Origin of the sequence: Flavobacterium sp. 40-81 (assembly GCF_001898245.1) — a bacterium.
GTDB lineage: Bacteria > Bacteroidota > Bacteroidia > Flavobacteriales > Flavobacteriaceae > Flavobacterium > Flavobacterium inviolabile.
Window position 1 is genome coordinate 1 of the sequence record NZ_MKTM01000021.1, and the last position, 57671, is coordinate 57671.

Annotated in this window: 48 protein-coding genes and 1 pseudogene (1 of these 49 running past the window's edge); 26 read left to right on the plus strand and 23 right to left on the minus strand. The window is 37.8% G+C overall.

Going from position 1 to position 57671, the window contains the following annotated elements; translation table 11 throughout:
- The 10 genes and pseudogenes from BGO42_RS07255 to BGO42_RS07300 all read left to right on the plus strand — a co-directional run.
- Positions 1–455: T9SS type A sorting domain-containing protein (locus BGO42_RS07255; RefSeq protein ID WP_286748987.1), on the plus strand; the 455-nt coding region annotated here is incomplete at its 5' end.
- Between the two features lie 3 nt (positions 456–458).
- Positions 459–3848, plus strand: coding sequence for a hypothetical protein (locus BGO42_RS07260; RefSeq protein ID WP_286748989.1), 3390 nt, complete (start codon positions 459–461; stop codon positions 3846–3848).
- Between the two features lie 12 nt (positions 3849–3860).
- Complete coding sequence (locus BGO42_RS07265; RefSeq protein WP_273246783.1) at positions 3861–7394, plus strand: DUF6443 domain-containing protein; 3534 nt, start codon at positions 3861–3863, stop codon at positions 7392–7394.
- Positions 7372–7872 carry a hypothetical protein gene (locus BGO42_RS07270; RefSeq protein WP_273246782.1) on the plus strand — a complete coding sequence of 167 codons (501 nt, stop codon included), beginning with the start codon at positions 7372–7374 and terminating at the stop codon, positions 7870–7872. Before BGO42_RS07265 ends, BGO42_RS07270 begins: the two co-directional genes overlap by 23 nt.
- A 142-nt stretch (positions 7873–8014) precedes the next feature.
- Positions 8015–8437: pseudogene (locus BGO42_RS17960) on the plus strand (RHS repeat-associated core domain-containing protein); the annotation flags it as partial.
- Between the two features lie 681 nt (positions 8438–9118).
- Entirely contained in the window at positions 9119–9679 is a 561-nt protein-coding gene (locus BGO42_RS07280; protein ID WP_273246780.1) for a hypothetical protein, read from the plus strand.
- 289 nt (positions 9680–9968) lie between these two features.
- A complete protein-coding gene (locus BGO42_RS07285) occupies positions 9969–11009 on the plus strand; it encodes a hypothetical protein (RefSeq protein ID WP_273246779.1) in 1041 nt (346 codons plus the stop codon).
- On the plus strand, positions 11006–11662 hold the full coding sequence (locus BGO42_RS07290; RefSeq protein ID WP_273246778.1) for a hypothetical protein: 657 nt from the start codon (positions 11006–11008) through the stop codon (positions 11660–11662). The genes BGO42_RS07285 and BGO42_RS07290 overlap by 4 nt, the downstream gene beginning before the upstream one ends.
- A 430-nt stretch (positions 11663–12092) precedes the next feature.
- The gene (locus tag BGO42_RS07295) at positions 12093–13193 is read left to right on the plus strand and encodes a ParA family protein (protein ID WP_273246777.1); all 1101 of its coding nucleotides are present in this window, start codon (positions 12093–12095) and stop codon (positions 13191–13193) included.
- Positions 13194–13199: 6 nt separating this feature from the next.
- Complete coding sequence (locus BGO42_RS07300; RefSeq protein ID WP_273246776.1) at positions 13200–13883, plus strand: RelA/SpoT domain-containing protein; 684 nt, start codon at positions 13200–13202, stop codon at positions 13881–13883.
- 23 nt (positions 13884–13906) lie between these two features.
- Here the strand turns inward: BGO42_RS07300 and BGO42_RS07305 are convergent, their stop codons facing one another.
- The 8 genes from BGO42_RS07305 to BGO42_RS07340 form a co-directional block, all read right to left on the minus strand.
- The gene (locus tag BGO42_RS07305; RefSeq protein ID WP_273246775.1) at positions 13907–14377 is read right to left on the minus strand and encodes a hypothetical protein; all 471 of its coding nucleotides are present in this window, start codon (positions 14375–14377) and stop codon (positions 13907–13909) included.
- 303 nt (positions 14378–14680) lie between these two features.
- Positions 14681–15235: a hypothetical protein gene (locus tag BGO42_RS07310; RefSeq protein ID WP_273246774.1), complete on the minus strand. Its 555-nt coding sequence runs from the start codon at positions 15233–15235 to the stop codon at positions 14681–14683.
- Between the two features lie 195 nt (positions 15236–15430).
- Positions 15431–16603: a tryptophan 7-halogenase gene (locus BGO42_RS07315; protein WP_273246773.1), complete on the minus strand. Its 1173-nt coding sequence runs from the start codon at positions 16601–16603 to the stop codon at positions 15431–15433.
- Positions 16604–16611: 8 nt separating this feature from the next.
- Positions 16612–18639 carry a LodA/GoxA family CTQ-dependent oxidase gene (locus tag BGO42_RS07320; protein WP_273246772.1) on the minus strand — a complete coding sequence of 676 codons (2028 nt, stop codon included), beginning with the start codon at positions 18637–18639 and terminating at the stop codon, positions 16612–16614.
- An 18-nt stretch (positions 18640–18657) separates the two neighbouring features.
- A complete protein-coding gene (locus BGO42_RS07325) occupies positions 18658–19632 on the minus strand; it encodes a ferritin-like domain-containing protein (protein ID WP_273246771.1) in 975 nt (324 codons plus the stop codon).
- A 28-nt stretch (positions 19633–19660) separates the two neighbouring features.
- Positions 19661–20647 carry an amidase domain-containing protein gene (locus tag BGO42_RS07330; RefSeq protein WP_273246770.1) on the minus strand — a complete coding sequence of 329 codons (987 nt, stop codon included), beginning with the start codon at positions 20645–20647 and terminating at the stop codon, positions 19661–19663.
- 492 nt (positions 20648–21139) lie between these two features.
- Complete coding sequence (locus tag BGO42_RS07335) at positions 21140–21574, minus strand: DUF1801 domain-containing protein (RefSeq protein WP_273246769.1); 435 nt, start codon at positions 21572–21574, stop codon at positions 21140–21142.
- An 18-nt stretch (positions 21575–21592) separates the two neighbouring features.
- Positions 21593–21775: a hypothetical protein gene (locus tag BGO42_RS07340; protein WP_273246768.1), complete on the minus strand. Its 183-nt coding sequence runs from the start codon at positions 21773–21775 to the stop codon at positions 21593–21595.
- A 335-nt stretch (positions 21776–22110) separates the two neighbouring features.
- Between BGO42_RS07340 and BGO42_RS07345 the strand changes: the two genes are divergently transcribed.
- Complete coding sequence (locus BGO42_RS07345; RefSeq protein ID WP_273246767.1) at positions 22111–22539, plus strand: lipocalin-like domain-containing protein; 429 nt, start codon at positions 22111–22113, stop codon at positions 22537–22539.
- Between the two features lie 186 nt (positions 22540–22725).
- On the opposite strand, the gene BGO42_RS07350 is transcribed toward BGO42_RS07345, so the two are convergent.
- The 3 genes from BGO42_RS07350 to BGO42_RS07360 form a co-directional block, all read right to left on the minus strand.
- Positions 22726–23847: an ankyrin repeat domain-containing protein gene (locus BGO42_RS07350; protein ID WP_273246766.1), complete on the minus strand. Its 1122-nt coding sequence runs from the start codon at positions 23845–23847 to the stop codon at positions 22726–22728.
- Between the two features lie 32 nt (positions 23848–23879).
- Positions 23880–24386 carry a hypothetical protein gene (locus BGO42_RS07355; protein WP_273246765.1) on the minus strand — a complete coding sequence of 169 codons (507 nt, stop codon included), beginning with the start codon at positions 24384–24386 and terminating at the stop codon, positions 23880–23882.
- Positions 24387–24473: 87 nt separating this feature from the next.
- Entirely contained in the window at positions 24474–24788 is a 315-nt protein-coding gene (locus tag BGO42_RS07360) for an aminoacyl-tRNA hydrolase (RefSeq protein WP_177735175.1), read from the minus strand.
- 433 nt (positions 24789–25221) lie between these two features.
- Here BGO42_RS07360 and BGO42_RS07365 point away from each other — a divergent pair, with 433 nt between their 5' ends.
- The 13 genes from BGO42_RS07365 (at position 25222) to BGO42_RS07425 (ending at position 46256) form a co-directional block, all read left to right on the plus strand.
- On the plus strand, positions 25222–26217 hold the full coding sequence (locus tag BGO42_RS07365) for an RNA ligase family protein (protein ID WP_273246764.1): 996 nt from the start codon (positions 25222–25224) through the stop codon (positions 26215–26217).
- A 4-nt stretch (positions 26218–26221) separates the two neighbouring features.
- Positions 26222–27355 (plus strand): WG repeat-containing protein, encoded by a 1134-nt coding sequence (locus tag BGO42_RS07370; RefSeq protein WP_273246763.1) that lies wholly within the window; start codon positions 26222–26224, stop codon positions 27353–27355.
- A 101-nt stretch (positions 27356–27456) separates the two neighbouring features.
- Complete coding sequence (locus BGO42_RS07375; protein WP_273246762.1) at positions 27457–28587, plus strand: WG repeat-containing protein; 1131 nt, start codon at positions 27457–27459, stop codon at positions 28585–28587.
- A 339-nt stretch (positions 28588–28926) separates the two neighbouring features.
- Complete coding sequence (locus BGO42_RS07380) at positions 28927–29640, plus strand: phage tail protein (protein WP_273246761.1); 714 nt, start codon at positions 28927–28929, stop codon at positions 29638–29640.
- Positions 29641–29666: 26 nt separating this feature from the next.
- Complete coding sequence (locus BGO42_RS07385; protein WP_273246760.1) at positions 29667–30356, plus strand: hypothetical protein; 690 nt, start codon at positions 29667–29669, stop codon at positions 30354–30356.
- A 142-nt stretch (positions 30357–30498) separates the two neighbouring features.
- Positions 30499–33765 carry a DUF6603 domain-containing protein gene (locus BGO42_RS07390; RefSeq protein WP_273246759.1) on the plus strand — a complete coding sequence of 1089 codons (3267 nt, stop codon included), beginning with the start codon at positions 30499–30501 and terminating at the stop codon, positions 33763–33765.
- Between the two features lie 23 nt (positions 33766–33788).
- The gene (locus BGO42_RS07395; protein ID WP_273246758.1) at positions 33789–35987 is read left to right on the plus strand and encodes a hypothetical protein; all 2199 of its coding nucleotides are present in this window, start codon (positions 33789–33791) and stop codon (positions 35985–35987) included.
- Entirely contained in the window at positions 35980–39537 is a 3558-nt protein-coding gene (locus BGO42_RS07400; protein ID WP_273246757.1) for a hypothetical protein, read from the plus strand. The genes BGO42_RS07395 and BGO42_RS07400 overlap by 8 nt, the downstream gene beginning before the upstream one ends.
- Before the next feature lie 11 nt (positions 39538–39548).
- Positions 39549–41345 carry a hypothetical protein gene (locus tag BGO42_RS07405; RefSeq protein ID WP_273246756.1) on the plus strand — a complete coding sequence of 599 codons (1797 nt, stop codon included), beginning with the start codon at positions 39549–39551 and terminating at the stop codon, positions 41343–41345.
- A gap of 23 nt (positions 41346–41368) precedes the next feature.
- A complete protein-coding gene (locus BGO42_RS07410) occupies positions 41369–43411 on the plus strand; it encodes a hypothetical protein (RefSeq protein ID WP_273246755.1) in 2043 nt (680 codons plus the stop codon).
- A gap of 26 nt (positions 43412–43437) precedes the next feature.
- Positions 43438–44331 carry a tail fiber domain-containing protein gene (locus tag BGO42_RS07415; RefSeq protein WP_273246754.1) on the plus strand — a complete coding sequence of 298 codons (894 nt, stop codon included), beginning with the start codon at positions 43438–43440 and terminating at the stop codon, positions 44329–44331.
- 89 nt (positions 44332–44420) lie between these two features.
- Positions 44421–44945 carry a phage tail protein gene (locus tag BGO42_RS07420; protein WP_273246753.1) on the plus strand — a complete coding sequence of 175 codons (525 nt, stop codon included), beginning with the start codon at positions 44421–44423 and terminating at the stop codon, positions 44943–44945.
- A gap of 324 nt (positions 44946–45269) precedes the next feature.
- Entirely contained in the window at positions 45270–46256 is a 987-nt protein-coding gene (locus BGO42_RS07425; RefSeq protein WP_273246752.1) for an SH3 domain-containing protein, read from the plus strand.
- Positions 46257–46298: 42 nt separating this feature from the next.
- Here BGO42_RS07425 and BGO42_RS07430 read toward each other — a convergent pair whose 3' ends face one another.
- The 10 genes from BGO42_RS07430 to BGO42_RS07470 form a co-directional block, all read right to left on the minus strand.
- Entirely contained in the window at positions 46299–47225 is a 927-nt protein-coding gene (locus BGO42_RS07430) for a hypothetical protein (protein ID WP_273246751.1), read from the minus strand.
- 78 nt (positions 47226–47303) lie between these two features.
- The gene (locus BGO42_RS07435) at positions 47304–47744 is read right to left on the minus strand and encodes a VOC family protein (protein WP_273246750.1); all 441 of its coding nucleotides are present in this window, start codon (positions 47742–47744) and stop codon (positions 47304–47306) included.
- Positions 47745–47911: 167 nt separating this feature from the next.
- On the minus strand, positions 47912–48514 hold the full coding sequence (locus BGO42_RS07440; protein WP_273246749.1) for a hypothetical protein: 603 nt from the start codon (positions 48512–48514) through the stop codon (positions 47912–47914).
- Between the two features lie 37 nt (positions 48515–48551).
- Positions 48552–49022, minus strand: a complete 471-nt coding sequence (locus BGO42_RS07445) for a hypothetical protein (RefSeq protein ID WP_273246748.1) — start codon at positions 49020–49022, stop codon at positions 48552–48554.
- A 141-nt stretch (positions 49023–49163) separates the two neighbouring features.
- Positions 49164–49574 carry a hypothetical protein gene (locus BGO42_RS07450; RefSeq protein ID WP_273246747.1) on the minus strand — a complete coding sequence of 137 codons (411 nt, stop codon included), beginning with the start codon at positions 49572–49574 and terminating at the stop codon, positions 49164–49166.
- Positions 49575–49692: 118 nt separating this feature from the next.
- On the minus strand, positions 49693–50364 hold the full coding sequence (locus tag BGO42_RS07455) for a hypothetical protein (protein ID WP_273246746.1): 672 nt from the start codon (positions 50362–50364) through the stop codon (positions 49693–49695).
- Between the two features lie 183 nt (positions 50365–50547).
- Positions 50548–51624, minus strand: coding sequence for a nuclease-related domain-containing protein (locus BGO42_RS07460; protein ID WP_273246745.1), 1077 nt, complete (start codon positions 51622–51624; stop codon positions 50548–50550).
- A gap of 102 nt (positions 51625–51726) precedes the next feature.
- A complete protein-coding gene (locus BGO42_RS17895; protein ID WP_353681425.1) occupies positions 51727–51981 on the minus strand; it encodes a zinc-ribbon domain-containing protein in 255 nt (84 codons plus the stop codon).
- Between the two features lie 272 nt (positions 51982–52253).
- Complete coding sequence (locus tag BGO42_RS07465; protein ID WP_273246744.1) at positions 52254–53414, minus strand: MFS transporter; 1161 nt, start codon at positions 53412–53414, stop codon at positions 52254–52256.
- A complete protein-coding gene (locus BGO42_RS07470) occupies positions 53411–54331 on the minus strand; it encodes an alpha/beta hydrolase (protein WP_273246743.1) in 921 nt (306 codons plus the stop codon). The genes BGO42_RS07465 and BGO42_RS07470 overlap by 4 nt, the downstream gene beginning before the upstream one ends.
- A 96-nt stretch (positions 54332–54427) precedes the next feature.
- Between BGO42_RS07470 and BGO42_RS07475 the strand changes: the two genes are divergently transcribed.
- Together BGO42_RS07475 and BGO42_RS07480 are read left to right on the plus strand one after the other, a co-directional pair.
- Positions 54428–54811 (plus strand): winged helix-turn-helix transcriptional regulator, encoded by a 384-nt coding sequence (locus BGO42_RS07475; protein ID WP_177735119.1) that lies wholly within the window; start codon positions 54428–54430, stop codon positions 54809–54811.
- A 440-nt stretch (positions 54812–55251) separates the two neighbouring features.
- A complete protein-coding gene (locus BGO42_RS07480; RefSeq protein ID WP_273246742.1) occupies positions 55252–56685 on the plus strand; it encodes a S41 family peptidase in 1434 nt (477 codons plus the stop codon).
- A 32-nt stretch (positions 56686–56717) separates the two neighbouring features.
- Here BGO42_RS07480 and BGO42_RS07485 read toward each other — a convergent pair whose 3' ends face one another.
- Both BGO42_RS07485 and BGO42_RS07490 read right to left on the minus strand, forming a co-directional pair.
- Complete coding sequence (locus tag BGO42_RS07485) at positions 56718–57110, minus strand: DUF6966 domain-containing protein (protein WP_273246741.1); 393 nt, start codon at positions 57108–57110, stop codon at positions 56718–56720.
- Positions 57111–57273: 163 nt separating this feature from the next.
- Positions 57274–57671, minus strand: partial view of a hypothetical protein gene (locus BGO42_RS07490; protein ID WP_273246740.1) — the 3' portion only. It continues 139 nt past the right edge of the window; the window shows 398 of its 537 coding nt (coding positions 140–537); its start codon lies off the right edge, out of view; the stop codon is at positions 57274–57276.

Sequence of the window (57671 nt, forward strand, 5' to 3'; positions counted from 1 at the left end):
CCAAAGGCGAAGAGCTCTGGAGCAAGACCGTGGGCAGTGATGGCGAAGACATCCTGAACGGACTGATTGAAACCCGCGACGGCGGTTACCTGCTGGCCGGAACCTCCAAAGGCAAACCCTCCCGCGATAAAAGCAGCGGACATGGCGGGAATGATTTCTGGGTGGTAAAACTCAAAGACCGCTATAAAAAGGAAGTAGAGAAACCGGTTATTGAAGCCTTACCGAATCCGGCACAAAACTTTACCAATATTGTGGTGGGTTATGAATTTCAAAGCGGTACTGCTTCAGTATTTGACCTGTCCGGACGGCAGTTGCAGCAGTTTGCCATTGACAGCCGGACTGTTCCGGTAGACCTGAGCCATTACCCGGAAGGGATTTATATCGTAGAGATCCGTACCAATCTGCAAACGGATTCTGTTAAGGTTATTAAAGGGATTAATGTAATTAAAAACTAACTGATGAAGAAATTATTACTACACCTGATTATTTTAGGGTTTTATGTTTTTTCTTATGGGCAAGAACAACAACCTACAGCGGCACTGGATTTAAAGATGCCGGATTATACACCGGCATCACCTAATGCTTTTGCGATAACCAAATACGGCGATATTCCGATCAATGAATTTACCGGGATGGTAACAGCAAACATTCCTGTATATACCTATAAAGCGGGGAAATTAGAAGTTCCGATTACGCTTAATTATACCGGTGCAGGCGTTAAAGTGAACCAAACAGCAAGCTGGACAGGAATTAACTGGACCTTGAATGCCGGAGGTGTAATTACCAGAACGATTCACGACAAACCTGATGAATCGGAGTATTTAGATGGGAGAATCACGGGAGACATGATCTTACCTGGCGGAATGCTTAACGGCTCCCAGTATGCTGCCTGGCTGAACATGATCTTTGCCAAATTAAGACGTGTCTATGATGTGAAACCGGATGAGTATAACTTTGCTTTTCCGGGCTATAGCGGCAATTTCTTTATGGATGATAATTTTATACCGCGGTTGGTTAAGGCCGACAGTAATCTTAAAATTGAAATCGTCGGAACAGAAACCGATCTTAAAGCACGATTGCGCCAAAGCAAAGAATTTTGCATTACCACACCCGATGGCGTAAAGCATTATTTCGGTGGGGAAAATGCCACAGAAACCACTTTTCCGGGAACCACTCACGACAACCCGTATTCGCCCACAGGTTTTTATCTGACAAGAATGGAACATCCGGATTATGGTACGGTATATTTTGATTATGAAACCGACCCGACCAGCAAACATATCCGTTTGGATCAGGGTGAACGGGTTACCATTATTGAATACGAACTGATGGAACCCAATATGGAGTGTGTAAGACCGCCTACCGATGAAGGACATTCCTTTTTTGCAAATGGGGTAATTGTTTCCAATGGGAAGCACCTGTCAAAGATCAGAAGCGCCAATAATTATATAGAGGTATCTTTTGGTGCAAGTGCCGGTTCGCCTTTTAATTATACTAAGGTACTGAACAATATTGTGGTAAAGAACGGTACTACCCAGCTTCAAAAAGTGGATTTAAGTTATTTGTTTCCGCAAACACCCACTACATCGGAGCGTTTTTTCCTGACCAAAGTAGAATTTAACAAGGATAAAAACTACGGCAGCGGCGGTAGAAAATATGAACAATATGTCATGGACTATAATGATCCATTGGCATTACCAAACAGCAGAATGAGTCAGGCAACAGATATTTACAGTTATTATAACGGGAAAGTCAGCAATACAACAGCTTTACCGCAAAACAACGATATACTGTTTCATAATTATTATCCAAATCTTGCTGACAGAAGTTCTGATTTTACGTATGCATTAAAGGGTTCACTGAAAAAGATTACCTATCCTACCGGCGGTTATACGGAGTTTGAGTATGAATCACCAAAGGCAAAAGATTACGTAAAAGGAGCTGTTAATATAAATATATGGCGAAATAGCCCTGGTCGTATACCGGCAACCAGAACAACAGCTTCAGCCCCATTGGGCGATCTTATTTTTGATCCTAACGGTACGGGTGCAACATCCAAGGCTTTTATTGATGAAGAAATAGCTGTAAAAATTGATGTTACCGCCAATGCCCAGATGGGACATACGGACAGAATCGTTTTTAAACTGATCGATGAAACGGCCAATACAACCGAGTCGACCAATATTATAATGCCGGACGGTACGATCGAAATCGGTACCGGCAACTTTGCTTTCACACGTACTTTTACTATCAATACAATCAAAGGACATGCTTACCGTGTTGAAATGTCAAATACCTATTCCTCACTCATACAATATGAGGCAACAATGTATTTCAACTATACAAAAGGATTCAAAACAGTGGACGAGCCGGGTATAAGGGTGATACGAACAACAGACTATACGGCAGCAACCCAGAGTGCCTTTGTGAAAAAGTATTTTTACAATAAGGTTTCCGATTTATTGAAAGACCCGTTCGAGTTATTGAACTTCCCTACGAAGCCGCAGTACACTATAGATTACCAGTTGATCAAATGTTGCAACATGAGTGGTGGTGCTCCGATTTTACAGCCAAAATCAAGCGAGATCAGGTTTAGAAGCCTGTCCTCACAAACCACCTTCCCGCTAAGGGTTTTGGATAAAAAATATGAATATGTGACCATCAGCTACGGAGGGGATAATTTCGAATTGGGCGGTAAACAAAAACACTTTAACAACCAGTTCATGGATTATCAGGTGGGAATCCAGCCGTTTTCCCGCAGCATTTTCCAATATGAAAAAGCGATGTATAATGGCAATGCCGAACAGATATTCAGCGGCACACTGCTTGATGAAATTGATCTTATCAAACGCAACGGAGCACTGTATAAAGTGAAAGAGCAAAACTATAAATATCAGTATGACGATATTGCTTATACAACCGGGGTAGTTGGCGGTTATGCCTTTTATAACTGTTTATTTATTAATAGCGGTATCGATAATTTTGATTTAGGCAAGTATTACCTGAATGCCAGACGAGTGGAATTGATTGAACAAAACAGTAAAGAGTTTATAGAACCGGTTCCGATGACCATTCAGGGTGTAAACGACGATAATTACAAGTCTTTTGTTACCAAACAGGAATTCATTTACAATGCATTGATCGGATTGCCAACAAGAACCGTTACCTATACCAGTGAAGACAATGGGGTGTTCTGGCATAATAGAATCTATGCCAATCAGCCGCATTTGCTAACCGGTATAACCGCAGAACAAACTGCAGCGGTAAGCAAACTTATAGAACTGAATAAAGTGGCTGCTCCCGTTGAAGAACGCACGTTCAAAGGTGTGGGTGCTGTTTTGCCTACCCTGACCGGCGCGCAAAGAACACTTTACAAGAGCTGGAATAACAAACCTAACTTGGTATTACCGGAAATCATCCAGGCTTCCAAAGGAACAGCAGGAGTGTTAGAAGACCGGATACTGATTGAAGAGTATGACAGCCAGGCTAATCCGACTTTAGTGAGCATGAAGCACGGTGCTAAAATAAAGTATGCCTATAATGCTTTCGGGCAGGTTATCATGAAAATTGAAAATTATCTTGGGGCAACAGGCGGTTCAGAAAGCGGTGGTTCTTTTGAAATTCCCGAAACCGTTCCGGGTGCTCCCTGTACCCTATCCCAAAATTATCCGGGAGGTACAGCCACGTTCTTCTATTATGATCCGGAAACACGGCTTTTAATTAAAAAAACAGACCCCAATTGCCGCAACACCTATTATGAGTATGATGCGTTGAACCGTTTAAAACGGATAAAGGATCATGATGGCAATAGCATAGAGGAGTATGACAATAATTATAAGATCAATTAATACGATAGCATCATGAAAAAACTGGCAATACTATTGCTTTGTGCGCCATTATGGGTTATCGCACAAAACACAACACAGAATTACACGAAAAAAACCGTTTACCGAGAGGCCAATTCCGGCCGGCCGGCAAGTACGGTAACCTATTATGACGGACTGGGTCGCCCGGTACAGCAGGTGGCGAACAAGCAATCGGCTACCGGCAAGGATATCATCACCCATATTGAATATGACATGGGGCGTCAGCTAAAGGATTACCTTCCGTATCCGGCCACCACGACCGACATGAGCTACCAGAGCAGTGCCCAGCAGGCTATACTCAACTATTCCCAGTATACCGGGCAATATCCGTTTGGTGAAAAACTATTGGAAGCCTCACCGCTCAACCGTCCTTTAAGACAGGGCGCCCCGGGAGCCGACTGGCAGCTTGCACCCAATAATGGTACCGATCATAGCCTTAAGTTCGAGTATCTGACCAATACCGATACAGAGGTTAAATACTATTATGCGGCAACCACCTGGGATGTCGCACAGGAATTGTATACCATACAGTTGCAGGACAAAGGCAACTATAAAGCCAGCCAGCTGTATAAAACGGTAACCAAAGATGAAAACTGGACCTCGGGAACCAATAACACTACAGAAGAGTTTAAGGATAAAGAAGGCCGTATTGTTTTAAAGCGAACCTATAATAATGGTGCCCATGATACTTATTATGTCTATGATATTTACGGTAACCTGACCTATGTGATCCCACCATTGGCCAATACTCCGCTGACACAACTGGACGATCTGTGCTACCAGTACAGATACGACCACCGCAACCGTCAGGTAGAAAAGAAACTGCCCGGCAAACAATGGGAATTTATGGTCTATGACAAACTGGACCGTGTGGTCGCTACCGGGCCTGCTGTAACACCGTTTGGCGGTACGCAGATCGGATGGATGGTGTCCAAATATGATGCTTTGGGACGTGTGGTCTATACCGGTTGGTTTGCCACATCGGCAACGCGAAGCACCTTGCAGGCACAGCGCAACGCCACGAATACCAATTTTTATGAAACCCGTTTGCGTGCCGGTCAGACAACCACGGTAGATGCTGTGAATATAGGCTATACCAATGTGGCTTTCCCTACCAGCGGTATGAAACTACTTTCGGTACAATATTATGACGATTATGCCTATCCGAATGCCCCGGCAGTACCGGCACAGGTGGAAGGACAAAACATCACCACCTCGGTTGTAGGCCTGCCTTCCGGCAGCTGGATGCGGGTGCCAACCATCGCTTCCGAAACACAAACCGAACAGGGTTATACGTTCTATGACCTGAAATCCAGACCGGTTCGCACCTATGTTTCCAATGCCTTTGGCGGGTATAACCAGACGGACAGCAAGCTGGATTTTATGGGGAAAACGCTGTATACCAAAGTATACCACAAACGCAACGGCAGTGCTGCCCTGTTAACACTGACCGATAACTTTACCTATACCGATCAGGATCGTTTATTGCTCCACAAACAACAAATCAATGGCGGGGCTGAACAATTGATCGTAAAAAACACTTATGACGAACTGGGCAGGCTGATTTCCAAAAACGTGGGCGGTTCAGACTCCACAGGCGCTATAGGCGTACAAAAGGTTGATTACCGCTACAACATCCGCGGCTGGCTGACAGACATTAACAATGAGGCGGCTTTAGGAAGTCCGGAGCTGGTTTTGGGTAACGGGGATTTATTCGGATTTAAGATCAACTATAACCAGGTAACCGAAAGCCAGAACGGAAGAGTAATCGCTGCTTCCCAAAGTATGGGAGGATTGGTAAAACCGCTGTATAACGGCAATATAGCCGAAACGTTCTGGAAAACCAAAAACGATCAGATACTGCGTAAATACGGCTATCAGTACGATAACCTGAACCGTCTGAACAAAGGGTTTTACCAGAAGCCGGAAACCATGAGCCCGGTATCCGGATCGTATAATGAAACGATCAACTATGATAAGAACGGCAATATCACATCCTTGCAGCGCAAAGGGAACTTAGACAATCCTACCTTTAGTATCGATATAGACGACCTAAGCTATTTCTATAACGGCAACAAACTGATGCGGGTAAATGATGCGACCAACAACCCGGAAGGTTTTACCGATAACGGTTACGGAAATACTTATGACGACTATGCTTATGATGCAAACGGCAATATGATCAAAGATGAAAACAAAAAGATCACAAATATTGTGTACAATCATCTGAACCTGCCGGTGGAAATAACATTTTCCGGCGGGAATAAAATTAATTATCTTTACAACGCAGCGGGTGTAAAAGTACAGAAGAAAGTTACCAATGGTACAGTAGTTAAAACAACCGATTATTTAGGTGGTTTTCAGTATGAAAACGATGTTTTAAAATTTTTCCAGCATGCAGAGGGCTATGTTAGTGCTACCTATGGATTTGGGGAATATTTTTTTAATTATGTATTTAATTATACTGATCATTTGGGGAATATACGCCTGTCCTATACGGAGAATAATTTTACCGGAGAGGCCACCATTATGGAAGAGAATCATTATTACCCGTTTGGTTTAAAACATAAGGCCTATAATACACAAGGCTATACTTTTGTATTGCCTATGGATGGAACTCCGGGTTATAATGTACCGCAATTGATGCAGGAAGATGAAATGAATCCTAATCCGTATAAATACAAATATAACGGAAAGGAATTACAGGATGAATTGGGATTGAATCTGTATGATTATGGAGCGCGTAATTATGATGCGGCTATAGGCAGATGGATGAATATTGATCCATTAGCTGAGAAATATAACAGTTGGAGTGGATATAATTATGCTTTAAATAATCCTGTACTATTTATAGATCCTGATGGAAGAGATATAGATGTATCAAACCTAATGAAAAGTAAAGATCATGCAAAAGCATTTATAATGTTTGCCCGAACTAAAGAAGGAAAAGCTTTTTTAGATGATTTTGCTTCAAAAGGGCAAAAACTTTCATATGACGGGAAAGTCTTTTATGAGGCTAAAAATGCCGGTAAGTATGATAAAGCTGGAATTGATTTGAATTATAGTCTTGGAGTAGAAAAAAGTGAAAGTTCAACAGGAGGTGAATATGTTTTGGGAAAAGACAATAAATTTGATATAAACATTGAAATAGCAAAAGAAGGGTATGGTTTTTCAAATAAAACGCTTAACCTTTTAAAAGGGATAGCGCATGAGTCATTTATGCATGCAGAAAGTATGGCAGATGATTTTAAAGATAATGGCTTTACGGATAAATCAAATCTACCTTCAGATTATAAAAAATACGATACACATGCTGACCATTATTATTATAGCATTCAGACCCTTGAAAATCCGAGAGGAAAAGAGGCAACTAATTTCGAAAACAGAACTTTAAATGTAATGAAAGAAAGTGCAAAAAAATTAAATTTAAACTATTCAAATAGTCAAATTAAAACCGCTATTTGGAGTTTTAATGGTTCATTAATAAAAATAAATCCAAAAACAGGTGAAAGAGTATATAAAAAATAGCTTTTTAGTTTTATTATTTATAATTCTAAATGTAAGTTGTAGTACAACAGAAAATAAAAGTATTGTTTTGACTACTGGATTATCTTCGAATCCCGATGAACATAGATTCGGAATAGAGATAAATGGTAATAAGCTTTATTATTGCGAAGAGATAAACACTGGTAAGTACAGGTATTTTGAAGGAGAAGTTGACAATGAAATATTAAAAGAATTGAATTTTGACGATTTGTTCAATAAAAAAATTAAGAGAAAAAATATTGTAGATGCTAAGCTATATAGATTAGACTATTTAGATAAAAATAAAAAACTAACTATTAAGTTCCATCTATCAGAATTAGAAGAAAATGATATATTAATTATTGAGAAATTCATAGAACTTAAAGAAGTTTCAAAATTTAAAGAGATTAAATATCATTCTTTCCCTTCTGAATTACTATTGGAAAAACTACCAACTCCACCTTATCCAAACAAGGAATGAAACTGTTTATTATGTCGATGATAAACACGATTATTTTATAATGTTAATCCAGCAGGTCAATTTTACAGAAGCTATAAGACCCGATGGCGCGGATTTGTAATCCGTGCCATCCTGTGTAGCCGTAACCAGTGGAACGTTCTTTAATTATGTATTCAATTATACCGACCATTTAGGGAATATACGCCTGTCCTATACGGAGAATAATTTTACCGGAGAGGCCACCATTATGGAAGAGAATCATTATTATCCGTTTGGTTTAAAGCATAAGGCCTATAATGCTCAGGAGTATATGTATAAAATGAATATGGACGAAACTCCAGGTTATTATTATCCTACTATTTCAGAAGTAGTGCCTAAAAATCCGAATCCATATAAGTATAAATATAACGGAAAGGAATTGCAGGAGGAATTGGGATTGAATTTATATGATTATGGCGCGCGTAATTATGATGCAGCTATAGGCAGATGGATGAATATTGATCCATTAGCAGAACTATACTATCCAATTTCTACATATACATATGTGGCTAACAATCCTTTGAGATTTATTGATCCGAATGGAATGGAAATTATTAATGGAGAAACTGCTAGAAGAGAGAGGTTACAAGCCCTTAAAGATGGTAATCAACAAAGAATGAACGAAAAGCATAATGGCAACATGAATATGTCTAAAACAGATTTTGCTTCTAAAGAAGAATATAATGAATATAAAGCAAACCGTGAAGCATTTAAGGATGCATCAAAAGCTCTGGATAAGAGTATTGCTACCGAAGCAAAAATACAAGCTTCAATCGATGATTTCAAAGTAACTGACCCAACAAATTTTAATTTAGCAAATAACTTGACATTTAAAGATAGTAATGGAAATGTGCAAAACATTGATATTACAATTAAAGCAGGTAACGCATATGAATATGGGGGTGCAGTAACTAAAACTGGTTTTGTGCATAATGCTGATGGAACTTACAATAGTATTGGCAATATAATAACAACGATGGACTATAGTGTTGTTAAGCCAATAAGTAATGTGCTAGCACATGAAATGGGACATGCATATAATAATGCGCAGAACCCCGTTAAAGCAATGCAGGATACCACAACCCATAATTGTCAAGACCCAGCAAATAGAAATACATTTCAATCTAAAACAGCTATGGATTGGCAACAAAGTTATGATAAATTAAAAGCTGCACAGGTTAAAAAATAAACGTGGCACAATTTTTAAGAATTAAAAATATCAAATAATATGAAAAAATTAGTAATGGTCTTATTTTTGATAACTTCTTTGAATGCTTTTTCACAAGCAAATAATGATATTAAAAAATCATTTGTTTTACGCTTTTTAGAGGAAAACATTGTAGTTGTAAAAAATAAAGACACTAAGTACAACCTATACAATCCTGATTTTATAGAGATTGAAATCAATAATTTAAATAATTATGATTCGGATTATATGTTTTACAGGTTTAAATTAGGTGAAAATACAATAAAAGCAAATGATGAAAAGCTGGAAATTTTATTTAATTCCTCTTCTTGTAATGAATACATTTTAGCTCTTAATATTATTAATAAAAAAAGTTATAGGATAAAAGGTTTTAATGGTAACGATTTTTTATTTCTATTAAAAGACATTAGCGAATTATCTACTGAAAGAAAAACAATTAAAAAAATTGTGTCTGAGTTAGACAAAATTCATATAGGAGTTAATTTTACGGACATATATAATGCCTTAAAAAAACTTGATTATAATGCAGATTGTTTAAAATCATGTTCTGAACCTAAAGAGGCACATGGGAAAGTAAGATAAAAGTCAGAAATTCGCTTCCAACGACATTAGGGATACAGGGATGGGGATGGGCGCACATAACGTGTCCATCCTTTGTTTTTCCACCAATATCCCAAACCAATTAAAATTCAGTATAAATACGTATTGTGTAGTATTTGGTAATTTATTTTCTTGTTATGGTTTACCGTAATGTAATAACAGATTTTTTAATGTTATTTGTTATTGGAAACTATTAAAAATCACTAAACGGGAAATTGTTTAAAAAAAGTTTCAATAATAAATTATCGAATACATCATAATATACTTTAGAATGGCCAAGAATCCAAAAATTGAATTTTACAGAATTAATCTTTCACCTTTAGGAGAGAATGAAAATATTACATTTAAAGATGTTTTAATTAAAAAAGAATTATTAGAGAGACAAGAGACAAATGCTAATAACGAGCCCATACCTGACAATCAAATAATGCCTTATTTATTATCAGCTTTTATAAGGGACATTGATGGAGTTGCAATAAGAAATGAGAGTAAAAAAAAGGCTTTTTATGCTGAAAATACAGGAGAGAATAGAGTAAATAGAACTATTTCTCCAATTTTTGAGAGATGTATAATTCATGGTAGAATAAAAGGTGGAAATTTTGACACTGGAAAGTTTCTTGATGAAATCGATACACCAGGTAATAATACAGAATCTTTAGGGGTAACTAAATTGTTATCTGATGATTTTTATTTTTTATTATACACCCCATTAAATAAAAAGAGGGGGATTTTAATCCTTCAAACTTATACTCAGGATTCAATTGCAGATATTTTTAGACCATTTGTTGAAAATGTTTTTAAAGTAAAAGAAATAACAAATAAAGCAACTTCTAGCTTATTTATGCCTGAAGAAATGCAAAATCAGTTCAAAGAACAAAGTATTATTAAAAAATTCGAGTATAAAAATCAATATATTGTACCTGCAATTCAAGAAGAGGGATTAGCAGAGAGTGAATTTACAATAAATGTAACTATAGCTTCTCATGGTAATCAAATTAATTTAACCAATCTTCCTGCATGGAAAAGAGTCCTAGGGCGAGCATTATTTAATTTTCCGAATGTTGATGAGCGAGAAATAGAAACATTTAACAGAAAAAGAGGTTACATAAAAGGTGGGTTTGATAAATCCAATCCAACAAAATTTTCTTTAGATGAGGACAATTTTGAAATAAAAGCTACAATTTATTTAGATAATTTTATTCAACTTGAAGAAAATGGTACACCTAATTGGGAAGAATTACATGCTTTTGCTTTGAGAATTTTAACTGATGATGTTATACCTGAAATATATCCTGAAGATGATTTGATATGAAAATATTAGATAATTTATTACTAATAATTAATGAAAGTTACAGATGGAGAAAACGTGAACTATTGATAAGTAAAAAAAATGAAGAAACTGAGTCTAAAAAGCTAAGTCTTTTTGGGGTATTAAAGAATAATATTCTTTATTTTATTATGTTTGGTTCAATTACTTATTTTTTTCCAAATCTCATTAATTCTGATTTAGCTGGGTACCTCATTAATGCTTTATCAATTTTTGTTGGACTATTCACAAGTGTACTAATATTATTCTTTGATAAATATTTAACACATAAAGCAAATATTCAATCTTCTAAAGAAGATAATGAATCTGTTTTATTAGAAAAAATTAAAGTTAAAAACTTTTCTACTCGATTTGTATTCATAACATTAGAAACTATTTTAATTGCAGTTGTTTTGATAGGATTTTTATCTTCACCTTTAGTCTTTAAAGATTTTTTTAAAGAAGATGTAAAAACATATTATTTTAAATTTGAAAATAATAATGCAATAATTCTTTTTCTAGGTTTAAGTATAATATATATCATCAAATCACTGACATTATTACTTTTTTATAAACTTCTTTCAAGACTCTTATTCATTTTTGGTTCACTAGGTGAATATATGTTCAGCGTTTTTAACAATAAAATAAAGAAGATATAAATTAAAGAAGATGGGCGCACCATGTCTATCTTCTTTATACCATACGCATGAGTGTTATTTGTAATTGGTTAAATAAAAAAGGAGTTGATACTTCGAAGGGTATAAGTGGCTTGGAGCGACTGAAAAGCACTTTAAAGTGAACAGTGAAGAATAAAGGGAGTTGAATATTTTCCTTTGTTCTGAAAATATATTTTTGCAATGTATTTAAAAAGAAGTTTTAGAATTGTTGAATATTTTCCGAAATTTAAACTTCTATATTGTTAATTGATAGGAATTAATTGATTTTCAAATTCCTTTAAATGTGTTTTTATTCGTGTCTGATTATATTTAAAAAATAGTCTAATAAAAAATAAAATTGAATATATTTAGCAAAATTAGATTTTGTCTACTACTGAATGTCATATATTTTATAACTTGTTAAATCAAAAAAATGAAAATAATATCACTTTTTAATAATAAGGGAGGTGTAGGTAAATCTACATTAGCCTTTCATCTTTCTAGTATTTTAGCAGAAATGGGACATAAAACACTTCTTATTGATTTAGATCCACAATGTAACTTAACGATTTGTGGTATGGAGGAAGAAGAACTTCATAAGATTTGGGAAGAGGAGGATCCTTTTATTGATGATTTTGATTCTTCTGTAAAAAGTATGTCGCAAGATGAATATAATAGTTTTCTTAAAAAACCAAGAACGATTCATTTTTTATTGAAACCTACTGAGGATGGACAAGGTGAACTACCTCAAACTCCTCCTCCAGTTAATTTAAGAAAGAATTTAGACTTAATTCCTGGGAGGCTTACAATTCATAAATATGAGAATAAAATTTCTGAAAGATGGAGCGGTTCATATTTAGGCGAATCACTATCCATCAGAACCATAACTAATATTAGAACAATTGCTGACGAATACTCTAAAAACCATCAATATGATTTTGTAATTATTGATACCTCTCCGAGTTTGGGGGCACTTAATAAAGTTATTATTTCAACTGTTGATGGTTTTCTTATCCCTGCTCTGCCAGATATGTTTTCAATGTATGGAATTAGAAACATTGGAAGTGCATTGAAACAATGGAATAAAGAATTTAATACAATATACGGTTTAATTTCTGAAGACAAAAGAACTAAATTTCCGGTTAATTTTGTTCGCTTCTTAGGTTATACAATTTATAATGCAAAAAAATATTCTGGTATAACTCCTTGGGATTTGGCATTAGCACATTACAACTATGCTAAAAGAATTCCCGAAACTATTGAGGAATTTATAAGCCCTGAAGTACGAAATCACTTGACGCCAGAGCAGGCTAATACTCCAATTGGTCTTACAGCAGTTATGCATTCACATAATACTTTACCAAATATGGTCCAAAAGTATAAACATCCAATATGGAAAATTCCAAGTTTAACTACGTTAGAAAAAACGGATAGATCAACAATATTAGGGAATAGAAAAATTTATGAAGCAACAAGAAATAGTTATATTGCTTTTGCAAAAAGTTTTTTAGAAAGAGTGATTACTTTAAACTAATTTACGATGAAAGAAGGAGTAATAGACGAAGCTGTAAAAGCATATGTTGATAAACAGTTCGAGTATGAGCAATTTTTGGCAGGAGTATTAGTTTTTTTTCAGAAACATCCACAACTAAATAATTCCCCTTTACCAATAATTCATTCAATCAAGTCAAGACTTAAAGATCCATCTCATCTTGCTGAAAAACTTCAAAGAAAAATGAATGCTGGTAAAATAATTACTAAAGATAATCTTTTTAGTGAAGTTACTGATTTTATAGGTGTTCGTATTCTACATCTTTATCAAGACCAGTTTACAGAAATTAATTCTGCTATAAATAAAAAAATTGAAAGTGGTGATTGGGTTTTTGTTGAACAACCTAAAGCATTTACTTGGGACCCAGAATCCATACAGTTTTACAAAGAATTAAATGTTTCTACAGAATTAAGAGATACATTTTACACAAGTATACATTATTTAGTAAAACCAAATAATCAAAATTCTATTTGTTGTGAAATACAAGTAAGAACTTTGTTTGAAGAAATCTGGGGAGAAATTGACCATACAATAAACTATCCAAAACCAACAGATAGTATAGCTTGTAAAGAGCAACTCAGAGTTTTATCAAAATTAGTTTCAACAGGTACAAGATTAGCCGATTCAATTTTTAGAACAAACAATGATCATGAAAGCAAGAAAATATCATAAATTTTCAAACACTACTAAAATAATTATGATCTACTCGTTATGAAAGAATTATTTAAAATCTTTAGTGTCTTAGATAAATTTACTTTTAATAATTCAATTTTTGAATCTTTTTTTGGGGCTGTTGGTTTATTAGTTTTAGTTCTACATATTTTAGTAATATCTAAACTATTTTTATCAATTACAAAAGCTTCTTTTACTGATAGCATATTTTCCATTAATTCAGAGAGTTTCTTAGTATCGTCTTTTATTTTATTTGTGTTACAAATCTCAATGAGCAAAACCGCTTCCACAGGCATCCCTTTTATAGTCTTATAAACAGTTAAATCTGGAATTTTAGAGCTTCTTGGTTTAAGTGAAAGTTCAGGTAGAACAATATAATTTTGATAGCTTTTAACCTTGACAAACTTTTTCATCAAGTCATAAATAATATAAGAGATTATTATTTGATGTCTATAATCATTTCCTGGTCCAGATAAGCCGAATGTATTACTCATTTGTTGATGATTAAAGGTTTAAGCTAATATAGAAATAAAAATAATATTTTGCTTGTAAAAAAGAGGTTAATTGAACTGAAAATTTATTAAAGAATAAGTATTTTAACAGGCACCTTGACGGTTTTCCACCGGTTTATAATTACATAGTTAAAAATGGAAAAGTTAAATTAATAAAGATTGATACTGTTTGGAACAAATGGGATTGATTCAATGATTAATAGATTTATCTTTAGAATTGCTTTTAGTAATTATTTAATTATTTCAGTTTTATTTTTTTACCAAATCATAAATTAACATTTTAATTTAAAAAGTACTTTCTATAATTTGACGCATTTCATGAAAATATGATTTATACTTTTCAAGTTCAACTGAAACTTGCTGACATTCCTTACGGTAAGTACTAAACAATTCATTGTAACTTTTAATATTATCGAACATTCCGGTGAAGTCTTCGTGTTTCTCGTTAATGATTTTTTGTATTAAACGTTCAAGTTCAGGTGCATGTCCGATATAGTGAATAAGTTTGTATATATTCTTACAATAGTCACCAATGAGAATTCTATATTCGGCATGTAATAAATTGCTAGATTTAATTTCATCGTGATGTCTTTCCAAACTCGACTTATCTTTGTTAATTACTGCTAATTGATAATAATATTCAATGGTCATTCCCGATTGCACATAACCTGCTTGATTTAATAAAATCATATAGGTTAATTTTCGCTCTTCTGCGATTAAATCAATTTTAGTTTTTTTCTTTTCGCTTTTATCTTTTAGTTTATTTGCGATAAAATGTGATAGTATTCCTGCACTAGCTCCGATGCAGGTTGACAGTAAAGCGATTTCAGATGTTGTCATTTTTAGTTTTTTGTGTTAATGAATTGGCTATTGTCCATAAAGTGTAATAAAGCTAAACAAAAACTTTTAAAATCTGTCAGACATTCTGAATTGGGTGAATTTGTCCATCCTATCCTTTTCCTTCAAATCCCAAACCAATTAAAAGTATGGATAAAAATAAACATCCTGATAGTTTAGGAACAAGGAATACCGGTATTACAGATAGGCATTACCTAAAAACACACCGTTTGTCTTTAAAGAATTATTACCGGTTTTCTGCCGGTTTTGCCAGAATGGAGCATTTGGCCAGCGCTGCTCGCTGTGGTACAATTGTGTTCTATGGGTAAAATAAGTGCGGTAGGCTTCTTTACTATGCAGGGCATAAGCCTGCATTGCTTCGTTATCCCGGAATCCGGTATCAAAGAGCCTGGCGGCAAGTTTTCCGCTGCGGATGCCCAGCGATAAGGCTTTGTGAATGCCTTGAGCGGCGATAGGGTCATAACAGGCGGCAGCATCGCCGGCAGCCAGCCAGCGGGAACCGTAAGGCTTTTCCAGAAACGACGAATATACCGGAGCATGATACCAGTTGCCCTGCTGCAGCTTTATACCCGAAAGGTGTTTGGATAACAGGAGCGTACGGTCGAGCGCCTGCTTACGACGGATAGCATCACTATAACCGGTCTGTTTTAATAATGGCGGTTCGGTGACAAATAACGTCACCAGCCGGTTTTCCGGCAGCCGGGCCATATACCACCAGCCGTTTTCTTCGGCTTCGATGAGCGTCTGAGCCGTAAGATGTCCTTCGGTAATTTCCTGCATACCGATAAGCGCCACCATTTGATCGTCGATGTGGCGTACAGCACCTTCAGCGCGGGCAAAACGGGCACGGGTTCCGGATGCGTCAATTACAAACCGGGCAGTAAATTGCTGGTGTTTTTGGGTAGTATGTTCGGCAAATAAAAGCCTGTAACCTGCTGTATCCGTATCAGGCTGATGTTTTATATAATTGCGTCCCCGGGCAAGCGTTACATTCGGACAGGCATCAAGTGCGGCAACCAGCATTTGGTCAAACTGCAACCGATTTAACCGGAAGGGAGGCCCCATAGGATCAAGCAGGGCATCGTTATAACCCGGTTCATTCCGTCCCCATACCGATACATGGCCGGGATAACTGAAATGCTGTCCGTTGCTAAAAGATTCCGACAGTCCAAGCGCATTGATGCAGGAAAGCGCTGCGGGCGGTATGCTTTCTCCCGGACGATCAATACCGGGCAGACCGGCATCTGCAACCAATACTTTAAGATCGGTATGCCGGCCTAAAGTAATGGCTGCAGCGAGTCCGGCGGGACCTGCTCCGAGGATAACAATATCATAAGTATCTGCGTTCACCTGGAAAATTATGATTTGGGTGGATTGGTATTAAAAGGCCATTGCAGGATAGGATTATCCGAAATAAGCGAATCGTCAAACTGGTTTTGCACTTCCAGATAGTATTCCGGATCGAAATCGGGACCGATAGCGGTTCCCTGGATTACGATACCCAGCTTATGCCAGTCGGTTACAGCCTGTAATGCTTTTTGAAAAGTACTGGCGCTTTTAGGATCCAAAGCATAGGTACCCGGACCGCGGATAGCCCATTTTTGGTGTGGCAACACATTGTCTACAACTTCATCGGCAACATACACGGCATCCGGACGCTGCGCCGGCCATGACCAATACAGGGTAGTACCGCTTCCGTTGGTCATGTTCACGCCACCGGTATTGATGCTCGGCTGGTGGATGGAACAGGAATTATAATCCGTTTGCCACGGTATCGCCATAAACTTGGAAAGATCACCGGGTTCAAGGCCGGAAGCGTTGTTTTGCATCGGAAACCAGCCGCCGCTAAGAAAAGGAGCTGCCGTTACCGCTTTGCTATAATCAAGCGGAATGGCTTTTACCCGGAAAGGACCGGCGCCGCTTTGTTTCCAATCCTGATGGTAGATCTCGGGACAACGCACCACATAGCTCATTTCGATACCGGGTACATAACGGCCGCCCAGGCAGTTGCTGAGTGAAGCCATGTCCAGTGTTTCACCGGGACCGAGTTCCGGGCCGTTACCTTCGTTGTATTTTTTCCTGCTCCATTGCTCAAGGAAGAAATACTGTGTTTTGCTTACCGTTAAAAAAGAGGTGCCGGCATCGCCTACGGATAAAGGCATCAGCGGTACGCCGGTGTTCACTTCTGTTGGCGTGGCATTCGGGTTCCGGACGAAATTCAATCCGGCCATAATGGTACGGTCCGGATTGTCTTTTGCCGTAATGGCATCGACCGCTTCATGCGCCCGCACGGCCATTTTGGGCAGGTTAACGGTCCAGCGTTGCAACAAGGCCGCCCTGAAAACCGGTCGGACCATCGATTCAAATGCGGGTAGGTAATCAGGGTTAAAACTGTTGGTCTTGGTATTGTATAGCTCCGGCTGCAGGTTCATTTCCCTCACCCAGGTATCATACACATCGTCCCAGATGGAAACCACATTTCGAATCTGCGGGGCATAGGCAGGATCGCAGCAAACGACCCAGGCATTAAAAGCTTCTTCTGTGGACCCGTCTTCAAATACAATAGTGGCAGCTACCGGTCCGTCGGAAGTATCGTCAAACCAGCTGGCATTATTCAGGTCGCCGGTAAGCGGAACCGGATCGCCGTATTCGTCATATTGTGCCGCGGTACAGCCTTTTCCGGCTAATACCAGCAAACGTCCCTGCTCGTCGGTTTGTACGGAACCTAATGATTCCAGTTTACCGGCCGGATAAAACAATTTCCCTTTTGGAAAATGCTGCGGATAGCTGTCAATCGGGGTGATTACGCCATTATGAACATAGGTCGGTTTGCTGCTACTGTCGAAGTCGGCACTGTTTTGTTGCCCTGTCGAAACGGCTCTGGGACCCGGATCGATCATCAGGCTGTTAAGTCTGGAAGGAGAATTGATATCGCCATATACCTGCGGATTGCGCAGCTGAGGTACTTTGCCGTCCTGATAGGCATCGATGCCCACAAGCGGCACGACATTATAAGCAGCCGATTTTTTGTTGGCCAGGTGTACCGTCCATACAATATCTTTTACGACACGTCCATCGGCCAGGCGTACGCCTTTTACGATCTCTACAGGTTTTTCAGGGCAGGGGTAAACACTACTGTCTGCCAGTTCGTAATAATACAGGCGGAAACGCGCTGCCTGGCGTTTCAGGTTGCCGTCCTTGTCCCTCAGGTCGTGAATATCGATAGCCGTATTTTCGGTTCCTGCCTTGATGGGCAGTCCGCCGGTAGTATTGGTGTCTTTTACGGGTAATCCGGCACTGGTTTCCGGCGAAAGATAATATTCATCGCTGGTACCGATACGGGCAAAATTTATAGTAGGATGGATACGGAAAATTTTAGATGACATAGTTTTGGTAGGTTAAGTTTAACTAAATTGAGGAGTAATGCCGTTTTTCCAGCAGTTCTGGATGGCTGCGCCCACACTGATCATTACACGGACAAAGTCTTCGGGATTTTCACCGGCAAACAGCAGCTCGATGCTGCGGCATAATTCGGCAAAATGCTCCTTCAGGATCTGGAGTAATTCCTGGTCATAGGTAGTGTATTCACTTTCCGGTTTCACGGGATAAGTGGGCTGCAGCTGTTTGGCCTGTTTGATCTGCATGAATTTGGCAAAGTGATCTTCTTCCATAAATTTATCATCTGCCGTGTTTTGAAAAGCGTCCTTGATCTGTACCTGCTGACTGGCACCTTCACCCTGATCGGTAATCAGGTTGATCAGCATCTTAACCTGATAAAAGCCATCGGCTCCGTTTTCGGTAACATTCATATTGGAAAGGTTGCGGTAAAAGGCGGAAAAATGACTGACCTGGCGGATGCCTCCTTTGATCTGATTTTTGAATTGTCCGGCTCCGTATTCCAGTGCCTTATAGAAATCGGCGATATTCGCGTATTCTTTTACATTTTGCTTCAGGGAAGGTTTTGAGGAAGAATCCCAATCGGGATATTCTACCAGACACATCGCGTTGATACGGGAAATGTCGAGCGGACCGATCTCGGCGCTATACGGCTGGTATTCGCTGGTGGGATTGGGCACATCCAGGTTAAAATCAAGATGCGGAATGGTTTGCCCGGTATATACCGGTGGTGTGATCTTTGGCGAATAGCCGTAAGCATTGGCAATATTGGCTGCACTTTGCAGGTGTAACATTTCCTGATTCACGATGGACTGTATCAGCTGAAAGGAATCGGAAGTACGGTCGATAACGGAGTACATGGCCGACATATAGAACGGGATCGTCCACAGCTCCAGATCGGCAGCATATTGCAGATGCTCGTGCAGGTGTTTGATGTTCCATGACGGATTATCGGTTACTGTTGTCTGAGTTTGAGTTTGCATAAATGTTGTTTTTGTTGGAATAGTAAGGTTATTGAAAACGGCCCAGTGATATGGCAACGACTTCAAGGTTGGATGTTTGTGCTACATCGGGATTATACAGGTAGTGCGGGGCTTCCATTCCGCCTTTCCAGGGACCGAAAATAAAACCAAGCGGCTCGTCGCTGCTATTGGTGAACATATAGAGCTGACCATAGCCAACGCCGGAGTCGGTATCGTTATCACCGGCCCGGGAATCGTTAAAATGCAGGGAGCTGCCGGATGCAGTACTGTCGTATACCGAAATGCGGTAAGCCTTACTGACAGCGCTGTCTAAGTTGTCAAACAGGCTGAGGGATACCTGTTCCGGAGCTTCGGTAAGTACCATAAAATGACCGTTGGATTCCCCGCCCTGATAGGCCATACAAACGATATCGCCAGCCTGGGCATTGGAAAAACCGCCTTTTGGGGCGCCGTTATAAATTTTTCCGGTTTCCTGTTTTTGTATGTTGGGTACATAAACATTGCCACAAACATAAGTCCATCGTCCCGGACGAAGTACCGGCAGGGCTACTGCAAATTCAAAGGCAGAAGGAACCCAGCCCGGTGCTGAAAAATGTGCCGCATCGGGGTTGACCTGATTTTGAAACAAACAAAAGGCATTTTGTGCCGGATCATTGCTGCCGGTTGCGATGAGCACTCTGGATGCGAAACCGACACAGTCGATATTGGCATTAAAAGAAGCTGTTGCGGCATCATAAGCGGCATTAGGGAAGCGATTGGTTTTGGGCCATACATTGGAAAAAGCATCCGGCGTAGGGATATAATACCCGTCACCGGGATTGATGTAATGGGTGCTTACCGTAAAAGCGTTACCGTTGTAAAAGACCTGTTTGCCGGTTACGTTTATTCCGGGAAAGGTCTGGTTTTTTTGTTGTACAAGAAAGGGGGCGGCTATTCCGGCCGCGGCGTCTAAAACAGTAGTGTAATACCCCGGTGTATAGCTTTCGGGATTGGCAAAAAAATTGATTAAGGCCATCTGACTTCAGGTTATTTATGGTTATTAATTCAGGACTCATCTCAAAGATAAAAGGATGCCTTTTTATGCGATAAGGTGTAAATACCTGATGTCGTAAAACCGTATAAATACCTGATTTTCGGCCGGTTGATTTATGATTTAAGAGGTGTTAATGTCTTGTTTATGAGTGTTGTAGTTCGGTAGTGTGGGTTTCCTTTGACCGTTATTTTGTTTGTGTGTCATTCGGGAAAAACAAAAAAACCGATACTAAAAGTTATCGGTTTTTGTAGTGAAAAGTGATTGTTCGTTTTGATGATTGACAGGCAAATAAACAAAATAAAACGATAACAGGATTATATACTTTTGGCTGTTATATCTTAAAATTTGAAGTGTAACGCGGATGTGCCTGATTGTGTGGTTATAGTGATTATTCCAGAGGATCAGGATGAAAAATTACGGCTGGTTTGCCCGATACAATTTATATTGCCGACCATTTACCGTTAACAGATTTGCTTAATTGTTTTGATTCTGTGCCTCAAAACCGTATCGTATTGCGGCCAGAAGGGTTTCGATATGTATGTCTTTTAGCGCTTTGAATTTAATGCAATATCCGGTCACGCTCGCATTGCCTATTTCTTTTCCATACGTTTTGGCTAAGTAGGTCTTGTCATCAATACCAAGGATATAGACCGAGATTCCGGTTTTGTTTGCACTGATACCAATCTGGTAAAATTCCCTGGTTTTTCCGTCGGCATATTTTATTGTGTAGAAGCCGTATCCTATATTCGGATTAGCAACCGTTTTGTTTTCACTGTTTTTACCATCCAGGAACCATAATTTACATGCCGGCATGATTTCCAGAATGAGGTGGTGCAACGTTTGCATGTCGCTGCGTTTTGGTTCCGGCTGACTGCCGATATATGCTTTGATCTGCTCTTGTATGTCCATATAAAATGAGGATTGCTGTTATTTCTTTTTATAATGCTTTAAGAGGAATGCGATGGAAATGATAAAGGTGATGCCATACACAACAGCTAATGCCGGTTTTTCAAATTTCAGATTCTGAAAGTCGAATTGCTTAAACAATGTTACCCCTAAAATGATTGCTATAATGGTAAAAACAAATACTAATGTGTTGTTCTTTTTCATGTTTTAATAGTTTTTCATTAATTATTGTTTGGTTGCAGTACAACAAAAATATACAAATATGCTAACAGCCGGCAGGGTGGGAGGACATTATTTTTTAGTGTATCAGACCACAATTGGAATATATTACCGGCTGACAGCGGTTATTTGGCTTTAGCATAACAGTCTGATCCGATGCAGCAGCACGTTTTTTGGGATAGAAAAAGCAATATTCTTAAAATTAGCATTGATTAAAGCGTACAACGGGTAAAAAACAGGTTGCCTGTTTGATTATATATTTTATTTTTGTGCGATTAAAAATCAGAATAAATAAAAGAAAACTCTTAAAAAATAAAATTATGTTTAAATTAAAAAGCCTGTCTTTATCTGCAATTGTATTAATTTTTGGTTTATCCTCTTGTAGTAACGACGATTCCTCGCCGGAACAGGCTCCCGTTCAGATTGAAGGTAAATGGCAATTTACAAAAGAAGGAAAAATAACAAACAGTCAGGAAGTTTTAAATGATTATCAGCATACTTCAGGCTGTTCCAAAGATTACACAGAAATACTTGCCGGTAATGTCATCAAAGATCATTATTTTGACAATCCAAACTGCCAGGAAACAATTGATACCGGAGTTTGGAATAAAAGTAACAATTCGATGACATTAGTATATCCGAACGGGTCTGCCATCAATGCCGAAATTATGGAATTGACCAATACTACTTTGAAAATGAAATATGTACTTTCCGGAGATACAAAAGTGGTCATTTTAACTAAGATTTAATCGTAAATCAAACCACAGGTTTATACGACTGCTTAGTATAACTCAAAAAAACAAAAAGCGCTGAATCCATTCAGCGCTTTTTTGTTTTCTTTATTTTAATTCAAAACGGATGCCTTTTTACAGCATCAAAATCCACCGTTTTTTAGCCTGTATTTTATAGAAGCACTTCAGCCGGGTGGAGATTTTTTAATTTAAAAGCTCAATTATTTGTTTGTTTCCCCTTCCAATAGCCAAAGTCAATGCTGTGTGGCCTTCTGTTTGAATATTCTTGTCAGCACCATTCATCAGTAGCAATTCCACTATTGCTGTATGCCCCATTTCTGCAGCCCTATGCAAAGCTGTAAATCCTCTGTTGTCTTTTGCATTTACCAACGCTCCAAATTTTAATAATAGCTTCAGGTGTTCTATTTTATTAGATTGTGTTGCGTTCATAATGGGTGTTGCACCCTGGATTGTCGTTACATTTGGGTCTGCGCCTAATTCTAATAGTTTTTGCATGGGTTCAACACCTTCTGTTACAATTGACCAATGCAGCGTAGCCAATCCGTCACCAGCCAGAGAATTGATATTTATTCCATTATTGACCTGCGCTACAATTCCATTGATGTCAGATTTTGCTGCCGCAATATGCAATAAAGAATGGGAACGCAATGTTCCTGTTGTCGGGGCCACAAATGTTTCATCGAAAACTCCTAAGTGTGCCATATTGCCATAACTTGAAAATGCCCAGAGTCCGGCATTTCTGGTGTTCAAATTTAATTCTTCCGGCAAAGGTGCAGGAATAACTTCTCCGATAGCATGGCTGATCAATAGAAAATTTAAATATGAATTCGTGAATGCTTCTGTTTCGCCTTCCGTAAATTCTCCGATTATATTCTCGATAATTAAGGTGTTATTTCTTTGTGATGTTTTAGCCAAAACAAAAACTTCCCTTAACCAGCTGCGAATAAAAATTAAAAATTCGCCATCAAAATAAATGGCCCATTTATGCTCCATTGCCTCAGGTTTAAATAATACTCCCGGTGCTAAAGAACCATCAATAGGAAATGTCAGGTCAGATACGATTGTTCTGTTGCTTTTTGGCTTTTCTCCCCAAAAAGATGTTCCGTCCTCTCCTCCGTAAGAAATGGCGTTGGTAGCCATTTGTGAGTTTTGCGAACTCGAAAGCATTGTCTGACTAATAGGTCTTAAGTCAAGCAGTTTTACGTTCCAGGGGTTTTCTGAGGGTTCTATCCAGGGCAAAATCGCCTCTGTAGTTTCCGGTTCCGGTTTATTTTCTTTACCAAAAAGTTTCTTGAAAAATGACATATTCTTTTGTTTGTTATAGTGTCTTATTAAATTTACGCCAAATCCGTGTTATGGCTGTTTCCTTTTGTCTCAGAATTGTCGATTTCTGAAAGGTCAAAGTCCTGTTCCGTCAGGAATATCGCTTTAATTTGTTTGACTGCTCCAATAGGTTTAAGTCTTAATAGATCGTCGTCGTCGTTTAATTCAGTTAAAAATCCGGTTTCAGAATTTGCTGTACCAAGAATAATCCATGGCCACCCGGATTCTGTCGCCATATAGTAAATATCCAATTCAATATTTCCTTTGTCAGCATATAACTTGTCACCAATTGGATAGCCTTGAAATTCGCCAATAAATTCAAAGTTTGTCTTGTCATTCCGGTTATAATTTTTCTCAATTTGGGTCAGAATATATTCCCGTTTATTCTGCTCGATTTTGTCGGCTGCATTTTCCTGAATTTGGGAAGCATTCGAAAAACCCGGCCGTTCCGTTTGAAGTAAGAAGTATTTTTCCTCCTTTTGAATGCTGTAAATGGTGAAAATTTTCAATTCACTTGCCATAAATCAGTTGTCTTTTTAGCATGATTGGTTATCGTGTCGCAGCGTTTTCAGGCTTTGCGTTCGAACGGGAAATTTAAGGATTCCATTCTATATATTTTGTGGTGTCCACATTTTTAGAAACTTAAACTTTTTCGGATATTCCTCTCTTGGGCAAAATGCCAAACCAACTTCTTTATTATCGAGAGAAGATTCCGTTAAGACTACAAAATCAGTTTCATTTTTAAGGTTATCAAATTCCGTCTCATTCGCCAGGCAGATTACTTTTTTAAATATCCCATTGATCCATTTTATCATATTTTCATTTTCTTCAAATTTTCGGTAACAGGCTAATGAGGCGTGTGCTGTTATTACAGGAACTAATTTGTCAGGAATATTGTCTTTTACGATAATGTACATTTTCATACGCTGCTGTTGTCAATATGGTGTCTAAACATTGTTTTTTACAAGGCTTTTACCTGTTTTCGTGAAAAGCGATAGAGCTGTATTTCGTAAAACGGGTTTGCTAATGTAATTAATTTTGACCCTTATATTCAGGGATCAGGCATAATTTTTCCATGTTAATTATGATCAATATGATTATGGATATTGGTAAATTAAAATATATAGTTGTTTATATTTCCGGACAAAATGCTCCGGGTGTGATCCATTCCTGCTAAAAAAACGACAAGAAAAGAGAATGTTTTTTTGTTTGCATATTCCGTTTTTTCTTTCTGATCTTTCCAATATATTTGTAAGCATCAGTAATAAAGTGTTGCAACTTTAACAGGCAGCAATACGTTAGCATAAATTAAAAATAATGAGTGAATTTTCAGGATATGAAAAGATGCCTAGTAGCATGAAAAAACTAGGGCTAAGTGAAAAAGATTTTTCCGAAATGGAAAAATTAAAATGGGTTGTTACAGAAAAAGTCCATGGAGCAAACTTTAGTTTCATCTATGAAAAGGGTACTTTGAAATTTGCTAAAAGAAAAGAATACCTGAAGTGGACAGACGATTTTTTTGGTTTTCAATTGGTCGTAAACAAATTAGAAGATGCCATACTTCGTCTCTTTGAACAGCTGAGCAACGAAATAATCGGGGAAAAATATATTGTTTACGGTGAATTGTTTGGCGGCAAATACCCGCATCCGGAAGTCAATGTTATAAAGGATTTATATGCCATTCAAACCGGAGTGTATTATACGCCTGCAATTGAATTTTGTGCCTTTGATATTGCCATTGAAACAAATGGTTCCGATTCGAAATATTATCTGGATTATGAAACGTCACTGGCGTATTTTAAGCAGTTTGGAATATTTCATGCCAAACCATTATTCATTGGAAAATTTACTGAAGCGATGAACTTCAATATCAGAATGAACTCCACGATTCCGAAAGAATTTCAACTTCCGGAATTACAGGACAATTTAATTGAAGGTGTGGTGATCAAACCTTTTAATCAAATCGATCAGAGCACACTTTTATCAAGACCGATAGTAAAACTTAAAAATGCCGAGTTTGACGAAGAAGATAAATTTCATGAGGCCGAAAAATGGTCGTTCGTTCCGGATATTTCCTCTAAAACAGAAGATTTGTCTTTTATTGTAGCGGAATTAAGGAATTATGTCACTCAAAACAGATTGGAAAGCGCCGTCTCTAAAATTGGCCCGTTAGACAGGAGTAATCCGCTTCGGGTTTCTGAAATTAAAACCGAATTTTTAGATGATGTGCTCATCGATTTTAATGAAAACAACAACAATCTTTTAAACGATTTACTGCTTAGCGAAAAAGAGTGGATCATGGAAAGAGTGGATTTTGAAATCAATAAAATAATGGCTTCTGCTAACGGATAAACAGATGAATATTTTAAACAGGATAATGGCACTGTGCTCCGTTATGACGCTTTTTAGCTGTGTACAGGGCAATACTCAGATAAACAGGAACGAAAATCCTTTGGCCAGCTATACCAAACTGGAACCGTTCCAAAATGGATTTGCCCCGGTGGAAATGAATAAACTATCTGGATATATCGACAAAAAAGGGCGTAATGTTGTACCCTGTAAATACAACTTTGTATACGGATTCTATAAGGGGTTGTCGGTGGTTGAAGTGAATAAAAAACACGGTGTTGTAGATAGTACAGGCCGTGAAATAGTACCCCTCAAATATGATTTTATTGATGGTTTTGACGAGAGTAACAGAGCGTTGGTAAAATTAGCAGGAAAATGGGGCTATATCGACAGAAAGGGAAACGAAGTTATTCCTGTTATTTATGATCATGCCAGTTACTTTCGTGAGGAAATAACTACCGTTGAAGAAAACGGACAATGGTATATCATGGATACTATGAATAACAGAAAGCCGGTTCAATACGATGTTTACAAACTGGGTTCTTTTAATGACGGATTGGCCTCCATTAGCCTTTACGGACAATCGGGCAAAGGGTATATCAATAAGCAGGGGAAAATCGTTATTGCGCCTCAATACGACTATGTTTATGATTTTAAGGAGGGTCTTGGAATGGTAAAACGCGATGAAAAAGCTGGTTTTATTAATAAAAAAGGCGAAGTCGTGGTGCCTTTGCTTTATGATGGTTATCCTGATTTTATTAACGGAATGGCGGCGGTACACCTGAAAGACAGTGAAAACTATGGGTTTATCAATAAAAAAGGAACTCTGGTTATCCCGATGAAATACACGGGTCTACATGACTTTTATGACGGTTTGGCCATAGTCAGTGTGTCAGGAAAATATGGTTGCATTAACAAAAAAGGAGAAACAGTCATTCCTTTTAGCTATGATCAGATGTATTCAGGTGAAGGAAACTTTGCAGTGATGAAAGGCGGAAAAGGATATTATATAGACACTAAGGGAAAGGTACTGTTTCCGGAAGTGTATCAGGATGTGTATGCCTTTAAAGATGGAGTAGCCCTGGTAAAACAAAACGGCAGCTGGTTTTATATAGACAAAAAAGGAAAACGGTTATTTTAAACAGGACAGAAGGCAAGCCTAAAACAGATGGCGCAGATTTGCAATCCGTTGAACAACCGGTATCGTGATTGGTAGGCCACATTAAATTAAGAAAAAAAGATATGTACGATTACAAAAAGACAGCCGTTTTGCTGATAACTGTTATGGTATTTTTCAGTTGTTTGAAAGGCAATTCCCAGGCATACAAGAGCGAAAATCCCCTGGCTGACTATACTGAATTCTATCCGTATAAAAATGGATATGCCACAGTGGGAATCAAAAGGAAATATGGATTTATCGACAAAAAAGGACGCAATATTGTACCCTGTAAATACAACTTTGTATACGAATTTTATAAGGGGCTGGTAGTTGTTGAGCTGGACGGAAAACACGGGCTTGTTGATACTACAGGCCGTGAGGTCGTGCCGCTGAAATACGATTTTATCGGTGGTTTTGAAGAGAGCAACAGAGCCATCGTGAAATTGAATGGCAAATGGGGCTATATCGATAAAAAAGGGAACGAAGTTATTCCCGTTATTTATGAAAGTTCCAATCAGTTTTATGAAGACAAGACTACCGTTAAAGAGAATGGGCAATGGTACATTATAGATACCCTGAACAACAGAAAACAGGTCCAATTAGACGTGGACGGGCTCGGCTCTTTTCACGAAGGACTGGCAGCCATTAACTTACGCGGAAAACCGGAAGAAGGTTATATGGATAAGCAGGGAAAAATTGTCATTTCTCCTCAATACCAGAGTGCTTCTCATTTTCACAACGGTCTGGCATGTGTGAAGCGCAATGAAAAAAGAGGTTTTATAAACAAAAGCGGTAAAGTAGTTGTGCCGCTGCTTTATGATGGATATCTTCATTTTAAAGATGGAATGGCGGCTGTAAGTAGCAATGACCGATATGGATATATCAACACAGAAGGAACCCTGGTTATCCCAATGAAATACACGAATTCCTATGGCTTTTATCACGGTTTGGCAATAATCAGAGAGTCAGGAAAATATGGCTGTATCAACAAAAAAGGGGAAACGGTTATTCCGTTTAGCTATGATGAGATGTATTCTGGCGAAGGAAATTTTGCAGTGAAGAAAGACGGAAAAGGGTATTTTATAGATGCTAAGGAAAACGTGCTGTTTCCGGAAGTGTACCAGAGTGTGGATGCCTTTAAAGACGGAGCAGCCCTGGTAAAGCAAAACGGGATCTGGTTTTATATAGACAAAAAAGGAAAACGGCTATTTTAAACAGAACCGGACAATTAAAAAAGAAGTCTTAAAAAAATCATAGACAACCACAGATAGCGCGAATTTACGTCGTGAGTTCGGCTAAAGCTGTACTTCTTGTTATATGATTATTACATAATTAAAAAAAACCTGTAAATTTTTATTTACAGGTTTTTTTTATAGCCTTTTGCGAATACGGATACCGGACTTTGTATCGCTGTTGGCATAGGATAGCAAGAGAGTAACATTCGCTGCCGGAATAGGTATTTTTACCTGTAAGAAATCTGTGAAAATTTTATAGGTTCGGCATTCGAATAGGGAATGATTAAAAAGCGTATAAAAGCACTAAAAAAGCAACAGATGAAAAAAAAGGACATTATACTATTTCTGGTTTGTCTAATGGCAAATGTTTCGGTATTGTTTTCTCAAAATGATGCTTTAAAAATACTTCCGAACGGGAATGTCGGTGTAGGCACAACCAATCCGAAGGAGAAATTACAGGTAGCCGGAAACATTAAATCCGATGGGCGGATCGAGGATAAAACCGGAAGTCTGATGCCGGTAGGTTCCGTCATTACTTTTGCCGGAACGCAGGCGCCGGATGGCTGGCTGTTGTGCGACGGAAGATCCTATCCGGTATCCGGCGATAAAAACGACCTTTTTAAAATAATAGGTAATATGTATGGAGGTGCTAACGGTCAGTTTAATGTACCCGATTTAAGGCAAACCTTTGTTATGGGTGCGAATCCGGCAAACGGAAACGAGCAATTGGGGAGAAGAGGAGAAGCCGACAAACATACGCATACTATAAATCCTCCTGCTCAAAAATTTTCAACTTCAACAGATGGTTCCCATTTCCATGCGTTTAATCCCGGCTGGTATAAAAGAAATTTCGGCGGAGGAGGTTATTCCGGGATCGATACAAATGGAGGGGATATTAAACAACAGATAACAGAATTTAGCGGAAATCACAACCACTCGGTTTCTGTTGCACTGTCCGCTTTTACCAGCGGTGAATCTGCGGGACAAAATCGCCCGAAATGGATGGCTCTGAATTATATCATTAAATACTAAACATTAAAAATAAAAAACTAATAATTATGGCAATTACAATCACAGAAATTAAAAACCTTACCAGTTCCGCTATTGTTGAAGCAGCAGATTTGGCAAACTTTAGTTTTAAAGGAACAACAACCGATACCATTACGATTAAAGGAGATGCACCGGACTGGAAACCTACAGACAACATCCAGGTAACCTGGACCGATGGCGCTAAAGCAGGAGGAAGGGCTGTTAGCGGAATGCTGGATAAAGAAAATAAAACAATAACCGGATTAGTGGATGTTTCCAAATACAGTGTGAGCGTTAACGGACAACTTGGAATTGGCCCGGAAACAAAACCGGATGCCGTTTTAGTGAGTGTACGAATTGGAAATATTCCGTCGGAAAAAAATCCGAAAGGCGACTTGATCATCGATTTTAGCGATAAACAGGATGGAGCGCCGGGTACGTCTATTAAACTTAACGATTTGGTAGGTTGGATTCAAGGTAAATCAGGTGATAAAACAGCTGTTAGCTTTCCTCCGGGTCAAGGCGACGGTAAAGACATAAAAGATTATGAAATCGAATTTAAAGAGTTTTACTACAACGTAACACAAAATACGTTCGACTTTAATGTACAGTCAAAAGATGGGAATGAAATGAAATTCGGAAATTTCACCATTAAAAAAGCAGGTTTCAGAGTAACCAATACACCCGTAACAGTTGCAACCAAAGCAATTGAAAAATAATATTCCGTAGGAAAAAGATTTTAAAAATAAAACATTACCATTCAAAAGGGATCCGGTTTAATCTATAAATTACGGATCCTCTTTGCATTGACTGACCTGTCGTTTTTTAATAGGTTGTCAAGTAATAGCATTGCGGTTTATTATGGCTACGAATAACTCTTTTTTAGTAGAAATCACGGGGCAAACGGAATTTCATTTAGGAAATCCGTCTGCTCCGATTGCTGTTGACATTGCTGTCGGTTATAGAAGCAGAATTACAGAAGATGCAACAAAGGAAAGTTTTTTGTATGCCACTCTAACCTCCGAAAATAAAAACGGAATTAGCGTACAGGATATCATAAATTGCTGTACGACAAAACAGGAAGTAATCCCCGAAATTTTAAATGCCGTTACATTTAAACAGTTTTCGGTAACCTATGGTTCCGGTGGAATCGAGGCTTCAGAATTTAAAATCGAATTCAATTGTAAAATCAAAATTAATGAAAGCTATTTTGATGCTGTTATAACAATTGATTATCAGAAAAACAGTTCGAAAACGGCTTTTGCTTTTGGAGGCATTTTATCGGTGGATGAACATCGTTTTGTCTTAAATTTTGTTCAGGAAAATGAGGCCGGTTATGTGTATGCCGCTTATCAGAATTCAGGAAAAACAACAATCGATTTACGGAACTTAGCCGCTAAATTCTTTGGTGATAGTGTAACGAATAAAATGCCGGAACTGTCATTTACGCTCGAAAAATTTAAAGCCTTTTTACTTTATAAAAAAGAAAAAAACACATCCGGTTTGTTCTTCGGAATGGGTGCGGATCTCAACCTGGATTTAGAGGAACTGCCTTTGGCCGGACCAGTTTTAACACAGGGGAATGCCTTTGGTTTTAAAGAAGTACTGGCGATTTATGCCAACGGAACTTTTGAAAAAGAGGAATTAAAACGTTTTGAAGGATTACCGCCGGTCGCAATAGGTTCCGGTTTTAATATTACCACACAACTGGAAATCAACGGTGTTGAGGAATATTATGCTTTAAACGAAGGAACCGATCAGCAATATAAAGAGCCCGAACAACCACAGCAACCAGCAGTTACCAGTGTAACACCGCTAGGCGATGGAATAATTGCTAAGGCAAAATGGAAAAAGTTAGATAAAAAAATAGGCCCGGTAACCTTACAGCGATTGGGTTTTGCTTATCAGGACAGTAAAGTGGTATTGCTGCTTGATGCCTCGATGGAAATGAAAGGCATGGGAATGCAGCTTATGGGATTTGGTCTCGGCTTTAAACTGCAATGGCCACCCGGAATGCCTGACTTCTATCTGGAAGGTCTCGGACTTTCCTATAAAGCGCCGCCAATCGAAATATCGGGAGCCTTTTTACATACCACAGCGCCCTATAAAGAAACAACCATTGATGTATATAATGGAGGAGCGATTATAAAAGTAAGTCGTTTTACCATTTCAGCCATCGGATCCTATGCTAAAGTAGCTGATGAAGCATCCTTATTTATTTATGGTGTATTTGACGGACCTATTGGCGGCCCGGCTTTCTTTTTTGTCACCGGAATTGCCGCAGGGTTCGGTTATAACCGCAAAATAAATGTGCCTTCGATTAACGAAGTGGCGCTATTTCCGTTAGTCGCTTTGGCGATGCGACCGGAACAGGATACAGGACTGTTACCATTGTTGGCTTCACTGGAAAGACCAATGAAAAACGGTAAAAAGCCGATAGAAATTTCCATTGGAGATTACTGGTTGGCTGTCGGAATTAAATTTACCTCATTTAAACTAATTGAATCGTTTGTACTGCTAACGGTTAATTTCGGAACCCAGCTTGAGTTTGCAATTCTGGGACTTTCCCGATTGAGCTGGCCGGAAAAATCAATGGCTCCGGAACCGATAGTGTATGTTGAACTTGCTATTTTGGCGCATTTCGGACCGGGTAGTGATGTGATTTCCGTAGAAGCGGTTATTACGCCCAACTCGTATGTTCTTTCGAAAGACTGTAAGTTATCCGGAGGTTTTGCTTTTTATACCTGGATAAAAGGACCACATGAAGGCGATTTTGTCATTACACTGGGCGGTTATCATCCGAAATTTGTAAAACCGGCACATTATCCAACCGTACCGCGATTGGCATTAAGCTGGAAAATCAGTAGTCTGGTATCGATTAAAGGAGAAATGTACTACGCACTTACCGCTTCTGCAATTATGGCTGGCGGTAAATGGGAAGTACTTTTTAATGCCTCAATTGTCAGAGCCTCTATTGTGATATGGGCCGATATGCTTATTTCATGGGCACCGTTTCACTATTATATCGATATGGGTATTACGGTTAAGATTGAGGCCAATATTAAAATTTTATTTATTCGGATACATTTTAGCTTCGAAATGGGTGCCGAACTGCATATATGGGGACCGCCATTTGCCGGAGAAGCCTATGTGGACTGGACAATATTCTCCTTTACTATTCCTTTTGGGGATCATTCGAAAAAAGCACCGAAAAAACTGCTATGGGAAGAATTTGCAACCGGTTTTATACCACAGAAGAAAAATAACGGACCGGTCAATGCCCGACTTAAAGAGGGGAAAGCAAATACAGTTTCTAACCCGGATCCAACTAATATAACGATTAGTAACGGTTTGATTGAAGTAAAAGGGGAAGCAAAATTCCCGATAATCAATCCGCATCAGCTAGCGATTACAATTGATTCTTTTATTCCGGTATCCGAATTAAAAATCAACGATAAAGAAGTATCGGAAAGTACCGTGATAAAATCGGAAACAGGCAATATTATTTATGCAAACAGAGAAAAAAATATAGGAATCCGTCCGTGTGGTTTTACAAAAGGTACCGTAGCATTTGAAATGAATGTTGATGTTGTACTGAATAACACAAAAATGGATGTAATGGTTTCCGGTATTGCAAAAGGAGTCGCAGAAGCCTTATGGGGAGGTGAGGAATCGAAAAGTAATAATGCCAATCCGGGTACTTCGAAAGTACTGACCAATGTGTTGAGTGGTGTTATCATTCAACCACCGGTTTTGCCGCAGGTTGCCCAAATACGAACGTTCGATTTTTCAGTCTTATTCGATGCTTCAAAAGGAACATTCGACTGGAAATTCACATTGGCCAAAACGGGCGAGGCCTATCATGCTTTTGAAGTTCTAGGTTATTATGATGAGGTAAACAATATAAAAGTAACCGGTATTCTTGAAAAAACATATGATGAAAACAGTGTAAAAGAGAAACGGGAAAAAATGGTGGCGCTTCTTAAAACCGGATTTGACGAGAGCTTCCCGGATATCGATGAAGAAGCAATAAACAGAAATATGACCAATGACGACGATTATTTTACCGGTATTCCGGTAATATGTGAAATAGGTCAACTACCGCAATATAGTACCGATGTAGAATAAAATTTAGGGTAAAACGTAAAAGAATGAGTGAGAATACAAAAATAGTGCAATGTTTTTTACCTGCTATGGTGGCCGGAAAATATAAAACGGAAGTCAGTCAGCGGGTTATAAAAGACAAAGCAAGCATTCAGGACATTAAAAAAACATTCGATTTTGGTGTCGATGCCGCTCGGTTTACGCTTAATCCGAACGATATTTATTCCGTTTACCCGCCCGCGAATAAATCGGGAAACTATTCGGAATCATTACCACATTTGGTATTTACGCGACGAACATTACCGTGGGAACGTACTTTAGACGGAAAACTCCCGGTTTTCCAAAGAGCATCAACTCCGGAGAGCAAACGCAATCCGCAGGAAGCACCACCGGTTCCCTGGATGACATTATTGCTTTTTGATGAAGATGAAATGAAAAGCCTGCAAATCAACAGAAATACCATTGCAGCTATTATTCAACCGAATCTTAACGATGGGATTATCCGCCCTGATATTTTTGAGACGGGAGCAACCGGTCAGGAAGTCTTAAAATTAATGGAATGGGAAGATAAAAACAACGGTTGTTTTACAATTGACCTGACAAAAGAACAATTTGAACACTATATTCCGTCCATGAAAAGTCTTTCGCTGTTGGCTCATGCCAAAGAGGTAAGCATCGACAATAAGGATAAAGAAGGAATTACAGATATAAATGCGGAAGGAGCCGGCGTTTTTGCGGTTATCGTAGGAAATCGTCTGCCTACAAAAGGAAAGCAGCATACCGCTATTTTGGTATCGTTGGAAGGTTATACCGATTATCTGCAAGATGCTGATTCCAAAAAGAATATTCCTAACAATCATAAAGCCCGGTTGGTTGTACTGGCCAACTGGAATTTTACAGATTCGGGAAATGCCAGTTTTTCACAGCTAGCGGACGGATTGGAAGTAAAGAGCATCAAAATTCAACGGGGTAATGATGCTCCGGAACTAATGTCATATTTTAATTCCGGATATGTCCCGCTGGAACATTTAACCCGAACCGGAGCGAGTACGATTTCATGGTACCACGGTCCGTTTGTACCGAAATTATTTCCGGCAACTTCAAAATGTATTTCATTTTCTTCATCCGATGCGGCATTGCGATATGATAAAACGACCGGTTTTTTTGATATTTCCTTTGCGGCTGCCTGGCAGTTAGGACGTATTCTGGCGTTACAGAATCAGGAATTTTCTAAAGCCATTCTGAATTGGCGGATGGCACAAAATCAACTCGAAGCCGGAAAGTCAAGAGGCGATAAGCTGAATACCATTTTGAGCGATGACAGTGAAACAAACATAAAAGATAAAGTTACGCGCTATTTGGGTGCATTACATGAAATAGAAATGACATCTCCGGTTGAAACTATTTCTGATTTACCTATGACGATACCGCAAGAAGTCAAACAGTTTTTAGGTAACTTATACAAATTAAACGGAATCCCGTTTTCTTATATCGTTCCCCATGAATTTCTTTTGCAAAAAGAGCATCAGAAAAATACGGGAAGCTATACCGGAACACTTGCATTGTTTTATGTCGATCCGAACTGGATAGAAGCCTTACTGGACGGTGCACTTAGTATTGGACGAATCAATAAAAGTGATGCGCTGCTGGAACAGGCGGTGAACGGTAATTTTATAGACGGGTATCAAACACAGTCAATCGATATCAGCAGCGGGACAATCGAAAGAAAAGGACGACAACTCAATACTACCGGGTTTTTACTTCGGTCGGATCTTGTTTCCGGTTGGCGCGGACTCGAGATTACGGCTTTTGATGCCGATGGAAAGCTACTTCCTGCTTTGCGTTTTGAACGTATCGATTCGGATATTTTCCTGGGAATTTTTGACGGTAATATTGCTGACATCACAATAAAACAACCTTACGAAGGATTACATTTCGGAATAAAAAACAATAGTACTTATCTCAAAAACCTAAAAAATGAAGATGGTACGAATCAGGAAATAACGGATGGTACTGCCGATGTGAATGCCGAATTAAACGACGGACTGATTCAAAACGGCGTTATTGATATAGCCGGTTTAGCGAGTATCATGCAAGAAAAATTAACCGCTAAGCACTGGATGAATACCACCGGAGAAAGTAAAGGTATTTATTTTACATCAGCCGAGTTCGCTTATCAGATGATCGACAGTCCGGTAAAAAAGAGTATAACAATTAACGTCCTAAATACCGATAGCCATGAGTAATACTTCCAGACTTTTTGTACCCATGTATATGGAAGCCCTGGCATTGGGTAGCGATAAAAACGATTGCATGGATTTAGGTCCGCAATTGCAACAATACAATCAGAGTATTCTGGGGAATGTTTTACAACCGGATACAAACAAAACAATACAACTCAAAAAAGGAGTACACCTGCATTGGACATTACCCAAAGCATTAAAACACGCTTTTATAAACGAAGGAGAAGAAATGCAGTTTCCGTTTACACCTAATCGGTGGATGGTGATTCGTATCCGGACGGATAAAGGGATGAAAAATATGGAATCCCGAATGTGGATCGTTAAAAGTGATGAAAAAAATACAATAAAAAATAATAAACCCGTACCGAACTGGATAACAGTACAGAATGATAAGTTGGATTTCAGTAATCTCGGAAAGGTTGTCGAATGGTCGGCTGCCTATGAAGATAGCGTAACGCCACCCGTTTTAACCGGTGTAGGAGCGGTGAATCCGTATTTTGCATCTTTATATCACAGCAGCAAAAATGTTTATGGTTTTCACGATGATATGGCCGACATCAATTCTGATTGTACCGTTACCTATGTCGTTACCGGTTGGTATAATGATCCCGCCACAGATCCGTTAGCTCCTTTCGATTTTGACGAAGTAAAAGCAACAGTAGCACAGGTGCGTCAAAAAAGAACACAGGATTGGTTTAAACAACAGTGGAAATGCGATCAGGAAACCTATCCGGAATCGTGTTTATTGCATGCGTCCATCCATAGTATTCAGTGGAACAGTGCGCTAAAAAGCGGTGTTCCGGAAGGAGAAGTACAGGTTTACGTAGGAAATACAGCCATTGAATCGTTAAGCGCCCAGATTATCAAAAGTAATACAATTGAAAAACCGGGAGTGGAAGAACTGTTAAATGCCTTGCAATATCAGTTTCTGGACGATAGCAAAAATGAACCGGGTCTGAAATCCATTCAAACGGAAATTCATAAAAGAGGTTTTACACCTAAAAACAGAAGCTCAATCTGGGAAATCAGTCGGGTTGAAGCTACGGATACGGCTTTGGAAGAGAAACAGGACGAAAGACCGCATTTTCCTGAAAACAATGCTATTCTAAAAGAATTAAATACGTTAAACGAAACGCAGATCAATTGTAATAAAATCAAACAGGAAATAGTAAGCCTACAACAGGAATATTATTTTTTATGGTACAAACAAGCGTATAAAACCGTGAACAATTATACGGTTCAAAACTTCGATTATGACGCTTCACGACAAATAATACTGGATCAGTTGGTGGCTAAAAAAGTAGAAGTAAATCTGCTCGACGGAGAAATTCAGCAACGAACATCTGACTTACGACAATATAAAGAATTAGCAGGAGCAAATCCGGAATATGAACTAAAAGAAGTCTTAGAAGACCGTTTTTGGGAACCAAATGATCCCGTTGTGCTCTTTTGCGGATCCGGAATCGGAAATACCGAAAAACCGGCTTTTCAGACCACTGATAAAGAGATCAATTGCCGATTGGAAGAGCAGTTGCTAACAAAGCTTTATTTGAATGTGCCTTATAATACTACAACGATCCCGGTAACGATTTCGGCTAGTCAGATGAACATTCCGGCAGTAAATGCATTGCAGCATCCTAAAATACCTTTTGCCGCTATAAAAGCATTGGTGTCAGAAACACTTTTATTGGATCACTCGCTTTCAATAGATATCGCGTTACAAGCCTATATCGACGCGCAATTGGGAGACGGAAAAGACAAAACCAGTGCCGTTATAAAAGATTTTGCCCAAAAAGTAAGGGAAATACAGTCCGAACCGGATTACAAAGACAAAGAAAAAGCACACGAAAGTTTTTCCATTACCCGATGGGAACAGGCATGGACACCGTTGTTTATGGTTTGGGATATTGTTTATACATCCAATAATCCGGATATAAAGAATCTGGACCTTCTTGCAGATTCGACCGGATGGAAATTAGAAGAAGGACTGTATTTTAAAAAACAAGCAACTAAAGAAGAGGGAACGCCGGTTTCAATTAGCGGTATAAGTCCGTTTTCGAATTCGGTTTTTGCCAATCTGAAAAAGACCGTTCCGGAAGCCATAGTAGATAAATACGGAAAATTTAATCTGATTGCACAGGCATTAAGCGGTTTGCATAAAAATTTATTAATGCAGCGAACCGATATTCAATTACCGCCATTTCTGTATAGCAGTGATCCCGATTATAATTTTAATACGGAATATCAGATTGACCGGAATGAGTTAAATGTGATCAGTGAAGACGGATATAAGCTGGGTTGCGATCCCGGGAATATAAACGGGACAGACGCCACTGTTTTTAATCCGTTGCGTTCGGGCGCGCTAAAAATAAAAAGCTTTTCGATTGTGGATGCTTTCGGACAGGTAAAAAAAGTAATAGTGGAAGACGATACGAATATCTCCAATATAGCTTGCTCGGTTACGTTACAAGGCGATGACAAAGAATCAGGTGTGATCATTCCGTTACCGCCAAGAATTATTCAGCCTTCCCGTTTGCAATTCAATTGGTTAAATACCGATGATAATATCATCTATCAGGATACCGGAAAAACGGACAGTCCGGTTTTAGGATGGCTCGTTCCCAATTATCTGGATAATAGTATATTGGTTTATGACGGAGATGGAAATGAAATCGTAGTTCTGCAAATCGCATCGGATCTTACCAAAAATAAAGGACTTAAATTAATAAAACAACCCTTTCCGGGTGGAAATATAATTCCGGAACTCACAACAAATCCGCAGTTAAAAAAGCTGTTGGAGGCACTAAATAGCGGAAGCAAGGCTTCGGGTATCCTGGATCTGGCTTATAAAGTAAGTTTAAATGCAACCGGAAATACGGCCTTACAGAATACGACATCGGCCTTATTATACGGTCAGCCTTTGGCTTTAGTGCGTTGTTCGGTAGGTTTGGAATCATTAGGGCTTCCTTGTTATGATCAACGATGGAGTCAATCCGGGAAAGAAGATACGGGGAATATAGAAACCGTTAAATTTCCGCTTACAATCGGGGATTATGAAATGGAAAAAAATGGTGTGATCGGTTATTTTGCCGATACGGAAAGTGAAGTATTTCATACAGTTACAAACGCGCCGGAATTCAATTTTAGTGATTCCGATTCCTTTTTTGCAAAGAATACGGCATTAAAATTAAACCTGAATCAGGAACCGGTTAAAGTAACTTTATTGCTGTATCCTTCGGCAGGGGTACATTTAGCCACCGGAATTTTGCCTACCAAGTTTGTTGAACTGTTCAATCATAATTCGGGACGTTTGTTATCGCAACTGGACATTGGTTTTAGGGTAGCTCCTTTTATAGCCGAAAAAGTAGCTCCGGATATTCCGATACCGGCCGGAATTAATGCCAATTGGAAGTGGACTCATAAATCGGATGTAACAACCTGGCAGAATGATGAAGCTTTGGCAGAAGGAAAAAACAAGCAGATTTCCGGATTTAAAAAACAGCAGGTTTACGAAGGATGGCTACGGCTAAGCAATTTAAAAACGAATAATTAAAAGATAAAAATATGGGATATGTAACTACCGGTAGCAGTAATTCGGTTACGAATGGGGAAGCACTGGCGTTGGATATAATGATCGCTCAGGAAGAAAAAAAGGCCATCTTACTGATGGGGGTTTTTACGATTGAAAATTTGGATACACTGGTAGCGGCAGCCGATTTAAAAAAGCTGAGTTGTGAGTTATGGGCCAAAACGGACGACGGAAATAAGACAACGACTTTTCCGGTAAAAATCTGTGAACTTTCATACGATAACAATAATCCGGGAAAACGGATGTATAACTTTCCGAGAGATTATGACGATGCCTATACTTATCTGATTGTAAAAATAAGAGCGGAAAAATGTATCATTGCAACACCGTCGACTATAATAGAACTAAGTTTTAAAGATAAAAACGATCCGACCAATCCGAAACCGCTTGTATCCATTCCTTTTGAAGTGATTGCTGAGGAAGCCAAACCGGAAATTAACGTGTTTGAATCGGATAAAACAGTGGTACAGCGTAACGCACCGGTTACTTTATCCTGGAATATTAAAGGTTCCCAATATATTTTAAGGGAAGGGCTGCAAGAATTAAAACGCGGTACTGCCGAAAGGGATTACTATACCATAGCCAATATCGCTAATGGAGATCACTCGTATACTTTAGAAGTACAGATGGGAACTGTTTCCATCACCAAAACGATATTGGTCCGGGCGTTAGGGGAATCAAAATTATATTCCAATGCAAATCCGACCGGAGCGTATGCGTCCTTTAAAATCGGTAATTTTTGTGCCGCTCAGGATGCATCCTATCTGTATAGCTTAATGCTGAAAACGGAAAATAAAATAACACAGATTGATCATATCGGCTATACAAATACCAACGAAGGTTTTTCTGAAAATTGGCATAGCGTACTCCTTTCCGATAAAGAAAAAAACAATTTGAAACCTTTTGCGACGGCTCCTTTATTGCATATGAAAAGTGCGGGAGAATTATACGGGCGCCTGTTTTTTATTGGTGGGAGCTATATCAAACCGATGGAGACTAATAATGCAGTTGCCATTGTAAATATGGATGCGGAAATCGGTTCCAGAGTAACGATTGTTGACAACCTACCCTGGGTTTCCCGTATGGGACATTCCTGTGCAATTTTCCCGCATGGTGATCAGGATAAAATCTGGCTGATGAGTGGTGTCGATGAATGGGGTGCCGCTTTAAAAGATATTTGGGTGTCGGGTGACGGTAAGATATGGGATAACATAGGAATAAACGGAAATGTAAATCCCGATAAAACCAATCCTGTAAAAATGCCGTGGCAATCAAGATGTCTTAGCGGGATTACGACTGAATTGAATACCGACGGAAGTAAAAAAGCCTTATGGATAGGTGGTGGTTTTTCGGAAATAGGCGGAAGTGAAACCTCAGATATCTGGAAATGGGACAAAAACTACTGGACGACCATTACACCATTGATCATCAATAATAATACGTATTTGTCTTCCGGGTTGTCCTTTCTTGGTAAAGATACGATAGACAGTACGGGTGTTTTCTTATTGGGCGGCTATCAGGAGCAGGAAAACAAAAAGAAATATTTTTACAGAGTTACGTTAAACAACGGCAAATACGGTAGCAATCAAATGGATACAGCAGCGGGAGTAGACAGTTTTGCAACTACAAAACAAGCCAAAATTGTAACGGCCTTTTTTAAAGGTTGCTTGTGGTATATGGTCTTTACCAATGAAGGTGATCTGGGAATTACCTATTCCGATTTGTTTTACTGGATACCGGTAGCTACCGGCCAGACTTTAATTTTAACCTAGTTTACCAATTTAAAAGAACGATTATGAATAAAATAGGGTATAGTTACATGCTTTTATTGTTGGTGCTGCTTACAAAATCACAGACACTTTTTGCACAATCAAAATATACCGCTTTATTACCGGAAATCGATAAGGCAGTACCGATAGAAAGTAATAACGATTTACGAGTTGCAGCAGATGACAAAGGAAACGAAACCAATAAGTCATTTTTTAAATTTGACTTTAGAAATTTGCCGGCTAACGCCAAGATTGAAACTTTAAATCTGAAATTATACAACAGACCGAATGTTAATATGTCTGATTTTTCAGTTCAGATGATAACGGCTTTACGCGGTACAAACGGGTGGACGGGAACAGAAACGAGCTTAACCGATCCGAAATTAAGCTGGGCCATTTTAAATAATAATACGGAAGGACCTGTGGGACGAGCTGAGATCCGGAAGAGTACCACATCCATATCGATGAAACTCAAGTTTCCGGGTTCCCTTAAACCGGTTACTGATTTTCTCCCGGACGGTATTTTATCCTTAGCAACACGATCACCAGAAAAAGGGCAGGATACCCGGTTTTTTTCTTCGATAACAGCAGAAACACCATCCAATTTCTCCAAAAAACCAAAATTACTGGTGGCTTACGAGATCGATCCGTATCCGTTTCGGGAAGATTGGGCGCAACCTTTTGGAAATGTACAACACAATAGTTTGCTGAATTGGAAGAGTAATACTATTGTTCAGGAAGCGAAAATCCGTACACTTCCATATGGTGGCGGATATATACAGGAAATCGGTCCTACGGGAGCGCTTGCCATCTATAAAGATTTACCGGTAGTATTTACACAGTCAACTACAGGAACATCGGCAGTCTTTTATGTAAAGCAACTGGATTCGAAAGGAAATGTGCTATGGCAGAAAGACGTAGATGATGTTGCTAAATCATGGCCTTTGATCGATGAACAGGGACGTTTATATTATATTTCCAAATCCGGAAAACTAAGCATATTGGATTTAAACAATGCCGGAAATACACTGTTTAGTAAATCCCTGTCGGATACCACCAACAAGCAGTTGTCAGCCATCAACAATAACGCAGCAATCGGATACGACGGTACGCTTTATCTGCCATCGGATACAGGTATTGTTGCCCTTTCGGCTTATCCGCAATGTAAAATACGATGGAAATACGAACCGAAAGCCAATGAAATTAACGGTCCGGTTTCATTAAGTCCGGATGAAAGCAAAGCCTTTTTTATAGCGGTCGATACGCAGCAAAAAAAGAGTCGTTTGATCGTATTGGATAATTTGGACGGAAGTATAATTGCCACATCCGATTATGTTTTGGACGGTTATCAGAATGATACTAATTTTTATATTCCGGCGCCGGTTGTCCAAAATAATGCTAAAGTTTTTGTTCTTAACGGCTTTGACAACGGTAACAAACTTTTTGTATTTGATCTTGACGATAAAGGCGGTATTTCCCGAACACAGTTTATAACATCCGGAAGTTCGGTGAATACCGGAATATCACAGCCGGTAGTTGATGCGGAATCCAATGTGTTTTTTGTTTTTAATTTCAAATTAGCAAAGTATAATGCGGACTTGAATATAGCTGAGGTTTTCGAAAAATCAGCTGAACTGGATAATGCATCGGTATTAGTAACGGATGCTTCATCTCATATTTATGCAACCGATCCTTATAGTAAAACAAAAAAAATACTGGGATTTCAAACCAATACAGACAATCCGAATGCCTTTGCAATTGCTATTGATGACACTATTCAAAACACAAAGAAGAATATAGTGTTGGCTCCGGACGGAACACTTTATACCGTTACGGCTACGAATCTGATCGCAGTTACAGCCGGTAAATTGGCTGAAAACGATTATGTAGTCGACCAGGCGAATTTAAAGACGAATACTGTTTATCGTGCGACTAATTCCATTACGGTAAAAGGTATTACGGTAGCGCCTTCTGTAAACACTATTCTTAATTCCGGCGGCAGTATTTCGTTTGAACCCGGATTTACCGTAACCAAAGGAGCGCAACTCAATTGTAAAACAGCGAATTAAAAACTCATATCAAATATATACCTACCATGAAAAAAAATTATCGGTTATTAGGAATTCTATTCTTTATCCTTTCGAATCCGTTATATGCGCAAAGTACAGATGCAATGAAAATTCTTGCGAACGGAAACGTTGGTATCGGTACGTCTACGCCCACACAAGCCAGATTAGTTGTTTCCGGAGAACAAAGTATCAATGCAAGCGGAATGTTTGTTTATGGCTACAGAAGTTCTAAAGTGATGGAATCGGGGACTGTAAAAAATTCGATATATGCGACAGACGGTGTAACCGCACAACAGTTTAATGTGGTTTCTGACGCGCGTATCAAAAAGATTTTGGGCGTAAGTAATAATGCGAATGACCTTGATATCCTTTCGAAAATTGTGATAACAGATTATAAGATGATCGATTCGGTGCAAAGAGGGAATCAGTTGTATAAAAAGGTGATCGCTCAGCAGGTGGAGCAAGTATATCCGCTAGCTGTGACGACTAAGCAGACTGAGATTATCCCGAATGTTTATCAGTTAAGTACTATTCAAAACGGATGGATACCGGTCAACTCAAAAGACCTTGCTGTTGGTGATAAAATCAAACTGGTTTTTAGCGGTGACGTAATACTTACCGATATTCTGGCGATCAATAAAGAGGCAATCCGGGTTAATTGTACGAAAGAAGGAAGTGTTTTTGTGTACGGAAAAGAAGTTCATGATTTTCATTCTGTGGATTATGAAGCGATTGCGATGCTCAATGTTAGCGCAACTCAGGCATTATTAAAGCGTATCGAAATGCTGGAGGCAAAGAATGCAAACCTGGTGCAAACGGTAAGCAAACTGGAAAAAGAACAGCTAAAAACAAACGATCGCCTGAAAGCAATAGAGCAGTTAGTATTACCGGCTGTAGCGGAAAACGAAACTGTAAGATAATAAGAAGCAAGAAGCAAGAGGCAAGAGGCAAAAAGCAAAAAGCAAAAAGCAAAAAGCAAGAGGACCATTAACAACCTAAAAATAATACTATGACAATTACAGATTTTACACAGGTTCCGTTGGGAACAATATTACCATTTGTATTTAATGATTCTTTAATACCGGACGGCTGGTTAAAATGTGATGGCAGAGAGATACCGGTAAAATATAAAACCTTAAGAGAATTGTTAAACGGCTATACTCCTAATTTTGCGGGAAGAACATTAATCGGTGCAGGGGAAGCGAATAACAATTCCCAATCGGACGGTACATATCCTAATTTCGACAACAAGACTTCTTGGCCTCTTGGGCAGACGGGAGGGGAATATAAACACAGATTAACGGTTGGCGAAATACCAAGTCATAATCATACAATAAATAATGGTGATTTCGGATTACATCGCAGAAGTTTTGACGGTAACAGTGATAGTGATTTACCATATAAAACAAAACTAGAACCGGCTAAAGGAGATAGGATCTTATCCGGAACCGATAGAACAGGTGGGGACGGATTTCATAATACCATGCAACCGTATTATGTGATCAATTATATCATTTATGCAGGGAGTGAGTAAAAAGAATAAAGAATAAAGAATAAAGAATAAAGAATAAAGAATAAAGAATAAAGAATAAAGAATAAAGAGTAAAGAGTAAAGAGTAAAGAGTAAAGAGTAAAGAGTAAAGAGTAAAGAGTAAAGAGTAAAGAGTAAAGAGTAAAGAGTAAAGAGTAAAGAGTAAAGAGTAAAGAGTAAAGAATGGGGAGATTATGCCCCATTTTTGCTTCGTTACCATACTGGTCAAAGATAATCGGGGACTAAAAATCACGTATTTTTTCGTATTGACCGGTAAAGGCTAAGTTGTTAATTTAGATAGTCTTAAGAGATCAAAAAAGCTGTGCTATGGAAGCAAAATACGGATTTACCAAAATGACCGTTGCAGAATTTGAAACCTGGATTTCAAATCGGAGAGTCGGACGGACTATTTTAAAAATTCAACAGCATCATACTTATGTGCCCGGTTATATTCATTTTATGGGAAACAATCATTTTGACCGGCAATTAGCGATGAAGAATTATCATGTCAATCAAAACGGATGGCAGGATATCGGGCAGCATTTTACTATTTTTCCGGACGGAACGGTTGTGACCGGCAGAAGTATGGAAAAGTCACCGGCCTGTATTACAAACCAGAATGCAAATGCGATTTGTATCGAGAATTTCGGAAACTTTGATCATAATGCCGATGTGATGACGAATCTGCAAAAGGATGCGATTATCGCGATTACTGCGGCTTTATGTAAACGGTTTAATCTTCCGGTTAATTCCAATACAATAGTCTATCACCATTGGTTCCGTTTGGATAATGGTGTCCGGAACAATGGAACCGGAAACAATAAATCGTGCCCGGGAACCAACTTTTTTGGCGGCAATAAAGTACCCGATTTTGAAAACCATTTTGCCCCTTTAGTAAGAGCAAAGTTAGGCAGCCATCCGATTAAAACCGACAGCAGTGCTATCCGGAAATATGTATACGTAACGGCTAACAGTCTTAATGTGCGTACGCAACCGGATGCCGGAAGTCCGAAAGCCGCCGATCGTCCCGGTATTCCTTTGGGAGCTGTTTTGCGTGTGTATGAAGAAAAAGACGGCTGGCTGAAAATATCCAATACCCAATCCCACTGGGTTGCGGCCAGATATACGGTTGCGGTGAAAAGAGCCACCGTAAATGCTACGATTTTAAATGTGAGAACGGGTCCCGGTACCAACTTCCCTAAAATTGACCGGATTGAAAAAGACGAAGAAGTTTTTGTTTTTGAAGAAGTAAACGGCTGGTGTAAAACTGATCTCGGTGACAAATGGGTTACCCGATCCTATTTAAACTTTTAAAGGTAAATATAAATCAGTCTGCCGGATCCAAAAACCGTGCTATCAGGAGTTTTCCCAACTTTTCATATTAAATGGTGTTTGTATTGAACCTGGTTTTAGGGAATTCAGGTCATGCAATAGTTCCAGATCAGTGTAGTCAACGGAACCGTCGGCGGCTATTTTTGAAGCATATAATTTCCCTTCCTTAGTAGCAATTATTCTGTTGCTATTATCAATGTCTGCCCATGTAATGTCTTTGAGTTTCGTTTTCCCGTCCTTTCTTCCCAGATAAAACAGATCCACGTTTTTGCGTTGTTCAGGATGGTAAAAGGTGATCATATACAAAGCAGCACTATTGGTGATTGGTTTTTTCCAAAGTTTCGGAACGATAGGTTCTATACTTTTCGGGTCTGCTTTCGACCAGCTATCACTGACTACAGTTAATTGTTCCGTTTCTTTTTGAATAAAACCAGGATCATTTTGTTCTGTCCATCCGTTCATTTCCAACCGATGTTCGTGTAATAAATTGACATGTCCTTTCCGTAGCGAATATTCTTTTTGTGTTCGAAATGTAGAAACGTGAAGGTGAGACGGTACGGGATATTTTTCAAGTGCCTGCGCGGAATCTAAATTGAGCAATACCGTTTTTTCGTCAGCGAATAATCCGCCTCCGGTGTCAAAAAGTGCATCGCCGTGTTCCCAAACGGTAAGCGCGGTCCAGAATGGCGGTTTACTAATGATTGTTCTGCTGTTTCCGTATTCAAAATTATCGACAAAGTAAATCAGGTATTTTCCGGAAGGCGAGACATCACAATTTCGCATCGGTACTTTTTTATTGATCCATTGCCCGGGTTCCAGCGTGTCGTTATCCAAATTCCAGACACTCATCTGAATCCAATCGGTAGGCCCACGTCTAAAAACAATGGCATTGTTCGTTATTCGTGATTTCAGAAAGAAAATCCTTGCGCTGATAGTACCTGAATGATTCAATTTAAAATGATTTTTTTGTTTTTTAGTTGATTAAGCAACCTGCTATTATGTCAAACCATTGTCAGGCGTTCGTTGTTTTTATATCCTTCCGTTATATTTTGGATCAAATTCTATGATCCATTCAATGCCGTATTTATCTCTAAACATGCCAAAATAGGAACCCCATGGACTATCCGAAATGGGCATTTCAATTTTTCCACCTGCGGAAAGTGCATAATATAATTGATTTGCTTCTTCTTTGTTTTCTGTGCTAATTGAAATTTTACTTCTGTTTTCATTTTCATTGACCCTTCCTAAAAATTCCGGAACATCATTTCCTATTAACACATTACTTTTACCGATTGGCAGCGCAATATGCATAATTTTATTTTCTTCCTTTTTGCTTACCTGGAATTCAGGGCTTTCCAAATCTTTGAATCGGACAATTTTTAAAAATTCTCCGCCAAAAGCAGCTTTGTAAAATTCAAAAGCTTCTTCAGCATTACCATTAAAGTTAATATGAGGATTGATAAGTGCCATAATTGTATTGGTTTAGGATTTACGATTTGTTTACAATGATGCCTAACGGTCCGGGCTCTGCGATAGGAGTGGAGCAGCAAACCGGTTACGTTCTGTTAAAGATAGCGCTTTTTCGGGAAGAGAGAACGTAAACTACCCATTTCGTAATCCTGTGTTAGCCACCGTTTTTATCGCCACGCTGTTACCTTATAATTGCTATAATTCAAATCCATATCTTTTATTCTGTTGTTCAGACTATTTATGCCATCCCGCAGATAACCTTCCTGCTCTTCTTTTGATAGTTGGTGGTAAACGTCTAAACCGATTCCTATATTTTTACTAATTGAAACAGCATAGGTTAAGTCGGGGTTTTTATAGATCATATAATCCATGCCTTTATAGTCAATTACAATTGGATGAGCAGGTTTAATGGTTTCCATGTCGATTAAATCTTTTCTGATAACCCGATATCTTTTTTGGGCTCCATGTCCGCCTGATTCCAAATAATAAAAGAAAAAAGTGTTGCATTTCTGACATTGGAAAATTTCACAACCGTAATACGGGTAGCGGTCTAACTGAATTTTAGCATCCTGTCCCCAATATTGGGAATCCCATTGCTTTTCGTTGGGCTGAATTGCAATTTGTCCGATTTTAGTCAGGTTCGTTTTCAATTCTTCCGTTTCGTTATGCCATTCCAAAAAATCGGTATGGCCACCACAAGAATCGTTCGTTTTTGTTGCAGCCAAAAAGTGTAAAAGGTTTTGATCGTTTATTTCAAATGTTGTTTCCATAAAATTGTAGTTTACGTTTTGAAGCCTTGTAAAGGTGCTATTTTTCCCATTCGTAAAATTGTTCCAAATCCCATTTGTAGAAGTTACTGATTACATCAAAAAACGCTTGTCTTGTTGGGTTGACAGGTATTACTTGTTTCGGGAAAATTCGATTTAAAAAAATAGTATAGTCCTTAACCAGTACTTCAAAGTCTTCTTCGCTCAGTTTTTCAATATCCGCAACACTATCCGGAAAAGCGTTACTTGCGATTTTGTCCCGTATATTTTCATGATTTGGTCCGCTCCATTTATCCCCATTTGTTTCCCAAATCGTAATGATTCCTAATAATTGTAGCGGATCTTCAGCAATAAAATCCCGGTTTTCTTTTATCGCCCAATACGTACCGTAAAGGTCATCACTTTGGTCCGGATATAAAAATATTTTGTAGCCTTTGGATTTTATAATCCGTAATGCCGAATTGTACGTATTTGCTTCTGCCGATAATCTGAAACCTTTATTTGAATCCATATTTCCGATATTGATAAAATTGCTTTTGTTTCTAACGTTTGAGGTTTAAAAACGATGCGTCAATTTACAAAATATTTGTTGTGAAACAGGATACCCGAAAACCCGAAGGATTAAACAGTAATGATTTATATCGCTGTTAATTTATTTAGAGTAATCAAAAACGTTTATATATTTTTCCAGAACCGGATCCTGTATCAGTTCGCAAACATATTCAAAGATACTTTTTATTAATTCTGACTCATTTGTATTTGTATAATAGCTATTTTGAAGAGCGAGATGGATAGAAACGGAATCTTCCAGACTGATTTTTCTACTGATACCGTCATTAATTGTTATGCCTTTGGGGATGGATGGAGTAGTATAACACGCTTTAATCAGGTCAGCAATTTTAAATATCGTTTGATTGTCTTCAATTTTTTTATGCCAGGCCTTACCGTTTTCCTGAAAGTAGTCCGATTTCGAAAGAATGACGATTAGATTATAGTGATCATCATTTTTTTTGATTTCGATATCAAGTTCGCCTTCAAGTGCGTTTAGATTTATTTTAATCATGTTTGGTTGCTGTTTGGATCTATTGTGTTAGAACCTTTGGGGATAATTTTGATTAAAGATAGTATTTTTCGTGAAGAAAAACTTGAAGTTGAGGATCTGCTATTATTTAAGATTGCAGTTAATTGTTGGAATTCTTCAAATTTTCAATTTTTAATTTTAATTCGCGGACCTCAGAGGTGAGATTTTGATTTTCATTAAGAAATTGATGAAGTTTTTCGATTTTTATTTTGTCTTCTTCGGATCTTTTTAAAAGATCTATTTTTTGATCCAATTTTTCTAATGAAATTTTTTCTTTAAAATTTGAAATGCGAGAAATTAAGAACCCGAACGTTGCTGTTAATAGAAGCAATCCATTAAAGGAGTGCCACATTTGTATTTTTTGCAAATGCCATGTTTGCCCGTCATAATTATCAAAACTAAATGAAGTTAAAGAAATGAAGCTTTTGAAAAATGCACATTCTTTGGTATTACAATTTGGAGCTTCTTCTGCTAATAGGATCTCTGAAAATCCAAGAATTATGCATAAATAAATACATACAAATACAATTACTCCGGAAAACCGGTTTGGAATGACTTTACCCCAAAACCAATTTTCACCTTTATGAGAATCACTTTTTATGGATGCATAAAAAACTACATAAACTAGGTATGTATTTAAAAGAATTACAATAATCCAAGATAGGAAAGGAATGTTGTAATAAAATGAATAAAATGAGGCACACAGTAAAGAAAGAAACACTACAACCAAAATTTTACTATCTCCAAATAATCGAATAATTTTATTTTTCATTTTTATTTTTTTAGTAGTTAAATTTAATATTTGCGGCAACATTTCAGGGTATGACGACTGTTACGGAAATTGAAACTGAGTTCGCTCAGCTGAATAAAACGAAGTTAATAAATTAAAGTGTTAGTGTGTAACTTGTTGATTGTTAGTTTTTAAATATGATTTTTAAAAGTGGATTTATCTATTTTACCCATTAATCCGTAAAATCATTTCAGCTATTCTCTTTGTTTCAGCGGATGAAAATATAGGTTTAAAATGATTTACATAATTAAGAAGCTCGTTTACGGTCACAATCTTTACATATTGAAATTCCTCTTGTGGCTTTGTGTTGATCAATACAATTAGATTTTTGATCGGTATTTTTTTGTCTCCCCAATGATGACTGTTTAAGTGTAAATGATAGTTACTCTTCTCATTATTTAGCAGATAAAATAATACAAAATTTGCTCTTTTGATTTGATCCACAGGCGAACGTAAGCTCAGATTTTCCAAAGATTTTTCACTCCAGTTCTTGGTCTCAATAATAAATATTCCCGATGGGCTTACCAATATATGATCAATCTGAACTGATTTGATATACTCATTTTCGCGCCTATTGTAGATTGCAGGTGAAAACGTAACTGAAAAGTCATTAATTAAAAAATAATCATCCGATAGCGATTCTAATGTCTTAACTACTTTTTGTTCGCCTAACGCGCCGTAAATGTAGTTGTTAAGTGCACCGATTACCGATTTTTTTCTTTCAAGTTCATATAAAGAATTTTGCGCACTTTGTTTTACTGCATCGTTAAAATGAGCTGTTATAAATTGATAGCGATTGGTTTTGACTTGATAATTGGTAATAAGTTGGCTAACTGCTGCATTGACTTTACTATCAAAATGGGTTTCTTTATGCTTTATTACTCTTTTATAGTTTCGTTGCTTTAAACTACTGATTACCTTATGGAAAATGTTTTTTTGGGTGCTGTTTGTTGTAATATGCAGTTTTTGTTTCAGCATATCAATTTCGTTGGTTAATCGTTCTGTTGATTGTTGCCTTTGCGTTGCAATTGTTGTGTCTAAATTCGGTAAATCGATATCGAGTATCTTTTTTTCCTGTTCAATAAGATTTTCGTGATGCGTAATCAATTGTTGTCGGAGAATCGAATATGACTTTTGAAAATCAATAACTTCTTTTAATGACTTAAAGTCATGGATGTTATTTTGTATTAAATTTGATTTTAAAGTCGTTAGTGAGCCAATGGTATTATAAGTTTTGCACATTTTTTCTACCGATTGTTAATTGTTGCGTGTTATTACTAATAGTCTTAAAACTTGCTAAAAGTCCCAATTTTACAAAATTGCTATTATGTGACATTATACAATTTAGCGTAGAACTCCCAGAATCAATATAACAATTATTATAGCAATGATAAAGCAACCCGTATTTAAAGTTTGAAGAAAGCAACCCTCTTTTGCTTTAACCACAACCCTCGTTTCGTTCTTGGAACTCGAATTTGAATTTGAGCTAATATTATCACTCTTGCTATTGTTATTGGTTATTGGATAAGCACATTTTAAGCATTTTTCAGCTTTATCGGAAACTTCTGTTCCACACTCAGGACAATTTATTAATGCCATTATTTGAGATTAAAGTTAATTTTTTGAAGTTTAATTCGCTAACAACTAGAGATACAGTTAGATCCGAAAGAAAGTAATTTGTGTAGAATAACGCAATACGTGTTTTTACCTAATTTATAGGCTAATAAAGTTTAAAATATTGAATTAGAGTTTGTAATAAAACAAGAGAGTCGCTTTTATTTATTAGAGGAAGAATAAAGTAAATAGGGATATAAATAAATGCCCGGATTCTACTATCCGGGCTTTTTATAAAGTTGTAAATAAAGAAGGAATTAGTCTTTCTGTACCGATATACTTCCTTTCTCCAAGTATTTCCGCAATACGATCATTGCAAATGCTAATACACCAAATAGTAATGTAAGCCAGGGAGTGTATTGTACTCCTTTTGTAGCAATAATCCATCCTCCAACGGTTGTGCCTACGGTAATACCCAGATTCCCGAATGAAGTGGCAAGACTATTGGCAAATTCCAAAGACTTAGGTGCTGATGAAATCATATAAGTGGAAGCATTCAGAAAACTAGGGGAATACAGAAAGCCCCAAAGTGCAATAACGAAAATTATAGCGATGGTGTTCGTGTCTGAAAAATGCAACAATAACGGAATCAGAATAGTACCGGATAAAAACAAGGCTGTGGTATTGGCTATAGTTTTATTAAGCATCTTCCCTGAAATACGATTAGCGATGACGCCAATTATACCGAACAGAAACAACATATAACTAACCATCATACTATCCAGACCTTTAGCTTTGTTCAGGTATTCGGCAAAATAACTGTAGGTAGAAAACCACCCGGCAATCATAAAAAAATTCATAGCCGTACTGACAATAAATGTTGGCTGAGTCAATATTTTTAACTGACTTCCATACGATTTTTTCGCTGTTACCGGCATATCGGGTAGGAAGAAATAAATGGCTAAAAGAGCTATAATGCTTACTATCGATTGGATAATAAATGAATATTCCCATGAAAACTGACTGGCTAACCAGGTGGCAAACGGAACGGTTGACACCATCGCAATTGCCACACCACTGAAAACAATACTCATTAGTTCGTTTTCGTACTTCTTATTACCGTTTGCTATCGCTACCGCTAAGGCGGTGGAAATATAAACAGGTTGTAAAAACGCGGGTAATATCCGTACCAGCATCAGTAACCAGAAAGGTGGTGAAAAGGAGGAGATAACATCGGTTAGCAGAAAAATAAAGATAGCCGTCAGCATTATCTTTTTGCGATCAATTCCGGAAACCAATAAGGTCATAAACGGACCGGTCAATGCGATGACCAATGCAAAGGCACTGAGCAATATGCCGGCTTTATCAATAGAGATGTTGTAATGTGCTGCAATTTGCGGTAAAATACCGATAACACCGAACTCGGTTGTGATAACGGCTATAAACCCTAAACAACCTATATAAGCGTATTTTTTCATTTTGTATCACTGTAAGTTTTAAAAAAATCGGACATATTCTGTATTAATACTTCTGTATCATCAATATACCCGCCCATTTGGAAGAACCCGTGTGTAGTCCCTTTATACAAGTTTAGGGTTACATTTACTCCGTTGGTTTGCAGCTTTTTGGCATATTGAACAGCTTCATCCCGCAACGGATCGTACTCCGCAACGGCTATAAATGTGGGAGGTAATGCCTCAAAGTCATTTGCCAATAGGGGAATGGCATCGGGATTATTTTGATCTTCTATGTTGGGTAAGTACCAATTCCAGGCCTGAATACCGCCTTTTAAATCTAATAGCGGACCATTTTGAAATTCAATCCAGGAAGCTGTTTTCAGCGAATTATCGGTAACCGGATAAATGAGGAGCAGTGCCATAATATGCTGACGGAATTTTCTTGTGACAGTTGCTGCTAAAGCGCCGCCCGCACTATCACCGGCAATCGAAATCTTGTTGGCATTGATACGAAGTGATACTGCATTATCGATAATCCACTGCATCGCAAATTCGCAATCATTTAATCCGAATGGAAACGGATATTCCGGAGCCAGCCGGTAATCAACTGCAATGATAATTGCCTGTAAACGATTGGTTAGCTGGCGTAGTGGCGTATCGTGCGTTTCCAAACTTCCGGCGTTAAACCAGCCTCCATGGAAATAAATGATAACGGGGAGTTTTTTAGTATCATTCGGGCGATAAATCCGTAACCGGATTGGATGGTTGTCTTTTAACAGGGTTTGTTCTTCAATTTGAAAAACAGTTTCCTTTTCTCCTGCCAGGGGAATAAAATTCTCATAAAAAGCTCTTCCTGTTTCCCAGGGAGTAAGATTTGCCGGCACTTCAATGTCCTGAATATAGGCCAATACTTTATTTACTTGTTCAGACAATGTCATATTAATTTATGTTAAGATATACGGCAAATGTATCGGGTAATTACTACTTTCGTATGCTACACATTCAATTGTATGGTACTAACAAATTTGTAAGTAATGGGAAAAAGAAAAGAGAATTCAACTAATATGTTGAATGAGACTTATATAGTAGAAAGTTGTAATCTGACTTATGCGGTATGCAAAATAGGCGGTAGGTGGAAACTACTGATCCTGTGTCAACTTGAAAAGGGGAAGTTACGATTCAGTGAATTGCGGAATCAGATCAATGGTATTACGGAACGTATGCTTACGCTTCAACTACGGGAGTTGGAAAAGGAAGGGTTGGTAAAGCGAACCGTTTACGCAGAAGTTCCTCCAAGAGTAGATTATGAGCTGACAGACATTGCCCAGGAATTGGTACCTATATGGAATCAATTGAGCGAATGGGGGGCAAAACATAAAAAAATAGTACTCGAAAAGGAGCCGGTTAATGGGATTTGATCTCCCTCTGAATAGGAAATAGTATGTATTCTTTAAATGTAAGTTTCGGTAAAGTGATTGCCATATTTTATCTCAAACAGATTGATTGGCAATCAGATCCTGTGTTTATCGCTCAATTATTCTGACCTTATAAAATACATATATATTTCCGTCTTCTTTCTCCTCTGTAACCAATCTGAAGTAGAGCATATTATCATCTGTCCAGAATTCCTTTTCCCATTCTCCGGTTCAGTCGATTTATTGACTAATATTGAAACAGGATTTAGTGTATTTCGTCCGGACATTGCAGACTCTTTATTATATCTTCTGTGCGGTTAACAACGATTTAAAGTAAAACAAAAGACAATCAATGTACTTATATTTGTATCATAGTAACGCAATGTATATATTTGGTTTTAAGTGTCATTCAATAAATAATAAGCCTGAATAATAATTAGATAATGAATTTTAAAATAATATTCCCGTTTTTATGCTTTGTGATGAATTTCAGTTATGGACAACATAAATCATTGTTAGATAAAACGTTAAAAAAAGATAGTATTTCTTCAGAATTTACGCAGCTATATAACTTGACAAATACGATTCATCCGGGACAGTTTATGTTTTGTTCGAAAAAAGAATTTGACAAAACCTATTTTGACTTGAAGAATTCGATCAAAGGAGATCTTTCCATTGTAGATTATTACAAACTCACAGCCACCCTAATGGCAAAAATCAAAGATGGGCATACAACCGTTGATAGAGGGCAAATTACGGCATTGTTAAAAGAAAAACCCGTTTTTCCATTCAGTATTTATCAGATTAAAAATAATTATTATTTTGATAATTCAATAAAGGAAAACAACACTTATTCAGGTTTACAGATTCTTAAAATAAACGGAGAAAATATTGATGCGATTGTAAAAGATGTCAAAAAAATTATTCATCTTGAAGGTCGAAATGAAACAGGATTAAATACGAAATTTAAGAATTTTCCTTTTTATTATTTTATTTACAACCAAAGTGAAAAATTTGAAGTTGAATGCATAGACAAAAATAACCAAAAGCAGAAAGTAGTATTAAAAGGAATTACTTTTGACAACTTCACAAAAAGCACCACCGAAAACATTCAACCTTTAACAACTGAAATTAGAAAAGATAAAATTGCCGTTCTCAAGTTTCATTCCTTTGGAAATGGTTATAATGAGGCCGATAGAAAGATTGCGCAAAATCAATTAGATATTTTTTTCGCAAAACTTGACAGCCTGAAAACTAAAAATCTAATTATTGATTTACGCGATAACAGTGGTGGAGCTGCGGAAATTGCCAATTATTTGTTTTCTTATTTAATCGATAAACCCTATTACTATTTTGATTATGTTGGCGCAAAGTATAATAGTGTGAAAAGCTGGAAGCATTATGCGCAATATCCCGAAAGCATTGAAGAAATAAATTTAGCCGAAACTAAGAAAAGAAACGGACTGAATTGCAACTCAACAACCAATAGTGCAGCTGATTACTGGTGGTTTAAAAAACAACAAAATAAACCAAATTTTTACAAAGGGCATATTAGTGTTTTGATTAATGGAGGTTGCTTTTCAACCACCGGGCATTTATTAGCATTAATGCGGGAATATAAAATTGGAAAATTTTATGGAGAATATTCTCAGGGAAGTAATTATAGTAATTCGGGTGGTCGGGCATTTGTTCTGCCTTATTCTAAAACATTGGTATGGATACCTGTATTTCAGTACAAAATGAAAACTCCGAATTTTAAAAATGATCCAAAAGGAATAAAGCCAGACGTCGAAGTACAGCTTCTGGCTGATGATTTAAAAACGGGATTTGATAGACAAATGGATTTCATATTTAAAACACTTTCAAGAGTAGAATAGAAGCGAGTAAAGCCCATGTGCTACGATGAACATTATTTATCTTTCAAATAGTCATTATGTGAAAAGTGATCATAGTTTCCGGGTTCGAAATACCTTTCTGTTTCAATAAATTTACCAGGTTTTTTGATATCTGAATCGGATGGATTATAAACACTTTCTTTCCAACCGGTCACTTTCTTGTATAATTCCTTTTTTAATGTATGTAAAGTGTCGTTTTCTTTTTGGCAGAGGACACCGTCTTTATATAGTATTAAATCATCAAAAGACCCCATTCCTCCATATATTGAGATTATTTTTCTATAGGCTGAATTATCTTTTGATAGTTCCAATTCTGATATGAAATTTTCAAAACATTTTGCCCAATTTAATTCCCCGGCTTCCGTTAAGAGTTTTTGTATTTCAATGCAATAATCTTTTGCTGTCATATTATTAAGTTTCGATGTGACTATGATTTGTTAAACGTACTTGTAACGAATTTATAGTAGCATACATCCGATGTCATATATTTCAATTCGTTTCAATAATCACATAAATTTTTTGAAATTCACTTTGACTATACCTTGCTAAAATATTAATATAATCATTTTTTTATTTTAAATATTTCCGAATTTCTTCTATCTTTTCAATTTCCAATTTATAAGAATTTCCATTTATTCTTTCATAAAGATTTTTACAGGCATTTAAAAACTCTTTAATAAATATATCCTTGTATAGGAAAACGGGATTTTCATTACCTATTTTGATACTTATAAATTCTTTTTCTTTTGTTAAAGTAACTTCAACAGGCTGGTCTGGGAAACAAAATTTCTCAAATTCTTTATTCTTTATTGTTATCTCATAAATAGAATTAATAAAATAGGAACATAATTGATCTATTAAATCCCAATGTTTAAATCCGATGAGTTCTTTTCCATAATATGCTATATACATAGCACCTTCTATATAAAAACTGTCCTTAGCCAAATATTTGTCTAATTCGCTTTCGT

What these genes read in the sequence shown, in the direction of transcription:
- BGO42_RS07260 (WP_286748989.1), top strand. Translation starts at nt 459, where the DNA reads ATGAAGAAATTATTACTACACCTGATTATTTTAGGGTTTTATGTTTTT.
- BGO42_RS07265 (WP_273246783.1), top strand. Translation starts at nt 3,861, where the DNA reads ATGAAAAAACTGGCAATACTATTGCTTTGTGCGCCATTATGGGTTATC.
- BGO42_RS07280 (WP_273246780.1), top strand. Translation starts at nt 9,119, where the DNA reads ATGAAAAAATTAGTAATGGTCTTATTTTTGATAACTTCTTTGAATGCT.
- BGO42_RS07285 (WP_273246779.1), top strand. Translation starts at nt 9,969, where the DNA reads ATGGCCAAGAATCCAAAAATTGAATTTTACAGAATTAATCTTTCACCT.
- BGO42_RS07290 (WP_273246778.1), top strand. Translation starts at nt 11,006, where the DNA reads ATGAAAATATTAGATAATTTATTACTAATAATTAATGAAAGTTACAGA.
- BGO42_RS07295 (WP_273246777.1), top strand. Translation starts at nt 12,093, where the DNA reads ATGAAAATAATATCACTTTTTAATAATAAGGGAGGTGTAGGTAAATCT.
- BGO42_RS07300 (WP_273246776.1), top strand. Translation starts at nt 13,200, where the DNA reads ATGAAAGAAGGAGTAATAGACGAAGCTGTAAAAGCATATGTTGATAAA.
- BGO42_RS07305 (WP_273246775.1), bottom strand. Translation starts at nt 14,377, where the DNA reads ATGAGTAATACATTCGGCTTATCTGGACCAGGAAATGATTATAGACAT.
- BGO42_RS07310 (WP_273246774.1), bottom strand. Translation starts at nt 15,235, where the DNA reads ATGACAACATCTGAAATCGCTTTACTGTCAACCTGCATCGGAGCTAGT.
- BGO42_RS07320 (WP_273246772.1), bottom strand. Translation starts at nt 18,639, where the DNA reads ATGTCATCTAAAATTTTCCGTATCCATCCTACTATAAATTTTGCCCGT.
- BGO42_RS07325 (WP_273246771.1), bottom strand. Translation starts at nt 19,632, where the DNA reads ATGCAAACTCAAACTCAGACAACAGTAACCGATAATCCGTCATGGAAC.
- BGO42_RS07330 (WP_273246770.1), bottom strand. Translation starts at nt 20,647, where the DNA reads ATGGCCTTAATCAATTTTTTTGCCAATCCCGAAAGCTATACACCGGGG.
- BGO42_RS07335 (WP_273246769.1), bottom strand. Translation starts at nt 21,574, where the DNA reads ATGGACATACAAGAGCAGATCAAAGCATATATCGGCAGTCAGCCGGAA.
- BGO42_RS07340 (WP_273246768.1), bottom strand. Translation starts at nt 21,775, where the DNA reads ATGAAAAAGAACAACACATTAGTATTTGTTTTTACCATTATAGCAATC.
- BGO42_RS07345 (WP_273246767.1), top strand. Translation starts at nt 22,111, where the DNA reads ATGTTTAAATTAAAAAGCCTGTCTTTATCTGCAATTGTATTAATTTTT.
- BGO42_RS07350 (WP_273246766.1), bottom strand. Translation starts at nt 23,847, where the DNA reads ATGTCATTTTTCAAGAAACTTTTTGGTAAAGAAAATAAACCGGAACCG.
- BGO42_RS07355 (WP_273246765.1), bottom strand. Translation starts at nt 24,386, where the DNA reads ATGGCAAGTGAATTGAAAATTTTCACCATTTACAGCATTCAAAAGGAG.
- BGO42_RS07360 (WP_177735175.1), bottom strand. Translation starts at nt 24,788, where the DNA reads ATGAAAATGTACATTATCGTAAAAGACAATATTCCTGACAAATTAGTT.
- BGO42_RS07365 (WP_273246764.1), top strand. Translation starts at nt 25,222, where the DNA reads ATGAAAAAACTAGGGCTAAGTGAAAAAGATTTTTCCGAAATGGAAAAA.
- BGO42_RS07370 (WP_273246763.1), top strand. Translation starts at nt 26,222, where the DNA reads ATGAATATTTTAAACAGGATAATGGCACTGTGCTCCGTTATGACGCTT.
- BGO42_RS07375 (WP_273246762.1), top strand. Translation starts at nt 27,457, where the DNA reads ATGTACGATTACAAAAAGACAGCCGTTTTGCTGATAACTGTTATGGTA.
- BGO42_RS07380 (WP_273246761.1), top strand. Translation starts at nt 28,927, where the DNA reads ATGAAAAAAAAGGACATTATACTATTTCTGGTTTGTCTAATGGCAAAT.
- BGO42_RS07385 (WP_273246760.1), top strand. Translation starts at nt 29,667, where the DNA reads ATGGCAATTACAATCACAGAAATTAAAAACCTTACCAGTTCCGCTATT.
- BGO42_RS07390 (WP_273246759.1), top strand. Translation starts at nt 30,499, where the DNA reads ATGGCTACGAATAACTCTTTTTTAGTAGAAATCACGGGGCAAACGGAA.
- BGO42_RS07395 (WP_273246758.1), top strand. Translation starts at nt 33,789, where the DNA reads ATGAGTGAGAATACAAAAATAGTGCAATGTTTTTTACCTGCTATGGTG.
- BGO42_RS07400 (WP_273246757.1), top strand. Translation starts at nt 35,980, where the DNA reads ATGAGTAATACTTCCAGACTTTTTGTACCCATGTATATGGAAGCCCTG.
- BGO42_RS07405 (WP_273246756.1), top strand. Translation starts at nt 39,549, where the DNA reads ATGGGATATGTAACTACCGGTAGCAGTAATTCGGTTACGAATGGGGAA.
- BGO42_RS07410 (WP_273246755.1), top strand. Translation starts at nt 41,369, where the DNA reads ATGAATAAAATAGGGTATAGTTACATGCTTTTATTGTTGGTGCTGCTT.
- BGO42_RS07415 (WP_273246754.1), top strand. Translation starts at nt 43,438, where the DNA reads ATGAAAAAAAATTATCGGTTATTAGGAATTCTATTCTTTATCCTTTCG.
- BGO42_RS07420 (WP_273246753.1), top strand. Translation starts at nt 44,421, where the DNA reads ATGACAATTACAGATTTTACACAGGTTCCGTTGGGAACAATATTACCA.
- BGO42_RS07425 (WP_273246752.1), top strand. Translation starts at nt 45,270, where the DNA reads ATGGAAGCAAAATACGGATTTACCAAAATGACCGTTGCAGAATTTGAA.
- BGO42_RS07435 (WP_273246750.1), bottom strand. Translation starts at nt 47,744, where the DNA reads ATGGCACTTATCAATCCTCATATTAACTTTAATGGTAATGCTGAAGAA.
- BGO42_RS07440 (WP_273246749.1), bottom strand. Translation starts at nt 48,514, where the DNA reads ATGGAAACAACATTTGAAATAAACGATCAAAACCTTTTACACTTTTTG.
- BGO42_RS07445 (WP_273246748.1), bottom strand. Translation starts at nt 49,022, where the DNA reads ATGGATTCAAATAAAGGTTTCAGATTATCGGCAGAAGCAAATACGTAC.
- BGO42_RS07450 (WP_273246747.1), bottom strand. Translation starts at nt 49,574, where the DNA reads ATGATTAAAATAAATCTAAACGCACTTGAAGGCGAACTTGATATCGAA.
- BGO42_RS07455 (WP_273246746.1), bottom strand. Translation starts at nt 50,364, where the DNA reads ATGAAAAATAAAATTATTCGATTATTTGGAGATAGTAAAATTTTGGTT.
- BGO42_RS07460 (WP_273246745.1), bottom strand. Translation starts at nt 51,624, where the DNA reads ATGTGCAAAACTTATAATACCATTGGCTCACTAACGACTTTAAAATCA.
- BGO42_RS17895 (WP_353681425.1), bottom strand. Translation starts at nt 51,981, where the DNA reads ATGGCATTAATAAATTGTCCTGAGTGTGGAACAGAAGTTTCCGATAAA.
- BGO42_RS07465 (WP_273246744.1), bottom strand. Translation starts at nt 53,414, where the DNA reads ATGAAAAAATACGCTTATATAGGTTGTTTAGGGTTTATAGCCGTTATC.
- BGO42_RS07470 (WP_273246743.1), bottom strand. Translation starts at nt 54,331, where the DNA reads ATGACATTGTCTGAACAAGTAAATAAAGTATTGGCCTATATTCAGGAC.
- BGO42_RS07475 (WP_177735119.1), top strand. Translation starts at nt 54,428, where the DNA reads ATGGGAAAAAGAAAAGAGAATTCAACTAATATGTTGAATGAGACTTAT.
- BGO42_RS07480 (WP_273246742.1), top strand. Translation starts at nt 55,252, where the DNA reads ATGAATTTTAAAATAATATTCCCGTTTTTATGCTTTGTGATGAATTTC.
- BGO42_RS07485 (WP_273246741.1), bottom strand. Translation starts at nt 57,110, where the DNA reads ATGACAGCAAAAGATTATTGCATTGAAATACAAAAACTCTTAACGGAA.